This is a genomic window from Rheinheimera lutimaris, from assembly GCF_013283795.1.
Taxonomy (GTDB): Bacteria; Pseudomonadota; Gammaproteobacteria; order Enterobacterales; family Alteromonadaceae; genus Alishewanella; species Alishewanella lutimaris.
Window position 1 is genome coordinate 57,672 of the sequence record NZ_JABSOD010000009.1, and the last position, 57,671, is coordinate 115,342.

The window sequence follows — 57,671 nt, forward strand, 5'->3', positions numbered from 1 at the left end:
GATAAAACTGCCGGACAAAATGTACCACCTCCCAATGTGCAGCAGTTAAACTTATACTTTCCAACTGAGCAAATTCCTCTGCAACCTGCTCACTCCAATCCTGTACATTGGCCAGATAACCGTGTTTATCCAGCGCGAGGCCGTTGCCGTTTAACATCAGTTCTGCCATAGCAGCACCTGTTGCGCATCAATAGTCAGTTGTAGCCAACGCTCTGCACTTAGCGCTGTAATACCGGGTTGTGCGGTTAGTTGCCGCAGGCTGATATCGCTGTCCAGGGCATAAACTTGTGCTGTTGGCCAGGTAATATCGCTGCGCGCACACAGATAAACCGCATCTTGTCTGAGCAGGATGGCATCGTCAGGCAAACATATCACCGCTAAGTCGCTGATGTTTACTGCAGGATTAATAATATTAATGAGTTTCATCTTAACCGGTGATCACATGATGTTGTTTATGCAGCAGTTCGGCTATGGCATCTTTATCTAATAGCGTTGCGCCGATGCTGAGTGCGCTTGCATCTATGCCTCGCTCTGTCAGTGCCTGGTGGCAAACATAGACCTGGTCGACATCGTACAAGCCAAATAATTTAAAGCTGCGCGGGTAGGCTTTAAGTCTAAAGTCCGGTTGATCCAGTGTCGGCAACAGCTGATATACCGCATCGCCGCTAAACAGCACACTGACATTATGCTCTACCGCTGCCAGGGCCAGTATCAAATCCAGCGCTTCGCGGCCTTTACTGTTATTAAACGGACTGTGACGTTGCAAGACTAAAATATTACGCATTAAAACTGCACCAGTTTGTCAATGTCGGCCTGGCGCATGGCAAATTCAGCCAGCCCGGCGGCAGTGTAACCTTGGCGCGCAGACAGTGTATTGCTGACAACGCCGCGCTTTTCGGCTGCGGTAACACAAAACAATAACGGGATATTGTGCCGGCGGCAAAATGCGGCCAATTCAGCACTGAAGTCCGGTTCGTCGGCCGGTAAGTCAATATTGGCAGCGGCACAATTTACCGCGTCCTGATACAGAAAAATGTGATCGATACGGTGGCCATGATTAAGCGCTGTTTTGGCAAACAGCAGCATAGCCGGCACACTCTGGCTGGCAAAGCCGTCTGATGTAAGCAATAAGCCAAAACGTGTCATAACGTAATCCACAATAAAAAATGCCCCGACGAGCGGGGCATTTTAACCAATAACCTTAGCCACGCAAAGCGCTGTGGTTAGTCATCACCACCGAAAACACCCAGCAGCTGCAGTAAGTTAACAAAAATGTTAAATACATTCAGGTACAAGCTTACAGTAGCACGGATATAGTTGGTTTCGCCGCCGTTGATAATACGGCTGGTATCAAACAGGATCAGTGCTGACATAATCAGAATAATGGCGGCGCTGATGGTTAGGCTCAGGGCCGGAATAGCAAGGAAGATATTTGCCAGCGCGGCAACTAACACCACAATCAGACCAACCATTAAAAAACCGCCCATAAAAGAGAAATCTTTACGGGTGGTTAAAACATAAGCGGACAAACTGAAGAATATCAGTGCTGTACCACCTAAGGCTTGCATAATAAGTGCAGGGCCGTTAGCTAAACCGGCATAATAGTTCAGCATTGGGCCTAAAGAGGCACCCAGTGCGCCGGTAAAGGCGAACACCCAAAAAATGCCGCTGGCTGAGTCCGCTTTCTTATTTACCACAAACAGCATAATAAAGCCGGCAACAAAAAAGACCAGAGACATCATCGGTGACATGTTCATCGCCATAGCAATACCGGCTGTCACCGCACTGAACGTCAGCGTCATTGCTAACAGAAAATAAGTGTTACGCAGTACTTTATTAATCTCGATACTGCGTCCGGCAGTACCCAGAGTAGTGGTTTCTCTGTATGACATAGTTATGTTCTCCTGATACAAAGGTTTATCAACGCATTTGACGACATCATAGCCGGTTAGTTCCGCACAGACCAGTACCCGACGAGACAATTTCGGCTTGGCGTTAATATTTTGCATTTAATGCTTTCTTTTAATGTGTTAACTGATTAATATACGCGTCGCCGGAGGGATGGCAGAGCGGTTTAATGCACCGGTCTTGAAAACCGGCGTGGGTTAATAGCCCACCGAGAGTTCGAATCTCTCTCCCTCCGCCACTAAAACCACCTCAGGGTGGTTTTTTTGTTGGTCTATATCAATGTTAGCCGGGAAGCTGTTTTTTCAGCGATAAACTGTACGATAAATGGCTTTGTTGTTGTTTTACTAAGCAAACGGCTGAAAATAACAAAAAAGCCCTTTACAAAGTCCGGTGCAGTTTTTAATATGCGCCCTGTAACGCGGAGGGATGGCAGAGCGGTTTAATGCACCGGTCTTGAAAACCGGCGTGGGTTAATAGCCCACCGAGAGTTCGAATCTCTCTCCCTCCGCCACTTAAACCACCTCAGGGTGGTTTTTTTGTTGGTCTATATCAATGTTAGCCGGGAAGCTGTTTTTTCAGCGATAAACTGTACGATAAATGGCTTTGTTGTTGTTTTACTAAGCAAACGGCTGAAAATAACAAAAAAGCCCTTTACAAAGTCCGGTGCAGTTTTTAATATGCGCCCTGTAACGCGGAGGGATGGCAGAGCGGTTTAATGCACCGGTCTTGAAAACCGGCGTGGGTTAATAGCCCACCGAGAGTTCGAATCTCTCTCCCTCCGCCACTTAAACCACCTCAGGGTGGTTTTTTTGTTGGTCTATATCAATGTTAGCCGGGAAGCTGTTTTTTCAGCGATAAACTGTACGATAAATGGCTTTGTTGTTGTTTTACTAAGCAAACGGCTGAAAATAACAAAAAAGCCCTTTACAAAGTCCGGTGCAGTTTTTAATATGCGCCCTGTAACGCGGAGGGATGGCAGAGCGGTTTAATGCACCGGTCTTGAAAACCGGCGTGGGTTAATAGCCCACCGAGAGTTCGAATCTCTCTCCCTCCGCCACTTTCCCGCAATAAGCTTTTTTAACTCATCACTTAGAAAATTACCGTTAATACAATTCAATTGTTTCATAATATTAACCTTTCTGGCACACTTAATGCCAACTTGCCAAAACCGGCGATCCAAGTCTAATTTGTTTAGCAAAACGCGGCATGCCCGGCTATGCTAGACAACAATAATAATTCTAATAACCAGTGAAGCGGAGAAGCGAAATTGATTAACGTCTTGTTAGTTGATGACCACGAGCTTGTGCGCACTGGGATCAGTCGCATACTAATGGATGAGCGCGGTATCAAGGTGATAGGCGAGGCTGGCTCCGGTGAGGAAGCTCTGCAATTTTGTCGTCAACATGAGCCCGATGTGGTGCTGATGGATATGAATATGCCCGGTATGGGCGGCATGACTGCGACAAAGCGCATTTTGCATTATTGCCCCGACATTAAGGTGTTGGCATTGTCGGTGTCTTGTGAAGAGCCGGTGCCTACCAAGGTTATGCAGCTGGGTGCTGCCGGTTTTATCTCAAAAAACTCGCCACCGCGGGAAATGGTGGCCGCCATTCGTAAAGTGTATTCCGGAGCCAGGCATATTTCTGATGAAGTCGCGCAAAAAATGGCACTGAGCAAAGTAAATAATCATAGCCAGAACCCGTTTGACGATTTATCAGACCGCGAGCTGCAGATTATGATGATGATTACTCAGGGGCAAAAAGTAAACGACATAGCCGGACAACTAAATGTTAGTGCCAAAACGGTAAACTCTTATCGTTACCGCATGTTTGAGAAGTTGGCTATCAGCGGTGATGTTGAGTTAACCCATCTTGCGTTGCGTCATGGCATGATCGATATCGCTAAAGCCTGATGTTCGACGCCAAAACCTTTTTAAAGACAGTACCGCATCAGCCGGGTGTTTATCGTATGGTAAACGCGGCTGAGCAGGTTATTTATGTTGGCAAAGCCAAAGATTTGCGTGCCAGATTAAGCAGCTACTTCCGCACTAACGTCGACAGCGTTAAAACCCGCTCATTGGTGAGTCAGATAGTACAGGTAGAGTACACGCTGACGCACAGCGAAACTGAAGCGCTGATCCTTGAAAATAATCTGATTAAACAGTTTTTACCGCGTTACAACGTGCTGTTACGCGATGATAAGTCTTATCCTTATATCTTGCTGAGCGACCATAAACATCCGCGCATCAGTTCGCATCGTGGCCCGCGTAAAACCGCCGGACAGTATTTTGGCCCTTATCCGAATGCGGGCGCTGTATGGCAAAGCTTAAAAACGCTGCAAAAAATCTTTCCTATCCGCCAATGTGAAGACGGTTTTTACCGTGCCAGAACACGGCCGTGTTTGCAGTACCAGTTAAAGTTATGTTCGGCACCTTGTGTCGGTAAAATTTCTGATGCGGACTATCAACAACAGGTGCGCCTGGCCAGTTTATTTCTGCAAGGCAAAGATCAGCAGGTTATCGATGATCTGGTGCAGCAAATGGCAAAGGCCAGTGAGCAGCTGCAGTTTGAACAGGCGGCTCAGTATCGCGATAAAATTATTGCTCTGCGTAAAGTGCAGGAGCAACAAAGCGTGAGCGGCGAGCATGATGAAATGGATGTTATCGGTTTTGTGTACTCTCATGGTGTAGCCGCTGTGCACGTGCTGTTTGTACGTGAACAAAAAGTGCTGGGTAGCAAAGCTTACTTTCCTAAAGTGCCGGCTGACACGGCAGAAAGTGAGATTCTCAGTGCGTTTTTGTTGCAGTTTTATCTGGATGGTTACGGTAGCCACCAGATGCCACGCGAAATTGTCATTGCGCAGCCATTAGCGGAGATGGACGTTGTGGCTGCGGCTATCAGCGAAATTGCCGGACGAAAAGTGAAAATTACTCATGCACAGCGCGGTGAAAAAGCACAGTACTTAAGTCTGGCACAGAAGAATGCGCAGTTATCCTGTGATAACAAACAATCGTTGGCGCAGAAAATGGCATTACGATACCAACAATTACAGCAGTTGCTGCAGCTGCAGCAGCCAATAAACCGTATGGAGTGCTTTGACATCAGCCATACGATGGGGCAGGCCACTATTGCCTCTTGCGTAGTGTTTGATGGCCAGGGGCCCTACAAAGCTGAATACCGGCGTTATAACGTCACCGGTATTACCGGTGGTGACGACTATGCAGCGATGCAATTTGCTCTGAACAAACGTTACGGCAAGGTGCAGGACACGGAAAAAATTCCGGATATTATCTTTATTGACGGTGGGCAGGGCCAGTTGAATACCGCTATCGCGCAGTTTGCTGAGTGGCCGCACGCTAAAATGCCATTATTGGTTGGTGTGGCTAAAGGCACCAGCCGCAAACCCGGACTGGAAACACTGATTTTAGCGCAAAGTGGCCGCAGTATTAATTTACCGTCTGATGCGCCGGCACTGCATTTAATTCAGCAAATTCGCGACGAAGCGCACCGTTTTGCTATTACCGGACATCGAAATAAGCGTGGTAAGGCGTTGATTAAAAGCCCGTTAGAGCAAGTGAAAGGCATAGGTGAGAAGCGCCGCCAGGCGTTGTTGCAATATTTGGGCGGCTTACAGGGTGTGATGCGGGCATCAGTTACTGAGCTGAGTTCCGTGCCCGGCATATCGAAGGCGCAGGCAGAAAACATTTACCAAGCCTGTCATAACAAGTAGCATAGCGGCATAACTGCTGTAGAGAGTCTTAAGATGTGGAATATTCCCAATCTGTTAACCCTGTTTCGTCTGTTTTTAATTCCGGTTTTTATTCTGTGCTTTTATTCCGGCATTGAGAATGCCCGGTTTTGGGCCGCATTTGTGTTTTGGCTGGCAGCTATAACCGATGCGTTAGATGGTTATCTGGCGCGTAAGCTGGAGCAGTCGACGCCTTTCGGCGCTTTTTTGGATCCGGTAGCCGATAAAGTGATGGTTGCTGTGGCGTTAGTGTTAATTGCTGTAGACAGTGTTTCGCTGTGGGTGACCATTCCGGCCATTATTATGATTAGCCGTGAAATTGTCATTTCGGCATTGCGGGAATGGATGGCTGAACTGGGTAAACGTGCTAATGTGGCAGTGTCTAACCTGGGTAAGTACAAAACTATTGCGCAGATGTTGGCGTTAATCGGCTTAATTTGGCGGCCGGAGTTGTGGCTGGTAAGCTGGTTTACCCCGGCGGGGATGATTTTGTTATATGTCGCAACGGTACTTACGCTGTGGTCTATGTACAGTTATTTAAAAGCCGCTTGGCGTGACCTGGTGCATTAATAGCTGTTTTTGTTGTTAATTAGCGCAACTCAGTCAAATTTTAATCAGTCAGTCATAAAAGCAAAAATTTATTATTGACTGGCTGAATTAAAACAGTAGAATGCGTCACGTGTTAAGGCACATGGCCATAACAACGCGAGTATAGCTCAGCTGGTAGAGCGCGACCTTGCCAAGGTCGAGGTCACGAGTTCGAACCTCGTTACTCGCTCCAACTCTTTCAAAGAGTGTAAATTGTTTGATTGGCGGGTTGGCAGAGTGGCCATGCAGCGGATTGCAAATCCGTCCACCTCGGTTCGACTCCGGGACCCGCCTCCATAACATGTTATGCTGTTTTGAGTCGGAAAATGATACAGTAAAGTTGTCTGCCCGGGTGGTGAAATCGGTAGACACAAGGGATTTAAAATCCCTCGCTCGAAAGGGCGTGCCGGTTCAAGTCCGGCCCCGGGCACCATTACTCATTAAGAGTAAATACCAGATTTATGCGAGTATAGCTCAGCTGGTAGAGCGCGACCTTGCCAAGGTCGAGGTCACGAGTTCGAACCTCGTTACTCGCTCCAAATACGAAAAAACGCAGCCTGTTGGCTGCGTTTTTCGTTTCTGCTACAACTTAAAAGTCAAAGATATGTGGTGCTATGGTTATTACTGCCAGAGTAATAAATAAAATAGCCACGATATTAAGCACTAAACCGGCTTTTACCATATCGATAATTTTCAGCTTGCCGGAAGCGAATACAATCGCATTGGGCGGGGTGGCTACCGGCATCATAAAAGCACAACTTGCAGCAACGGCTGCCGGTATTACCAACATAGCCGCAGACGTATCTAATGATATCGCTACCGGCCCCAGCAGCGGCAAAAATGCTGCTGCAGTGGCTGTGTTGCTGGTGATCTCAGTGAGAAAAATAATCACCGTGGTTACCAGCATAATCAGTAACAGCAAATTAATACTGCCAAGTTGACCAATTTGGCCGGCAATATAGCCGGATAAGCCGGAGTTATCTATTTGTGTTGCCAGGGTTAAGCCACCGCCAAACAGCAATAACACGCCCCAGGGTAGCTTTTGACAATCTTCCCACTGTAAAATGCGTTGTCCGCTGCTAAGCGATACCGGTAGTACAAACAGCAAGGTTGCAGCAAATACAGCAATAAGGGTGTCATCCAGCTTAATGCCGCTAAGCTGGCTTAACGGGCCGCGAAAAATCCAGCAAAATGCTGCCAATATAAAAACGGCCAACACCAGTTTTTCAGCATTATGCATAGCACCAAGTGCGCTGAGCTTTTTACGGTACATGGTGCGGCTGTCTATTGTGGCTATGTTGTCCAGTCGGAAATGAACCTGTGTCAGCCAAAACCAGCACACCAACAGTAAGCTTATGGACAGAGGCACGCCAAACAGCATCCAATCGCTGAAGCTGAGCTGCAACTGATAACTGCGCTCCAGATAAGCGGCTAACAAGGCATTGGGTGGTGTGCCGATTAACGTAGCAATACCGCCGATACTGGCGGCATAAGCAATAGACAATAAAATGGCTTTGGCAAAGTTATCGTTACTGACACCTTGTTCTTGTTGCATAGCAATAATGGATAAACCAATCGGCAACATCATCACGGCAGTGGCGGTGTTAGACATCCACATCGACAAAAAAGCGGTTACCAGCATAATGCCGGCAATCTGCTGGCTGGGTTTACTGCCCACTAACAACATGGTCATTAGCGCAATACGCTTGTGCAGGTTCCAGCGCTCCATCGCAATTGACAGCACAAAGCCGCCCAGAAACAGGAAAATCAGCGGGTGAGCATAAGGCGCGGTAACATTGCCAATGCTATCCAGACTAAGCAAGGGCACTATTGCAATCGGCAGCAGAGCGGTAACCGGAATAGGCACCGGCTCAGTGATCCACCACAGCGCCATCCAGCCGGTAAGCCCGGTAATTAACCAGGCATTGGCTGACATGCCGGTAAACCAGGGCGGACTTAGCAGGGTGAGTAAAAATAACAACGGGCCGGCCAGCAGGGTAATGTAATACGGCAATTTAAACTGAAAAGACATAACCGGTCCTTATGGCGTTAATCATCAAAGCTATTATTATCTGCTGCGGTGTCTGCTGTTTTGCTTGAGGTCAATAATTGCGCTTCGAGCATGCGTATTTCCATATCGTCTAACAGCCGCCATTGGCCGGGCTTTAATCCGGCGACACGGATATGCATGATGCGGGTGCGTTTCAGTGTCTTTACATCATAGCCCAGGTGCTCGCACATGCGGCGTATTTGCCGGTTCAGGCCTTGGGTAAGGATAATGGAAAAACTCTGTTTGGAGCGCTGCTGTGCAGTACAGGGCAGGGTTACTGTGTCGAGTATTGGTACGCCACGGCTCATTTGCTGAATAAAGCGCTCAGTGATCGGCTTATTAACCGTCACCACATACTCTTTATCATGAGCATTGCCGGCACGCAGAATTTTATTCACGATGTCACCGTCGTTGGTTAAAAATATCAGCCCTTCAGAGGGCTTGTCCAGGCGGCCGATGGGAAAGATCCGCTCCGGGTAACGAATGGCGTCGATAATATTACCGTGAATATGGCGCTCGGTTGTGCAGGTAATGCCCACCGGTTTGTGATACGCCAAATAAACCCGCTTTGGCTTGGCTTTTAACGGCTTGCCGTCAATCAGCACCTGATCACTGTCACTGACTTTTAAACCTACCGGCGCCACAGCACCATTTACAGTAACCAGGCCATTTTCGATAAATTTGTCGGCCTCACGGCGTGAACAAAAGCCGGTATCACTGATAAATTTATTTAAGCGGTAAAGGGTGACATCAGACATAAAAGCACTAGATTCCGATAGGATTTTACAATGGCGATAGTGTAGGGGCTTAAACTGTTTTGCGCTACCGTCGAAACGCAAAAGGCCTGGCAATACCAGGCCTTTTTAGCGTGATACTACAGCTACTCTTTCGGCTCGGCTTTTTTGCTTTGTTGTGAGTTAAGTGAAATAACCTTCGTTTTGCTGATTTTGTGCCGGTAAATTTCCCGCAGGTATTTAATGGCTTTTTTGACACTGTCGCGACTTAAGCGAATATCGTTAATTGAGACAAATTTATCTTTATTATGAATAAGCTCACGGTATTTCTTCTCATACATCGGTTTGATGGCATACCAGTTGGTATCGAGAATTTTGGCCGGGTTTTCAAACTCGTGCAGCATATTGTCCAGTGCTGTCTCATCAAACTCATTTGAACGGATAAATTCTAACATTGCTTTATCTAACTGCTCGTCAAAGCGATAATTGTCTTTGGCAAAACAACGTTTAATAAAGGCGACGATTAAGGTGAGGAAATCGTCACTTAAACACGGGCTTTTTACGATAAGCGTGGTAAGCGAAATGTTGGCTGAAGCACCAATAACCAGTGCATAACGTTTTAATGTGGTGTTTGGAAACAGCGAATTTAAGTGCGATTTTAGCCGGTTTAAATCCATGTAGGACAATTTGTAGTCTTTAGGCAATGAAACGATAGACACCACAGACGAGCAGTTTTTAAAGAAATGCAGATCTTTAAGCTCGGCGGCGTTATAACCGTTTTTCACATAGCTGTTAAGTGTCTCGCGATAGCGGCCGGATTCAATCGGCAGCAAGCTGATACCTTCAATGGCCTGGGTTACTTTGTTAAAGTGCGGCAAATCTATCGAGCGGAAAAACAGATCATCAATATTCAGGCCGCCACCGGCTTTATCAAACAACTTCAGCTTTTCTGCATTACTGTCACCCGGGATCACGGATTCGGCATAAGCTACTGCCACCGGGCCTGCCAGGCTCATAAACAAGTCATTGGCGTCTAAGCGAATTGTTTCACCGATATCGATACCGGCACGACGGAAGTAGTTCTCGTCATAGTCAGTGGTTACCGCCTGGGCGGTTAAAATATTGAAAATCTGCTGAGAAATATACTGGTTAGCGTATTTTTCCATAGCATTTACATCGATATGCTGAATACCGCCGTCATCTGTTTCTTCGGCATAACGCATAATATCATTTGAAATCAGCATCATGGCATTCCACGGACGGATCCGGTGCATTACACTGGACTCGCTGCTGTCTTCGTTGTCAAAGTTGTAAGAGAAATCCCACTCTTCTGCCAGATACTTACACAGCAACCGGCCGGCATTAATGTGTAATGCTTCGGACATTTCTACGCCATGATCAGAAATGTTCGGCAAAATACAAATACCACTGGTAAAAATAGGCTCAAACACAAAAGAATGGCCACGGTTTTCTTCGTCTTCGCCCATAGTGCGGGTATCGAAGGTTTTACTCATATAAGCATATTGCTGTGCCAGGCCAAATTCCGATGCCATGCCGGAGCCGGTACCACCGCCTGCACTGAAAATATAAAAATACAGCCGCGATTGGTTGGCTTTAATGCCGCAGGAATCGATAAGATAGGAGTGAATATGTTTCCAGTCGGTATTAGCAAAACGCTGGGTGTCTTTATTCAGAATAATTTTTGCTAAATACTGACCCAAAATAGGCGCATTACCGGCGCCGCCGGCGTGTACTTCAGACAAGTCCATGATTTTCATCTTGGTGTAATCATGTAAAAAGCCGCTTTTTTCGCCTTTATGCGAAAAGCGGATACGGCCTTCGATATCTTTGTCCAGATCGCCGAGCATGACTAACGGCTCGATCAAAAATACCGGTTTTACCGCTTGCGAGTTGGATAAATGCAAGCTGCGTTTAATCCAGCGCATCGGCCGGTATTCCTGCTCACGGGTTTGTTTTTCTTCGTTATTAAATTCACTTAAATAAAAGTTTCGCGCGTTATAAACCAACGACGCCACGTCCAGGGCAATATTAGAGCCACAGCGGCCCAAACCAATTAAGCACACCGACGGAAAATGTTGCTGCTTACGGCTTTGGATTTCATTGTCCGGGTTTGACACCGGAAACACGCTGCTGCGCAAGGCATCCAGATTGGTCAGAATTTTGTTGATATCGCGTTCGGTAAAATACATATAACGGTCACTGGCAAAGGACGGTGCCAGAGGTGGCTGCGGCGTTTTCTTTGCCGCTGTTTTAACAATTACCACATCATCTTGTGCGCTTTGGTCTGTTTTTGTTTTGATATTCATCATGCTACTTCCTGTCTCTGGCGAGGCGTTACTGCTGATAATAAAATTACGGTCAGTATTAAAAGTAGTAGTTGTTTAAAATTAAGCCAACGAAACGGTTAAAAATGATGTGATTTGCGCTGAAAACATGCAAGGCGGAAGATTTGTTAAAACAATAGCTTAATAAAGCAGCGTACTATAAAAGCCTGATACTGATACAGTACGCTGTTGCCGGATTTACATATTGGGATAATTGGGGCCGCCGGCGCCTTCCGGCGTTACCCAGGTGATATTTTGTGCGGGGTCTTTAATATCACAGGTTTTACAATGAATACAGTTTTGAGCATTGATTTGAAATTTCGGCTGGTTGCTGTCGTCCTGAATAATTTCATATACGCCGGCGGGGCAGTAGCGCTGCGCCGGTTCATTGTATTTCACCAGGTTTACGGCCACAGGAATAGTGCTGTCGGTCAGCTTTAAGTGACAGGGTTGCTCTTCTTCATGGTTGGTATTGGATAAATACACTGACGATAAGCGGTCAAAGCTCAACACATTATCCGGTTTGGCGTACTGAATTACCTCAGCTTCGGCGGCCGGTTTAAGTTGGGCGTAATCATGTGTGTCATCTTTGAGGGTAAAGGGCAGTTTGCCGCCAAACCAGTTTTGCTCCAGCGTATTAAAAGCGCCGCCCCAGAAGGTGCCGAACTTATGCATGGCCGGACCAAAGTTACGTGAACAGTATAACTCTTCGTGCAACCAGCTGCCTTTGACTGCATCAGCAAAGGCTGTTAAGTCTTTACCGCCGTTATCATCTTGCGTAAGCGCGTTAAACAAGGTTTCGGCGGCCAGCATGCCGGATTTCATCGCGGTATGGTTACCTTTGATTTTGGCAAAGTTTAACGTGCCGGCATCGCAACCCACCAGTAAGCCGCCGTTAAAACTCATTTTGGGTAAGCTGTTCAGGCCGCCTTTAGCAATGGCACGGGCGCCGTAACTGACGCGCTTGCCGCCGCTCAGGTATTGGCTTATTACCGGGTGCTGCTTGTAGCGTTGAAACTCTTCAAACGGGTTTAAATGCGGGTTGCTATAATTCAGGTCGACAATTAATCCCACCACGATTTGTTGGCTTTCGGCGTGATATAAGTAACCACCGCCGGTAGTATCAGCACTTAACGGCCAACCAGCTGAGTGAACCACCAAACCGGCATGATGCTTTGCTGCCGACACATCCCAGATCTCTTTAAAACCCAGTGCATAATGTTGCGGTGATTTGCCGGCATCAAGTTTAAAGTGCTGAATAAGTTGTTTACCCAGATGGCCGCGGCAACCTTCGGCAAACACGGTGTATTTAGCGCGCAGTTCCATCCCTGGGACAAAGCTGTCTTTAGGCTGGCCGTGCTTATCCAGCCCCATATCGCCAATCAGAATGCCCGTGACGACATCCTCTTCTATTAATACTTCGCTGGCGGCAAAACCCGGAAAGATTTCCACGCCCAGTTGCTCGGCCTGCTGCGCTAACCAGCGACACAGGTTAGCAATGGACACCACATAGTTACCGCTGTTATGCATGGTTTTCGGCACCAAAAAGCCGGGCAACTTAGTGGCTTTTGCTGCGTCTTTAAACAGGTAAATATCGTCGTGAGTAACCGGGGTCGTCACCGGTGCGCCAAGCTGCTGCCAATCGGGCAGTAGTTCGTTTAATGCACGAGGCTCAAATACGGCGCCGGATAAAATATGTGCGCCCACTTCTGAGCCTTTTTCCACCACACATACAGTCAGTTCTTTTGCCGCCGTTTTGGCCTGTTGCATCAATCTGATGGCAGTAGACAACCCGGCCGGACCGGCACCTACTATTACGACATCGAATTCCATTGATTCTCTTTGCACAGTGCTGACCTCTTGGAGTTTATTATTTACAGCTTAAGCTGCTTTTATCATGCTGTTAAGGGTATTGCAGGTTGACGTTAACGTCAACAGTAAGTAGATTGTGGCAAACTAAACCATTGTAGCTTTACCTTAACGTAAACCTGTAACGAAATCTGCCGATTTGTTGCGGGCGAAAGAACGAGGAATTTATGAAAATACTGGTGCCGGTAAAACGGGTTATTGATTACAACGTAAAAGTGCGGGTAAAAGCTGATCTGTCGGGTGTTGACCTGGCAAACGTCAAAATGGCGCTGAATCCGTTTTGTGAGATAGCGATAGAAGAAGCGGTACGGTTAAAAGAAGCCGGCAGTGCGACAGAGGTGGTAGTGGTGTCTATCGGTACTGCAGCAGTACAAGAGCAATTGCGTACTGCTTTGGCTCTGGGAGCCGACCGTGCTTTGCATATCGAAACGGATTTAAATCCGGATTCACTGCAAGTGGCTAAACTGTTGGCAAAAGTAGTAGCTGATGAACAACCTGGTTTGGTCATCTTGGGTAAGCAAGCGATTGACTCTGATAACAACCAAACCGGCCAGATGCTGGCAGCGTTAACCGGCATGGGGCAGGGTACTTTTGCGTCTAAAGTGGTACTGGCAGATGGCAAAGTACAGGTAACGCGGGAAATTGACGGCGGTTTGCAAACCGTTGAGCTGACATTACCGGCGGTGGTGTCTACCGATCTACGCTTAAACGAGCCTCGTTATGCTTCACTGCCCAACATTATGAAAGCCAAGAAAAAGCCGTTAGATGTTAAAGCGGCAGACAGCTTCGGCGTAAACCTGCAATCAAATGTGAAACTGTTGAAAGTTGCCGCTCCGGCTACGCGCCAGGGCGGTATTAAAGTTGAATCAGTGGCACAACTGGTAGATAAGTTAAAGCATGAAGCGAAGGTGATCTAATGGCCATTTTAATTATCGCAGAACACAACAATCAGAGCTTAAAAGGTGAAACCCGTAAAGTCGTGCAGGCCGCTACCGCCATTGGTGGCGACATAACGGTACTGGTTGCCGGTTTTAACTGTGCAGGTGTCGCAGCAGAAGCTGCCGCCATTGCCGGGGTAAGCAAAGTATTATCCGCAGATAATGCAGCGTACGAGCACCAGCTGGCGGAAAATGTAGCGGCTTTGGTAACCGAATTAGGTAAAGATTACAGCCATATTTTGGCGGCGGCGACTACCACCGGCAAAAACTTTTTACCACGCGTAGCCGCTTTGCTGGATGTAGCGCAAATTTCAGATGTGATTGCTATTGAAAGCGCGGATACCTTTGTGCGGCCGATTTATGCCGGCAATGCCATCGCAACGGTGCAATCGACAGACAGTATTAAAGTACTGACAGTGCGTCCGGCGGCATTTCGGGCGGCAGAAACCGGCAACAACGCTGCGGTGGAAACCATCGCTGTAGTGCAGGATGCCGGTGTATCGCGGTTTATCAGTGCTGAGCTGACCAAATCTGAGCGGCCGGAATTAACGGCGGCGCGGGTAGTTATTTCCGGTGGCCGCGGTATGCAAAATGGTGAAAATTTCGCGCTGTTAAACGGTATTGCCGACAAGTTAGGCGCAGCTATCGGTGCATCACGCGCGGCGGTAGACGCCGGTTTTGTACCAAACGATATGCAGGTTGGTCAAACCGGTAAAATAGTGGCACCGGAGTTGTATATTGCTGTGGGTATTTCCGGCGCTATTCAGCATCTTGCCGGTATGAAAGACTCTAAAGTGATAGTGGCGATTAATAAAGATGCCGAAGCGCCGATCTTTCAGATCGCTGACTACGGCCTGGTTGCGGATTTATTTACCGTACTACCGGAGCTCGAACAGCAACTTTAAGCTGCCGCAATGACAAAAAAGCCGGCGTTGTGCCGGCTTTTTGCGTTTACGCTCTTGTTGAGCTGAGCGAAACCACATTAAGATAACCCTTCCATACCTTTAAGGACGCCATTATGCCTGCTGTGATCCGTCATGCTGAACCCGCTGACATTGATGCTATTAAAGCCATTTATGATCAACCTACTGTGTATGCTAATACGCTGCAGCTACCGTATCAGCCGGTGGCAAACTGGCAGCGGCTGTATAACGCCGGCGCCGGCTTTTACAATCTGGTGGCAGAGACTGAAGGCAAAGTAGTGGGGCAGCTTGGCTTGCAGGTGTGCCAAAACCCGCGCCGGCGCCATGTGGCAGAACTTGGCATGGGAGTATCGGAAGAGTTTCAGGGCCGCGGCATAGGCTCTGCTTTATTGCGCGCCGCGCTGGAAATGGCCGATAACTGGCTGAATATCCGTCGGATGGAGCTTACGGTATACAGTAGCAATGAAACGGCTATTGCCTTGTATGAACGTTTTGGTTTTGAAGTAGAGGCCGAGCTGAGTGACTTTGCCTTTCAATACGGCAACTACGTTAGTGCGCTGAGTATGGCGCGGATTAATACCGGTATTGCCGGAGGCTAGCTAACGTAAGCACAAACAAAAACGGCACCCACGGGTGCCGTTTTACGTTAATTACTGTTAATTCATTTCGCTGTTTTTCTTACACTGTACGGTGTCGGTACACTCACCATACAGATATAAACTGTGATGCGTTAACTTAATGCCGTTTTGCCCGGCAATTTCCAGTTGTTTGGCTTCTATCACGTCGTCTTCGAACTCGATCACCTTACCGCACTTTAAACACACCAGATGGTCATGGTGGCTACCACCGGTCAGTTCAAATACCGATTTGCCGCCTTCAAAGTGGTGGCGGGTTAAAATGCCGGCGTCATCGAACTGGTTTAATACGCGGTAAACCGTGGCTAAACCAATATCTTCGCCTATTTCCAGCAGCAGCTTGTATACGTCTTCTGCACTGATGTGCTGATTATTCGGATCTTGCAGGATCTCTAAAATTTTTACCCGCGGCAGGGTAACTTTCAGGCCGGCTTTACGTAACTCGCTGTTGTGATCTGACATAAAAACTCTAACTCTGGCTTATCTATACAAAAGATTATAAAGACATTATGCCAGGAATGAAATGGTAAAAACGGCTTCTTATTGCCAGGTTCACTCTTGTGCTGTGCAACGAGCAAAGTACAATAGCCGCCAATCAGGTCATACCAGAGTGAATTTATGAAATGGGCATTTAATCCGGCAGTAATGCGGCACTTACTTAATTTTTGGCCGCCGTTTCTGTTTCCGGGCATCAAGGTGGCAGAGTTAAGTATCGACTATCGCTATTGTCGTGTTGAACTGAAATCACGACCCTGGACACGGAATATTAATAATACCCAGTTTGGCGGCAGCATGTTTGCCATGACTGATCCGATATATCCGCTGATGTTAATGGGCGCCTTGGGGAAAGAGTATCTGGTGTGGGATAAGCAAGCCGATATCGATTTTATTAAGCCAGGCAAAGGCAAACTAATGGCCGAATTTTGGCTGTCAGATGATACGGTGGAGCAAATAAAAGCCGCTACTGACAGCGGCGATAAACATTTTCCGCAGTTTTTGATACATATTAAAGATAGCCAAAACCAGATAGTGGCAGAGGTAAACCGTACTGTGTATGTACGGAAAAAAGCTAAATACCGGCCGGACTAACCGGCCTGCTCAGGCCATAAAAAACCGGCGGTTAAGCCGGTTTTTTCGGTTTATAAAGCTTCGAATTCTTTTAAGCTCATTTCTTCGTAAATCTGTTTACACCACTGCTTTACCCGTGCTTCAGTCAGCTCCGGCTGGCGGTCTTCATCAATACCTAAACCGATAAAGTGCTTATCATCTGCCAGTGCTTTGGAGGCAACAAAGTTGTAGCCGCTGGTTGGCCAGTGCCCGACGATAATAGCGCCTTTGGGTTCGATGATATCGCGTAAGGTGCCCATAGCATCAAGGAAATACTCTGCATAATCTTCCTGATCGCCACAGCCGAAAATAGCCACCAACTTGTTGCTGAAATCGATATTATCCAGCTCAGGGAAGAAGTCATCCCAGTCGCACTGTGCTTCGCCGTAATACCAGGTTGGGATACCCAGTAACAGTAAATCAAAGGCTGCAATGTCTTCTTTGCTGCTTTTGGCGATGTCACGCACGTCGAACAAGTGTTTGCCCAGTTCTTTCTGGATCATCTTGGCGATATGTTCAGTGTTGCCGGTATCGCTACCGAAAAAAATGCCTACAGTTGCCATTAATCTAACCTTCTTACCTGGTTAACGCTTGTGTCAAAATATGTTCGATATACGCACTGCGTGTGATCCCGGCCTGGTCGGCCTGCTGACTCAGCGCAGCGTACAGCTGGTCAGACACTTTAAACTCAATGCGCTTTAAACCTTTACTGCGATCACGTTTGATTTGATTACGTTTGTTTAGTTTAAGCTGTTCTTCCCGCGGCAATGGGTTGGTTTTCGGCCGGCCCGGGCGCTTTTCCTGAGCAAATAAATCAATCGTGGTGCGATCAGTGGCTATCTTCGCCATTAATCCTAACCTTACTACTCGATAAAATAGGGCACTACGCTTTTGATAATAAATACTGCCGGCGACAGAAACAGCACCAGCCAGACAAAAAACTGTCCCAGCTTCGGCGCGTTACTCTTCTTCAGTACATCACGTATTGCCAACACAATAAACAGGTACAAAATACCTAAACCAAGCCATAAACCGATAGCCTCATACTGCTCTAAAGACATCTTGTTTTACCTGACCTGTAAAAAAGTGCGCGCACTATAGCATAACTTCGGCAAAAAATTAGTGCGTTAGCTCAATAAAAAGTCCTGCACCAGCTTGGTAAACGCTGCTGGTTTTTCTGCATGCAGCCAATGGCCGGTACCCTGAATAATTTTCGCCTGTGCCTGTGGAAATAATTGCATAATGCGTGCTTTATGTTCCGGCAATATGTAGTCGGAATCGCCACCTTTAATAAACAGTGTCGGGCCGTCGTAGCGGCCTTCTGTAAGGTGGGCGTCTATCAACGCAGCGTAATTCGCTTGCAATGCAGTCAGGTTAAAGCGCCAGTAAAAAGTGTCGTTATCTTTTGCCAGGCTTTTTAGCAAAAACTGCCGGACTCCGGGTTCACTGATATGTTGTGCCAGTTGTTTGTCAGCATCACTACGGCTGGTGATCCCCGCCAAATCCACAGCCGTTAAGCCGGCAAAAATGCTGTTATGCCTGGGCGGATAAGCGACCGGGGCAATATCCGCCAGAATAAGTTTGCTAACCCGCTGCGGGTATTGCAATGCAAAGGCCATCGCCAGCTTACCGCCCATCGAATGCCCCAACAACACCGCTGTTGTAATGCCAAGCTCATCCAGCGTTTGGGCTAAATCTTCCGCCATCAGCGCGTAGCTCATTTGCTCACTGTGGCCGGAGCGGCCATGATTGCGCACATCGACATTTACCACCTGATACTGTGCGCTTAAGCTGCGCTCAATAACTCCCAAATTTTCATAACTGCCAAACAGGCCGTGTATCAGCACCACCGGTACCGTGTTACTGTCTTGCTGACCACTTTTGTGGGTATGTAAAAGCATAAAAATGCATCCGGTTAACAGTGATTGCAGCCAGCTAAATTATGTCGCTGGCGTCAGTCGACAAGGCTTTATATAATGATGCCACTTTTAGTCTGCGGAATAAATATATGAAAACCATCGAAATAGATGACGAGCTGTATCAGTACATTGCCGGTCAGACCCAAAAAATCGGCGAAAGTGCGTCTGAAATATTACGTCGCCTGTTGCTGGGAGATGCAGATGCTGAGGTGGTTGTGCCGACAGAGCCGGTTGTCGCAGCAGCTGAGGTGACATTAAACAGTAATATTTTTGACTTAATAAACAAGCAAGATTTACAGGCGGAGTCGAGTGTTGTCGGTCGTTTTTTGTTTATTTTATCGACTCTGGCCAGAGCGCATAAAAAGCAATTTGATAAAGTGCTGGATATTAAAGGCCGTAACCGCTTGTATTTTGGCCGCACGGCAGAAGAGTTGTCTGAAGCGGGCAGCAGTACCAACCCTAAGCCGATACCCAATACCGGCTTTTGGGTGATAACCAATTCAAACACGACACGTAAGAAAATGATGCTAACCGAGACAGCAATTAAACTCGGCTATAGTGAACAGGACGCCGAGCGTATTCGCGATTTGTTATAAAAGGAAAAGTTATGTCTTTACACCCGCTGGCCGGGCAACAGGTGCCCACATCGTTAATTCCGAATATCAGCCGTTTGATGGCCGCTTATTATGTATTGGAACCCGATGTGCATACGCATGCTGAACATAAAGTCAGCTTTGGTACCTCTGGGCACAGGGGCAGTGCACTGACCTGCTCGTTTAATGAACCGCATGTGTTAGCCATTTGCCAGGCCGTTGCCGACTACCGTAAGAAGAACGGCATTACCGGGCCGCTGTTTTTGGGCAAAGACACGCATGCGTTATCAGAGGCCGCCTTTGCCAGCGCATTGGAAGTGCTGATTGCGAATAAAATACAGGTTTGTATACAAAAAGACCTGGGTTACACGCCGACGCCGGTGATTTCTCATGCGATTTTGACGCAAAATAAAGGTGCGACCGGCCAACTGGCTGATGGCATTGTTATTACGCCGTCGCATAATCCGCCGCAGGACGGTGGTATAAAGTATAACCCGCCACACGGCGGTCCGGCTGATACCGATGTGACGAACTGGATAGAGCAACGCGCCAATGCGTTATTAGCCAACGAGCTTGATGGCGTAAAAATGATGCCTTATGCGCTGGCGTTGCAATCGGGCTATTGCCAGCATATCGATTATATTCAGCACTATGTTGATGACCTGGAAAATGTTATCGACATGGCCGCTATTGCAAAAGCCGGTATTCGTATCGGTGTTGACCCGCTGGGCGGCTCCGGTATTGCATTCTGGCCGCGTATAGCAGAGCGTTACGGCCTTAACATTACCGTAGTTAACGATAAAGTAGACCCGGCCTTTGCCTTTATGCCGCTGGATAAAGACGGCCAGATCCGCATGGATTGCTCGTCTGCTTATGCCATGGCCAACCTTATTCAGTTAAAAGATCAATTTGATATTGCCATTGGCAATGACCCCGATTTTGACCGCCACGGTATAGTTACCCGCAGTGGCGGCCTGATGAACCCGAATCACTATCTGGCGGTTGTGATCAACTACTTGCTGGCTAACCGGCCGGATTGGTCGGAAAAATTAGCCATTGGTAAAACCCTGGTCTCCAGCGCTCTTATTGACCGTGTGGTAGCTGCACGTGGCCGTAATTTACTGGAAGTGCCGGTAGGCTTTAAGTGGTTTGTTGACGGCCTGCACAACGGTACTGTGGCTTTTGGCGGCGAAGAAAGCGCCGGCGCCAGTTTCCTGCGCTTTGACGGCAGTGCCTGGTCGACTGATAAAGACGGCTTTATCCTGGGTTTACTGGCAGCGGAAATGCTGGCAAAAACCGGGGTTGATCCTTACCAGCAGTATCAGGCGTTAACCAAAGAATTGGGCTCGCCACTGTATCGCCGGCTGGATGCACCGGCAAATGCTGAGCAAAAAGCGGCGTTGAAAAAGCTGGATATCAGTAGTGTGCATCAAACCAGCCTGGCCGGTGATGACATTACTGCCGTGATGACCAAAGCGCCCGGCAACAGTGCCGAAATTGGTGGGGTAAAAGTGGTAACCCGCAACGGTTGGTTTGCGGCCAGGCCCTCAGGTACAGAGAATACGTATAAAATTTATCTGGAAAGTTTTGTTGATCAGGCGCATCTGCTGCAGTTGGAGCATGATGCCAAAGCGTTCGTTGAATACGTATTCAGTCAGATTTAACACGCGCAAAGGCTATGATTAGTTGTGTAATTAAATTACATTCATGGCCTTAAATTTTGCCTGAAACGCTGTATTAAGGTATTTTTTTGTAACAATTGTACACTTAGCAGTATTATGTGACTATCACAGGCAGCAAACTATCAGGATTTGTAATGAAAACACATACCTCAACTGCCGGCAGCGGTATTACACAAATTAATACCGAACAGCTGAAAGAACAGATCATCCGCCACCTGCATTCAACCCTCGGTACGGACGTCAATAAAGCCAGCCCTCAGGCGTGGTGGAGCGCCACATGCGCAGCAGTAAACGAGCAGGTGTTTGATGGCTTGCGCAACACCCAGCGCACGCACTACGAGCAAAACACCCGCGCTTTGCATTACTTTAGCCTTGAATATCTGATGGGCCGTCTGTTTAGCAACAACCTGCATAATTTGGGCTTATACAGCCAGGCTAAACAAGCGCTGAGCGAACTGGGCATGAATATCGCTGACCTGGAAGACCAGGAGGAAGATATGGCGCTGGGCAACGGCGGTTTAGGCCGTTTAGCCGCTTGCTTTATCGACTCGTTAGCCACGTTGAATTATCCGGCAATTGGTTACGGTATTCATTATGAACATGGTTTGTTCCGTCAAAGTTTTCAGGATGGCCGGCAAATTGAGCGGCCGGACAGTTGGCGCGAATACGGTAACCCGTGGGAAATTTGCCGGCCGGAGTCGGTACAGGAAATCTCGGTGTATGGTTATGTCGAAACTGTATACGACCTGCAAGGCAAGATGAAAAAGGTTTGGCACCCGGGCCGTATTATTAAAGGCGTGCCGTGGGATATTCCGGTAGTAGGTTATAACGGCAGTTCAGTAAACGTGCTGCGGTTATGGGAAAGCCGCGCCAGTGATTTTTTCAACTGGGACGTATTTAACTCCGGTGGTTATATCGACTCGGCGCGTGAAAATATCGAAGCGGAAACCATTTCCAAAGTACTGTATCCGAACGATGAAACCGATGCCGGTAAAGAGCTGCGCTTAATTCAGCAGTACTTCTTTGTGTCCTGTTCACTAAAAGACATCATCCGCCGTTACAAACGCAGCCATGGTGATGACTGGAGCGAATTTGCCAAACAGGTGGTGATCCAACTGAACGACACGCACCCGGCGGTTGCTATTCCTGAGCTGATGCGTATTTTGGTTGACCGCGCTGAAATGCAATGGGATCAGGCGTGGAATTTATGCCAGCAGGTGTTTGCCTACACCAACCATACCTTATTGCCGGAAGCGTTAGAGAAATGGGCCGTGCGCTTATTTGAAAAGGTACTGCCGCGCCATTTGGAAATTATTTACGAAATTAACCGTCGCTTTTTGGTGGAGCAGGTGGATGTGCTGTGGCCGGGCGATAACGACAAAAAGCGTAAATTGTCGATTATTGAAGATGGCCATGACCCTATGGTGCGTATGGGCCACTTGTCCGTGGTGGGCTCGTTCCGCGTTAACGGCGTAGCAGAAATTCACTCACAATTGGTTAAATCAGACTTGTTCCCTGAAATGGTTGCGCTGTGGCCGGACAAATTTACCAATGTGACCAATGGTGTGACACCGCGGCGCTGGCTAAAAGCCTGTAACCCGAAATTGGCTAAGTTGCTGGATGAAAAAATCGGCACGGCATGGCCAACCGATTTAAAGCAGTTATCTAAGTTTGCCGCTTTTGCCGATGACGCCGCTGTGCAAGACGCCTTTATGGCGATTAAGCAGCAGAATAAAGCTGAGCTGGCCACCGTAGTGAAAAAGCTGACCAATATCGATATAGACCCGCATGCTATTTTTGATATTCAGATTAAACGCCTGCACGAATATAAGCGTCAGCACCTTAACCTGTTACATATTTTGGCGCTGTACCGTCGTATTTTGCAGGAGCCGGATTATGACATGACACCACGGGTGTTCCTGTTTGGCGCCAAGGCTGCGCCGGGTTATAAGTTGGCAAAGGAAATTATCTATGCTATCAATAAGATAGCGGATAAAATTAACCACGATAAACGGATAAAAAACCGCATTAAAGTGGTGTTTATGCCAAACTACCGCGTCACGTTAGCCGAGAAAATGATCCCGGCGGCGGACGTGTCAGAGCAAATTTCTACTGCCGGTAAGGAAGCGTCCGGTACCGGCAATATGAAGCTGGCATTAAACGGCGCCATTACAGTAGGTACTTTAGACGGTGCCAATATCGAAATTGCTGAAGAGGTAGGTGAAGACAATATCGCCATCTTCGGTTTAACGGTAGATGAAGTAAAAGCACTACATGCCAACGGCTATAACAGTATGGATTACTACTATGCTAACCCGGAAATTAAAGCCATTCTGGATTGGCTGGAAACTGACTACTTTACCCCGGGTAAACCCGGTGAGTTAGCAGCAATTAAGCGCAGCTTACTGGAAGGTGGCGATCCGTATCTGGTGCTGGCAGATTTTGAAACCTATGTTAAAGCACAGGAAAAAGTTGACCAGTGGTACCGTGATAAAGCCTGCTGGGCGAAAAAAGCCATGCTCAATACGGCTCTGGTTGGTAAGTTTACCTCAGACCGCTCTATTGAAGACTATGTCAGCCGTGTATGGCAACTGGAGAAATGTGCGGTAAAACGCAGCTAACACCCTAAAAAGCCTGTCAATGACAGGCTTTTTACTTTTACCGGAGATGCAACCAGCACTTGTCAGAGCAGTAGAAAACACCTTATAGTACAAAGAAAAATAACAAGGACGTATTTTGCAGTCAGGTAGTTTAGTTTGTGTCGGCACCGGCATGACATTAGGGGCTCATATCAGCCCGCTTTCCCGCAGCTATATCGAACAGGCCGACGTGGTATTTGTGCTGGTGGCCGATGGTATTACCGAGAAATGGATAGAGCAGATGAACGCCGATGTGCGCTCATTGCAGCCGTACTATCTGGAAGGTAAATCGCGGATGATTACCTACCGGGAAATGGTGGCAGCCATGCTGGCTGAAGTTAAAGCCGGTAAAAAAGTAGTAGGGGCCTTTTACGGCCACCCGGGTGTGTTTGCCTGGGTGCCGCACAATGCCATTAAACAAGCGCGCGAGCTGGGTTATAACGCCCATATGGAACCTGGTATTTCTGCTGAAGACTGTTTGTATGCCGATTTGGGCATAGACCCGGGTAGCTCGGGGTGTCAGCACTATGAAACCAGCCAGTTTATGTTTTACAAGCGTAATATCGATACCGCAGCCTATTTAGTGCTGTGGCAAGTTGGTATCGCTGGCGATCGGTCATTAGCTAAGTTTACTACTGACAGTGAATACCGCAAAGTGCTGATAAAGCTGCTGGCCGAATATTACCCTCTTGACCATGAAGTAATTTTATACGAAGTGGCAACGTTACCTATCCAGCCCAAGCGCATTGATTATTTACCTATTAACGCCTTGCCCGATGCCAGTATGGATTTAAAAACCACACTGATAATCCCTCCGAGCAGTAAAGCCGAGTTAAACCAGGCTCTGATTGCAGAGTTGGAGTTGCTGGTTAAAAGCCGCGAGGCAGAGCCAAGCTAATGCCGGTACAGAAGTTTGAAGTGATAAACGGCGGACGCTTGCGGCTTAGACCATTAACCGGTGCCGATTATCCGCTCTACGCAAGTTTGTATGGTGATGCCAGTATCTTGCGCTTTATAGGTCCGGCACTTGATAAGCTGTCGTTACAGAAGAGTTTTGAAATTGCGCTAAAGCTTAGCCATAGCGCAAAATGTAAACGTAGCTTTTTGGTGGCAGAGCTAATCAACGAGACAGATTGCGCAGGTATCTTGGGGATTACGGTAACCGAAGCGGAAAAAATCATTGAAGTCGGGGTAATATTTCGCGAAGCTTTTCAAAAGCAACATATGGCATTTGAATCTCTGCAGATCCTGATTACTTTTTTATGTAACAAATATGCAGAATATGACATTATCGCCAAGGTGGTTGAGGATAACCGGGCAGCCATTTGGTTAGCCAGGCGGCTCGGCTTTAATTTTAACAGCAGCACCAGCCGCTTCGAGCTGGACAAACAAAATAGACCTTAATGGGGATACATCATGGGAAATATCATAAATTTTATGGAAAAACTGGGTGCTTCTGCTGAGTTTCAGGAATTAAGTGAAGCAGAAGTTCTGGAAATGTTACAGCAACAACAGTTGGTGAAGGATAAACCGACTAAATTTTATTCTGCAGTCGAAATGTTATTAGACCCGAGGAGAAATTTGGTGTGTGGTGTTGCTCCTGCAGAAGAGCCAGCAGAAGAGCCCGAAGAAGACACACCAGATGACGAATTAACTGAATAATTAAAAAGCAGCCAGTGTTTTTTTTTAAAAACAGACTAAATTTTTTTAATACAGCATGCCTGCTTTTTGTTGGCATGCTGTCTTTCATTCCAGTGTCCGCAATAGAGAGCCAGAAACTTGATGAAATCTTTATTTTGGCAGAAGAGATAAAGTCGACAGATTTTAAAAAGTTCTCAGAATTAGTGACTTTTTTAAGTGGGCAGAGCGACAAATTGTCTCCTGCACAAGTTGAAGAGCTCGAATACTTACAAAGCTATAGTTTGGTCTATTCCGGAGAACGGGATGAATCGTTGGTTAGATTGCGTCATCTGGCGGAGAGTTCAATTTCTGAAAACTTAAAGTTTAAGTCGTACGGATTAATGATAAACAGTCTGGTACTGTCAAGAAAATACAGCGACGTATTTCAGTATTTTGATGATTTTCATAATTTACTCGGAAAAGTCTCAGATGAAAGCATAAGAAGTTATGGTTTTGTTATTATTTCACTGGTCTTTAATAGTATAAATCAGTTTGATTTGGGGCTGTACTATGCTGAAAAGTTGATAGAAACGACTAAGGTTGATAGATATCGCTGCATAGGAATGCAGTACAAAGTAGAAGCTCTTCACAGAGCTAAAAGATATCAAGAGTTTTACAATTTTTATGAAGATGCGATAAATAATTGCATCGTCGCTAAACAGCCAGTTTACGTAGGAATTATACGTAGTTTTAGGATAGAGCAGTTAGTTGAAGAAAGTCCGCAACAAGCACTGGAGACTTTGAATGCATATTTCAACGAGGTTGAAGCCACATCCTACAAAATATTAATCACTTTGTATCGAGCGTTGTATAGCTCAATCTATCTTAAACTAGGTCAGACTGACTTAGCTTTAAGTTACGCTTTAGCTGCCCGTGATAACCTTGAAGTGAGCGAAATCAATTATGCGGTATTGCGTCTTTACTCTGCTCTGCATGAAGCCGCAAAAATTTCTGGTGATTACCAGCAAGCGTTAAATTTTCACGAAATTTTAGTAGCAAAACAAAAAGCTTTTGAAGATGAAAAGACCTCTGGTTTGTTGGCGTACAATATTGCCAAGGCGAATATTGAAGTAAAAAATCAGCGTATTGCGTTGTTGGATAAAGACAACGAGTTGTTGTCTTTACAAAAAGATCTTTATGAAAAAGAAGTTAAACAAAACCGCTTGATTATGATGGTGCTGGCTTCAGTGTTGGTGTTGGCGTCGTTCCTTGCCTATCGCGGCATGTCCGGGCGCAAGCGCTTTAAGAAAATTGCGGAGTACGACCAGCTAACGGGGATCAGTAACCGTTATCACTTTAACAACCAGGCTAAAGTGGCGCTGGAGTATTGCGAGAAAAACGCCAAACCGGTGGCGGTGATACTGTTTGACCTGGATTACTTTAAAAACATTAACGACATGCATGGCCATGCGGCGGGCGATTGGGCCTTGCAGGTGGTGGTAAAAACCTGCCGTAACTTTATGCGTAATAACGACGTGTTTGGCCGTATCGGCGGGGAAGAGTTTGCTGTGGTGCTGCCGGGCTGTCAAACCGACAAAGCGGTGCTGCTGGCTGAAATTTGTCGTGACGCTATTGCCGGTATTGACAGCACCGACTGCGGGAAGCAGTTTCCGCTAAGCGCCAGCTTTGGTGTGTGCGGCTCTGATACCTCCGGCTACCAACTTAAGCAACTGTTGGCAGATGCTGACAATGCCATGTACCGCGCGAAAGAAGCCGGCCGTGATCAAGTGATGGCTTTTGCCCCTTAGCGCGGATTTAACCAGGCTGCCGGTTTTGCCGCAGGGCTGAACCGGGGTAGAATCAGCGCCAGTCCGACAACAGGGAGCTGGCGCATGGCGCAATCATTATTACAAGAGCAACTGCAACAACACGGTGATTTTCTTAATCTTACTCTGACAAACCCTGACGGGTTAGCGCCGGCACAGTTTAATCTGGCCGATGGCACCGTAGTAGACATATGGGACACCGGAGTAATTTGCTTTACCCCGGTCGGGCCAAGTCAAAAAGATATCGTGTTATCCTGTGGTGTACATGGCAATGAAACCGCGCCGATAGAAATTTGTGCTGAGCTGGTAACACAGCTGCTAACCGGTCAGCTTCCGGTGAAACATCGCTTATTAGTGTTGTTTGGTAACCCGGCCGCCATTAATGCCGGCAGCCGTGAGATTACAGAAAACTTAAACCGGTTATTTTCCGGCCATCACAGTATAGGCGCCGGCTTGATTAATGCCGAGCGTCAACGAGCTAAGGCGTTAGAGGACTATGTCAGCCGGTTCTACAATGAGGTACGCGTAACTGATTCGGTGCCGCGTAACCGTTATTTATATGATTTGCACACCGCTATTCGTGGCTCACGCTTTGAAAAATTTGCCGTGTATCCGTTCTTGCATGATAAGCCATGGCAAAAGGCTGAGTTTGAGTTTTTACAGGCCTGCGATGTCACTACTGTGCTATTGATGCAAACGCCGGCATCGACCTTTAGCTACTATGCCTCCAATAGCCACGGCGCCGATGCCTTTACCATTGAACTGGGTAAAGTACAGCCGTTTGGCCAAAATGATATGCGCCGTTTTAGCAAAGCCCGCGCGGCATTGCGTCAACTGATCAGCGAAGACAAGGTAAGCACGCAGCCGTTTGACGAGTCGCAGTTTCAGCTGTATCAGGTGTATCGGGCTATTAATAAACAAACGCAGGAATTTAAACTGCACTTTGCCGATGATGTGCAAAACTTTACTGCTTACCCGGTGGGTACGTTGTTAGCAACTGACGGCGATACCGAATATCGGGTAGAGCGGGATGGCGAAGCCATTATTTTCCCCAATGCTAAAGTTGCCATAGGCCAACGCGCCATGTTGATGGTGGTACCCACCACAGTGCAGCACAACCTGGTGTAACAACAGTTAGCCGATTAACCTGCTGTAAAGAGTAAATTTAAGCTGACAGTCTCCGGCAGCGCCTGCCTGGCTAAACCGCGGGGGCGGTTGCAATGCAGTTTACGTAAAGGTAAAGTTGCCGCCGATAATAATCAGAACAAACCGGTGTCCGTTTAAGCGGGCACAAAACGGGGAGAGCGGTAAATACCGCTATAATGAGTCAGTAGTGCCGGCCCGACACCAAGGCCGGGCCGGCACTGCTAACCGCATGTCCAACACGTATAACAAACAAGAGACACCCTATGACTAACCCAAATAACGCCACCATTACCACGGTGCACACTGCGGAGTTTACCGCCGGTGATGCGTTAAAAATTCCTACGCTGCGCATGTTACGCGACGATGGCAGCCTGTACGAAGGTGCAACAGCACCGGAGCTGGACAAGGCCACCGCGCTTAAAATGTACGACACCATGGTGTTTACCCGGGTGCTGGACGAGCGCATGCTGGCAGCACAACGTCAGGGCCGCATCAGCTTTTATATGCAGTGTCTGGGCGAAGAAGCCGCTACCGTTGGCAGTGCCGCCGCGCTGGACGATAAAGACATGATTATGGCGCAATACCGTGAACAGGGGGCATTGCGTTATCGTGGCTTTACGCTGGAGCAGTTTATGAACCAGCTGTTCTCCAACGAAAAAGATTTGGGTAAAGGCCGGCAGATGCCGGTGCATTACGGCAGTAAAGATATTTACTACATGACAATATCCTCACCGCTGGGTACGCAAATTCCGCAGGCCAGTGGTTATGCCTATGCGCAAAAGCTGCGCGGTTTGGCCAACACCACTATTTGTTATTTCGGTGAAGGCGCCGCCTCTGAAGGCGATTTTCACGCTGGCTTAAATATGGCTGCAGTGCATAAAGCACCGGTGATCTTCTTCTGTCGTAATAATGGTTATGCTATCTCTACGCCGGCTAACGAGCAGTTTGTCGGCGACGGTATTGCCTGTCGTGCAGTAGGTTATGGCATGAAAGCACTACGGGTAGACGGCGCGGATATTTTAGCTGTGTACCATGCTACCAAAATGGCGCGTGAGCATGCCCTTAAACATAACGAGCCGGTGTTGATCGAATCTATCGCTTATCGTTTAGGTGCGCACTCGTCCTCTGATGACCCAAGTGGCTATCGCTCAAAAGAAGAAGAAGAGAAGTGGCGCCAGAATGACCCGATCGCCCGTTACCGCTTATGGTTGATTGAAAAAGGCTGGCTAAAAGATGCTGATGATAAAGCGACCATCGAAGCGCTGCGCAGCGAAATTCTGGATGCGTTAAAAGTGGCAGAAAAAGTGGCTAAGCCCGGCATTGAACACCTTATTTCTGATGTGTATGCTCAGCCGATCCCGGCACTACAACAACAACTGGACGAATTAAAAGCGCATATCCGTAAATACCCGGATGCGTATCCGGTAACGGCGGGGAGATTAGACTAATGGCAAAGATGAATATGTTGCAGGCCATTAATAATGCGCTTGATTTAGCAATGGCCAAAGACGACAGCGTAGTGTGTTTTGGCGAAGACGTCGGCCATTTTGGTGGTGTATTTCGCGCTACCAGTAAATTGCAGGAAAAATACGGCAAAGCGCGCTGCTTTAATACGCCGTTAACCGAGCAGGGTATCGCCGGTTTTGCCAATGGTATGGCGGCGCAAGGCATGAAGCCGGTAGCGGAAATTCAGTTTGCCGACTATATCTTCCCGGCGTTTGACCAAATCGTAAACGAAACTGCCAAGTTCCGTTACCGCTCAGGTAACGAGTTTAATGTTGGCGGCATTGTATTTCGCAGCCCTTATGGCGGCGGTATTGCCGGTGGCCATTATCACAGCCAGTCACCGGAGGCCTATTTTGCCCATACGCCGGGCTTAAAAGTGGTGATCCCGCGTGATCCCTATCAGGCCAAGGGCTTGTTGCTGGCGTCTATCGCCAGCCCGGATCCGGTTATTTTCTTTGAGCCGAAAAAGCTGTACCGCGCCTCCACCGGCGAAGTGCCGGAAGACTATTACGAAATAGAGCTGGGTAAAGCCGAAGTGACCCAACAGGGTAAAGACATTACCGTGCTGGCTTGGGGCGCGCAAATGGAAATCGTGCAAAAAGCGGTTGAGATGGCCGAAAAAGACGGCATTTCCTGCGAAGTGATTGACCTGCGCAGCATCTTACCGTGGGACGCTGATACGGTAGCAGCCTCGGTGAAGAAAACCGGCCGCCTGCTGATAAACCATGAAGCGCCGTTAACCGGTGGTTTTGCCGGTGAAATTGCGGCCACCATCCAGCAAATGTGCTTTTTACATCTGGAAAGCCCGATTGAACGCGTATGCGGTATGGACACACCGTACCCGCTGGCGCTGGAAAAAGAGTATGTGGCGGATCACTTAAAAACCTATGAAGCGATCAAACGCTCAATCAACTTTTAACGGAGGCGGCAATGAAAACAGATTTTATTCTGCCGGATATCGGTGAAGGTATTGTTGAGTGTGAAATTGTTGACTGGCTGGTGGCCGAGGGCGACACCATCACTGAAGATCAACCGGTATGTGATGTGATGACCGACAAAGCGCTGGTACAAATTCCGGCGGTACATAACGGTGTGGTAAGCAAGTTGTATTATGCCAAGGGCGAGATTGCTAAAGTGCATGCACCGTTGTTTGAAATGCAGGTTGCAGGCACAGCAAACAGCAGCGATGCTCAACCAGCACCAGCACCAGCACCAGCACCAGCACCAGCACCAGCGGTAACGGCGGCGAACGGCAGCGAAGATTTTATTCTGCCGGATATCGGTGAAGGTATTGTTGAGTGTGAAATTGTCGATTGGCTGGTGGCAGAAGGTGATGATATCGTTGAAGATCAGCCGGTATGCGATGTGATGACCGATAAAGCGCTGGTGCAAATTCCGGCCAAGTACTCGGGTAAAATTACTAAGCTGTACTACGGCAAAGGTGAAGTTGCCAGGGTGCACTCGCCACTGTTTGCCATGACACATGCCGGTACGGCAGCTGCACAGACCGCGCAGCCAACAGCGGCATGCCCAACTGCTGCAGCAACACAGCAAGCCACTGCTGCCAGTGCGCCGGTAGCGGCTGTCACACCGGCGGTGCAGGGTAAAGCTCTGGCCAGCCCGGCAGTGCGCCGTTTAGCCCGTGAGCTGAATATCGATTTGGCCAAAGTAGCCGGCAGTGGTGATAAAGGCCGGGTATATAAAGAGGATGTGCGCGCTTTTGCTGATGGTAAGCAAGCCTCACCTGTGGCAGCTCCGCAGCAAGTCAAAGCGGTAACACCCGCGCCAGCTGCCGTATCCGGCGGTAGTCGCACTGAGCCCATCAAAGGCATTAAAGCGGCGATGGCGCGGCAAATGGTGGAATCGGTGTCGACTATTCCGCACTTTACTTACTGTGAAGAGATTGATTTAACCGATCTGATTGCCTTGCGCTTAAGTTTGAAAGATCAGTACGCTAAGCAGGGTGTAAAGCTGACCATGATGCCGTTTTTTATCAAGGCGCTGTCGTTGGCCATTAATCAGTTCCCGATTATGAACGCCAAAGTTAATGCTGATTGTACTGAGCTTACCTACTTTGATGATCACAATATCGGCATAGCAGTGGACTCAAAAATTGGCTTGCTGGTGCCGAATATCAAAGGTTGTCAGCATAAGTCTATTATTGATATCGCCAATGATTTAACCCGCTTAACCGAGCAGGCGCGGGAAGGGCGGGTAAGCCCGGCCGATTTAAAAGGCGGTACTATCAGTATCTCCAATATCGGAGCGTTGGGCGGTACTGTCGCCACGCCAATTATCAACAAGCCGGAGCTGGCGATAGTGGCGCTGGGTAAAGTGCAAACGCTGCCACGCTTTAACAGTAAAGGCGAGGTGGAAGCGCGCCAACTGATGCAGATCAGCTGGTCGGGCGATCACCGCGTTATTGACGGCGGCACCATAGCGCGCTTTACCAATCTGTGGAAACAGTATCTGGAGCAGCCATCAGCCATGTTAGTGGCTATGCGCTGACAGTAGATATTTGAGCTTGGCAGCTAAGCGGCTTTCTGCTAAAACCCACTCATTGTAGTGGGTTTTTTTATCAGTGTTTGGCTCAGGGATTGTTATGCACGAATTTGATGACTTACGGGTATTGGTGCAGGCGCACAGCCCGCTGATTGTAATTGAAAGCTATGAAGAGCCGCGCGCGCTATTACTGATCAAGCGCTTGGCAGTAAACTTAATGCGTCCGGTGTTTAAGTGGACCATTACTGACGGTTTACAGCGGCTGGATAGTGAGCAGGGTAGCCAGGCGTTTAATGCAGATCCAACAAATTTACTGGCACAAATCAAAGGCACGCGTAACAGCAGTATTTATGTGTTGTGTGACTTTCATCCGTTTTTGTCTGATCCCAAGCATGTGCGTTATATCAAAGAGATTGCCCAGGCACATGAGCAGCTTGGTCACACTATTATGCTGTTAAGCCACGCCATAGAAGTGCCGCCGGAACTTGCCCGCTTGTGCTACCGCTTTGAGCTGAGTTTGCCATCTGATCAGCAAATACGCCAGTTAGTGCATGATATGGCCGACAGCTATGCGGCTAAGCACGGCATGCTGGCTGACCTAAGTGCTGAGAATGTGGCCTTGCTGGTGCAGAATTTACGCGGTTTAACTTTTGATGAGGTAAAACGGTTGGCTTATAAAGCCATTGCAGATGACGGTGCCATTACAAAAGAGGATATCCCGCGTATTAACCGCGCCAAGTTCAGCTTGTTGCAAACCGATGGCGTGTTGTCCCAGGTATTCGACAGCGGCAGCTTTGCTAATGTAATAGGCTTACATAATCTTAAGCAGTGGATAGCGCAGCGCCAACAGGCTTTTGTCGATAACGGGAAAGACACGCCAAAAGGTTTATTGTTAACCGGTGTGCAGGGTACCGGCAAAAGTCTGGCGGCTAAAGCCATTGCCGGTAGCTGGGGCTTGCCGTTACTGCGGCTGGATATGGCGGCACTGTACAATAAGTACATTGGTGAAACTGAAAAAAATCTCGCCCAAGCATTGGCGCTGGCCGATGCCATGTCACCTTGCGTGTTATGGATAGATGAAATAGAAAAAGGCTTGTCCGGTGGTGACAGCGACAACGGTGTTACGCGACGTTTGCTCGGCAGTTTTCTGACCTGGTTGTCAGAGCGTAAATCACAGGTGTTTCTGGTCGCCACCGCTAACAATATCCACGAATTAGCACCGGAGCTGCTGCGTAAAGGCCGCTTTGATGAAATCTTCTTTGTCGACTTACCCGGCGACGACGAGTGTTTACAGCTGCTCAGATTGCATTTGGCCAGGCGGCAACTGAGCCTGCCGGATGAGGCACTGCAACAGGCCATGGCATTATGCCGTGGTTTTTCCGGTGCAGAGCTGGAGCAAGCGGTGGTCGGTGCCGGTTTTCGCGCCCGCGCCGCCGGCACTGAGTTCAGCCTACCGCATTTAATGGACGAGTTGTCAGCAACACAGCCGCTGTCGGTGGTGATGGCAGAGCAAATTAATGCGCTGCGCCAATGGGCGCTTGAGCGCTGTGTGAAAGCCTGAGGCCCTATGCAGTATAAAAACCAGTTGCGTAACTTTTATATTCCGGAAGAGCAGTCGATTTACCTGCTAAATGCCAATGATGCGAAAAAGCTGAAAGATTGGGTGGCATTGTGTATTTCTGAACTGGAAAAACTCGGTTACAGCCAGATTGAACTGATTGGCAAAGGCGCCTATGGTTTTGCTTTTGCCGGGCTGGATACCAGTGAGCAAGCCTGCGTATTTAAATTCTCACGCATCAATTTGCCGCAGCATATTCAGGACAGGCTGGCAGACGAAGCCTATATGTTATCGCAGGCGCAGCATCCGAACGTACCGCGCTATATCACGTACCAGGTGGTTAAAAAGCAAGGCATTCTGATGATGCAGCGCGGCGCCGGTATCGATTTAGAGCATTACAGCTTAAAGCATGGCCGCTTAAGTGCCCGACTGTTAGTCGACATTGCCTGTCAGCTGGCGGATGTACTGTTGGCCCTGCGCAGCAATATCAAGGACGGCGAGCTGCAACCTATTGTACATGGTGATGTTAAGCCGTCGAATCTGGTGTTTGACGAGCTAAACGGCCATGTCAGTCTGATTGACTGGGGCTCGTCGGTATTTGCTCAGTTGGATGCCAACGGCCAGTATTTGGCCAATAACGTCATGCAGTTGATGTCGGCAGATTTACAAAACTCCAATGCGCGGATGGGCGATGTGTATTTTATCGGCCCCGAGCAACGTGCCGGCGCTTTGTCCAGCCCGCGCTTTGACGAGCAGGGCGTTGCCGGCACCTTGTATGCGCTGGCATCCGGTCAGTCATGTCGTTTTGGCTGTAAAGCGATACCGGCGCGCAGCCTGGGGTTACCGGTAGAGTTTGCCACTATGCTCGACAGTATGCTGTCAGACGATGCCACGTTACGGGCGCAGGCCGGTGACTATTTTTTACAGCAGATGCCCGCACTAAAACGCTTAGTCTTGCCGCAGCTGGCTTTGTTTGATGATACACCGTTGTTGCCGGTGTGGGTAAGCCCACAGGTGCGTGAGCTGGATACGGTAGTGTATTCATCACGTAAGTCATTTTTACGTGAGCACAGCGAAGAAGAGGGCATTGCCTATGTCGATGATGTGCAACTGGAGCGTTACTACAAAAACTATTTACAAGGTATGGGCGAAACCGAAAAAGCCTTTGTCGCGGCAGTAAGCCGGCTGGCGCGTTTTCCTGTGGTCGGTGGCCTGGCTATTCATTGGCAGGCCGGCGGTGTTTATATTGATTCAAGCCTGAATTTATATGACGACAGCCTGGCGTCGTCTTTTGCCTTGTCAGTCAATAATGTGGTAACGCTGGCGCGCGCCATTGCCAAGGTGGGTATTTTTAAAGCCTGCTTATTTAATGCCCGCAATACGCTGCATATCAGCCGAAACAGCGTTAGCGAGCCGTTTGCTGCGCCGGTGGACGCAGTTATTCCGTATCAGTTAGCCCCGGTTCTGAGCAACGAAGACGCCAGTAAGCAGCATTCTTATTTTGAAGATGGTAAAGACCCGGATGAGCAATTGATTTTGCCCGATGCCATTATGGACGATATTGCTAAACTGAACTTAATCCGGCACACCGGCTGTATTATTTTCGAAGTAACCGCCTTATATATGAAGATCCACAGTTACTACCGCTTACTGGACCCGGCCGCAGAGCCACAGTTTAAGTATTTACTGCAAAGTATTTTGCACAAAGTGGCACTGATAAGCGGCGAGGGGGTTGGTGGCTTTATGAAGCTGCCCTACAAAGATACACGGTTTTTCAGCCACCAGGCGCAGCAGCCGGTACGCTATTATCCGGCCAATCCGCATAAAGCAGATATGCCTTAAGCCAAATGCTTGTATAAATATCAGCCAAATACCGCTTAAGCTGCATGAAAACAGCCGATGGCAGCAAATCTTTGCCCTGAAGTGGTTTAAATTGTCAGGTAAAACGGGTAATGTACAGGTTTTGAGCTTTAGTCAGAATCCCATATTTCATGTCCAATGAGAAAACCGCGTTATACCGGCTGCTGAATCAGCAGGCGCAGGCTTTAATCGAGCACGAACCCGATCTTATTGCCAATATGGCAAACTTAAGTGCGCTGTTATTTAATCAGCTGCCTGATTTAAACTGGGCAGGGTTTTACATTATGCGTAATGGTGAATTGGTACTTGGACCCTTTCAGGGCCAGGTAGCATGCGTGCGCATTGCTGTAGGTAAGGGCGTCTGTGGTACAGCTGTTGCCAGCGGCGAGGTGCAACTGGTTAAAGATGTGCACGAATTTCCGGGCCACATTGCTTGTGATGCCGCCAGTAATTCCGAAATAGTGTTACCACTGCGTCACAATGGTGAGATTATTGCCGTACTGGATATCGACAGCCCGCAATTAGCACGGTTTGATACCGACGACCAGGCAGGGCTTGAGCAGCTTATTCAGCTTTTTGAAAAGCACCTGGCTGTTACGCTATGAAAGATGCAATCTCAATTCACGACTACCTGTTTGATGTAGCCGATATCGGTGACTGGGAAGGTGATGAAGAGCTGGTAACAGATAAAGTAAACGCGGTTTATCATAGTGTCTGGCAGGCATTGCCGGATGATATTACTGCCGATCAGGTAGAGCATTTGCTGCCTGGCATATGGGATCAATTGCGTGGCGGTACTGTGCTGCTTGAAGCCGATGAAGATGAATTAATAGATTGGGCGTTGGCTTATGTTCGCCAACAGCTGGAAGAAGGTATACCGCAAACGGATACCGCAGATGAAGAAGAGTGAAGCGTTAATGACCACCCCAACCGAACAACATGTTAAAGCCACTTCAGTTAAAGATGTTTTGGCTTACCTTTCCAGCCAATTTCCGGCTTGCTTTAGTCTGACCGGTGAAGCGAAACCTCTGAAAATTGGTATTTTTCAGGATTTAGCTCAACGTCTGGAACAAGACACTACGGTAAGTAAAACCCAGTTGCGTCAGGCACTGCGTGTTTACACGTCCAGTTGGCGCTATCTTGAGGCCACTAAAGTGGGCGTTGCCCGCGTTGATCTGGATGGTGTTACCGGCGTAGTAATAGATGAGGCTCAGGCCGAACACGCACTGAAAACATTGGAAGAAAGTAAAGCCAGAGCGGCGGAAAAGCGCAAAGCTAAGATAGCTGAAGCAAAAGCGAAAAATCCACAGCCAACGGCTGTAGACAAACCTGGTTACAAAAAAACAGCGAACAAAAAGCCCGCTGGCTCATCTAAAGGTACTAAGGTTAATCAAAAACCGGTTAAGCCAGAGGCAGAGCAACAAGCCAAACCCGCAGTGCAGTTACAACCGGTAGCAGCAGAGCATGTGGTAGTAGGCGGCAAAGTATTGCTGAAGCTCGGCCAAAGCCCGATGTTAGCGACAGTACTGGAAGTCAGCAAAGACGATGTGACTGTCCAACTCGGGTCTGGTATGGTGATAAAAACACGTCAGGACAGTTTGTATTTGGCGTGAACAACTCAGAGTAGCTTATGAAAAAATTATCAGTACTTGCGACAGCCCTAATCGTTGCTTTAAGTATAAATGCGTCTGCGGATCCGAAACCCGATGAACTAATTTTACCTGCTATTACGCAAGGCGCGCAGCATGCGACGGCGAGTAAAAGAATCACCGCATTATTTACCCGCGGCCATTATTCTGAAGTGCAGCTTGATGATGAACTGTCGTCCAGAATGTTTGATACCTATCTGAAAAATCTGGATTATTACCGCAACGTACTGACTAAAGCCGATATTGATTTGTTTGAGCAATATCGCGACAAGTTCGACGATGGCATTAACAAAGGCAATTTAGGTTTTGCTTTTGATATGTTTAATCTGACGCTGGAGCGACGCTCACAGCGGTTTGATTACGCATTAAAGCTGTTAGAGAAAGACTTCGATTTTAGCGTTGATGATGCTTATGTTTATGACCGTGAAGATGTCGCCTGGCCTGCAGACCAGGCTGAGCTGAATGAAATATGGCGTCAGCGTGTCAAGTTTGATGTGCTTAATCTGAAGTTAGCCGGTAAAACCGATGAAGAAGCGAAAACCGTTTTAACCAAACGTTACCGTACTACGCAAAAGCGTTTGACACAAACTGAAAGTGAAGATGTGTTTCAGTTGGTAATGAACTCTTTCGCCCGCAGTATTGAAGCACATACCTCGTATTTATCACCACGTAATGCTGATCGGTTCCAGCAGGAGATGAATTTGTCTCTGGAAGGTATCGGTGCAGTGTTGCGTGCAGATGAAGACTACACCGTGATCCAAAGTCTTGTGCCGGGCGGTCCGGCAGATACTACGCAAAAACTTAAGCCAAAAGATAAAATTATTGGTGTTGCCCAGGATAAAGCCGAGTTTGTTGATGTTATCGGTTGGCGGTTGGATGATGTGGTCGATTTAATAAAGGGCCCGAAAGGCAGCACTGTGCGGCTGCAGGTGGTGGGTGCTAATGATATTGGCACCAGCCAGGCTAAAGTGATTAGCATAGTGCGTGACAAAATCCGGCTGGAAGATCGGGCAGCAAAAGCCGAAGTCTTTCAGCCGCAATTGTCCGAACTTGATCAGAAAATTGGCGTAATCAGTATTCCCGGGTTCTACAATAACCTGGCGGAAGATGTCAAAAAGCTGCTGGCTGAACTAAATGAAAGTAAAGTTGATGGCATTATCGTTGATTTGCGCGGCAACGGTGGTGGTTCACTGCAGGAAGCGACATTACTGACCGGCTTGTTTATCGACCGTGGTCCGGTAGTGCAAATTCGCGAAGGTGACGGCAAGGTGTCGGTATCACAGGACAACGACGGCGTAAGCTACTACGACGGCCCGTTGACAGTAATGGTTGATCGCTACAGTGCATCAGCGTCTGAGATCTTCGCCGCAGCGATGCAAGACTACGGTCGTGCATTAGTAGTCGGCGAACAAACTTTTGGTAAGGGTACTGTACAGCAGCACCGCGGTTTAGGCCGCATTTATGATATGTTTGACAGTCCGTTAGGTAGCGTGCAATACACCATTGCCAAGTTTTACCGTATTAATGGCGGCAGTACGCAACATAAAGGGGTTATTCCTGATATTCCGTTTCCAAGTGCGGTAGACCCTGCTGAGTGGGGCGAAAGCAAAGAAGAGTATGCATTGCCATGGGATTCCATTAACGCAGCTAAATACGACGCACTGAATGACCTGGCGTTGTTAGTACCGGCACTGCAGGAGAAGCATCAGGCCCGTATCAACACTGAGGTAGAGTTTCAGTACTTGCTGCAGGATATTGCGGAGTATCAACAACGCTTAGACGAAAAAACTGTATCATTGAAACAAACTGAGCGGGTTGCCGAGCGTGACAAAACCAAAGCAGAGCAACTGGTAAGGGTGAATGAGCGACTGAAACGCTTTGGTTTGCCGGCAGTCACCTCACTTGATGACGTGCCGGAAAAACTGGAAGAAATAGACCCGTTTTTAGAAGAAGCAGCCAATATTACTGCTGATTTAAAAATGATCAGCCGTCTGGCAAAAAAATAACAGCTGCACATGTCCCACATGTCTACAAGGCGGTATTTAATACCGCCTTTTGCTAATTAGTACAAAAGTATAATAATTATAAAGGTTTAGTTATGTCATCACGCCAATCCATGCATGGCCAATGGTCCAGTCGTCTCGCCTTTATCCTCGCTGCAACCGGCGCCGCCGTTGGTTTGGGTAATATTTGGAAATTCCCTTACATTATGGGGCAAAACGGCGGCGGTGCTTTTGTACTGGTGTATCTGTTATGTATTTTGCTTATCGGTATTCCGATAATGATGGCAGAAGTGATGATAGGGCGGCGCGGACGGCAAAGCCCCGGCCACTCGGTAAAAACCCTGGCACTGGAAGCGCATGCGCATACCCGCTGGCAAATCGCTGGTTGGAGCGGGTTGATTGCAAGCTACCTTATTTTATCGTTTTATGCTGTTATTGCCGGCTGGGCGTTATCTTATGTGTTCAAAACCGCCAGTGGTAGTTTAACTGGAGTTACCGCAGCGGCTGCAGGGGAAACATTTAACCAGTTTATCAGTGACCCGGTTACATTAATGACGTGGTCCGGCGTTATATTGTTGGCCACCGTGCTGGTGGTAGGTAAGGGAGTGCACCGTGGGTTAGAGAAAACGGTTAACTACCTGATGCCGTCTTTATTGGTGCTGTTAGTTATTATGGCGGTGTACTCCGGTATCAACGGTGCTTTTTCTCAGGCGGTTGATTTTATTTTTAAACCGGATTTTTCCAAGCTCACCGTAAACGGCGTATTGCTGGCACTGGGGCACGCGTTTTTCAGTCTCAGTCTGGCGTCAGGTGCCATGATGATTTACGGTGCTTACCTACCGGCTAACGTATCTATTGTTAAAACTTCAATTTGGATTGCGCTGGCTGATACTTCTGTTGCTTTACTGGCTGGTATGGCCATTTATCCGTTGGTATTTCAATACGGTTTATCACCTGACGGTGGTCCCGGATTAATTTTTGTCACCTTACCGATAGCTTTTGGCAGCATGCCAATGGGCACATTATTTGGTACGGTATTTTTTGTTATGTTGGTGTTTGCCGCCTTTACCTCTGCTATTGCCATGATTGAGTCTACTGTTGCCTGGTTGGTTGAGTCTAAAGGTTTAAGCCGTTGGCAGGCGACTATCGGCACCGGGTTGTCACTATGGGTTATCGGACTGCTAACCGTGTTCTCATTCTCCGGCGCTTCGTGGGCCAGCTTTGAGCTGAATATTATGGGCAAGCCCATCAACAACTTCTTTGAGGCCGTTGATTATCTGACGTCCGCTATTATGCTGCCGCTGGGCGGTTTGATTGTTGCCGTTTTCGCCGGCTGGATTATGAAGCAGCACGTCAGTAAAGAGGAACTTAATACTCATATAATCGCATATAGCATGTGGCGTTTTGCGATCCGTTGGTTTACGCCGCTGGCAATCTTTATCGTCTTTTTAAACTTAATTGGTGTGCTATAAGCGCTGTGATGTGACTAAAACAGAGAACAAAACATGAAAAACACAGTTAAAGATCCAAATTTTACCGATGCAGCAATACCGCTGATTGTATTGGTTATTTTATTATCAGCGTCGGTGTATTTATTTGGCGACAATTCCTCTTATGGCCCCAATCAAATAGCGTTGTTTATGGCGACGGCCGTAGCTGTGGTTATTGGTCTGAAAAATGGCTATCGCTGGTCAGTAATTGAAAAAGCTATGGTGAAGGGCATTTCACTGTCATTGGGTGCGGTACTTATTTTGTTGTCAGTAGGTGCATTGATAGGTACATGGATGCTGTCGGGTACGGTGCCGACGTTAATTTATTATGGTTTGCAGTTACTTAGCCCAAGTTGGTTTTATGCTGCCAGTTGCTTGCTGTGTGGCATAGTGGCGATGAGCATCGGCAGCTCGTGGACTACAGCAGCGACAATCGGTGTTGCTTTGATTGGCGTGGCAACAGGGCTTGGTTTATCACCTGCTATTACTGCCGGTGCTATCGTATCAGGCGCATATTTCGGTGATAAAATTTCGCCGCTGAGCGAAACCACTAACCTGGCACCGGCCGTTGCCGGTGCTGATTTGTTTGACCATATCCGGCATATGCTGTGGACTACGGTGCCCAGCTTTGCTTTGGCGTTGTTGCTGTTTACTGTCATTGGTTTCAGCTCAGATGTCAGCGCTGATTTTGCCCGCATTGAACAAATCAGCGTGGTATTGCAGCAGAATTTCTCTATCAGTTTTTTATCATTAATCCCGTTGTTTGTGCTGTTGGCAATGGCCGTTAAGAAAGTGCCGGCGTTTCCTACGGTATTTATCGGCGCACTTCTCGGTGCCATATGGGCGCTGTTTTTTCAACAGGACCTGATAGCAAAAATGGTCGGAACCGAGCAAAGTTATGCGATAGGTGCAGTTAAACTAATTTGGCATACTTTTCATGCCGGCTTTAGTATTGAAACCGGTAATGCCAGCTTAAATGACTTACTCAGCGGTGGCGGCATGGCCAGTATGTTAAATACGGTGTGGCTGGTATTCTGCGCCATGATGTTTGGTGCCACCATTGAAAAAATCGGTCTGTTACGCAAATTTGTACAATCTATCCTGCATTTTGCCAAAAGTACCGGTTCACTCATCACCAGCACTATTGCTACCTGTTTTGCCACTAACGTGCTGACAGCTGATCAATATATGTCGATTGTAATGCCCGGAAGGATGTTTAAAGAAGAGTATGAACGCCGCGGCCTGGCACCGGTGAATTTGTCGCGCACGCTGGAAGACGGCGGTACCATTACCAGCCCGTTGATCCCGTGGAATACCTGTGGTGCCTATATGCACAGTGTGTTGCAGGTTAGCCCGCTGGACTATGCGATGTATGCCTTTTTTAATCTTATTAACCCGGTGCTGGCGATTATCTATGCCTATTGCGGTATTAAGATCCTTAAGCTGACGCCACCTGATTCTGTGGTGCAGCAAGCTGCTAAAGCCTGAAGCCAAAAAGCCTGATCTGATCAGGCTTTTTCGTCATTATACTCAACGTAAGCTAACTCCAATTTATTAAGGCGTTTGTATGACCGCTAATACCAACACCCGAAACGTAAAATCCCGTCATGATTATCAGCCTCCGGCTTTTATTATCAGCACGGTAAAGCTGTGTTTTGAACTGGACAATACCGCTACCAAAGTTACGTCGGTAATGCAGTTACAGCGCCGGCAAGCCGGCGCGCCGCTAAAACTTGATGGCCAACATTTACAGTTACTCAGTGTAGCGGTAAATGGTAAGCAATTATCTGAACACGAATACCGGCTGGATGATGAAAGCCTGACCTTGGATACACTGCCGGACAGCTTTGAATTAACCGTAGTAACGCAATTGTCACCGCAAACCAATACTGCGTTAGAAGGCTTATACCTTGCCGGTCAGACGTTTTGCACTCAATGTGAAGCTGAAGGTTTTCGCCGTATCAGTTATTTTTTAGATCGGCCTGACGTATTAGCGGAGTATTTTGTCACCATTATAGCTCCGGCTGAGCAGTATCCGTTTTTATTGTCGAACGGCAATAAGCTGTCTGAACATATTGATAGCGCCGGCAACCGGGTAGTGCAGTGGCACGATCCTTTTGCCAAACCCTGCTATTTGTTCGCCCTGGTAGCAGGTGACTTTGACCGCTTAACCGAGCGCTTTGTTACGCAAAGTGGCCGTGACGTCAGTTTAGAGTTATATGTCGACAAAGGTGCGGCGGCCAAAGGCGAGTTTGCGCTGCAGGCATTAAAGCGTGCTATGCGCTGGGATGAACAGCGCTTTAATTTGGAATATGACCTGGACATATACATGGTGGTGGCAGTCGATTTCTTTAATATGGGGGCCATGGAGAATAAAGGTTTAAACATATTTAACAGCAAATATGTATTAGCGGATGCTGGTACTGCGACGGACAAAGATTACTTTAATATTGAATCTATTATCGGTCATGAATATTTCCATAACTGGACCGGCAATCGTGTTACCTGCCGTGACTGGTTTCAGTTGAGTTTAAAAGAAGGCTTAACGGTATTTCGTGATCAAGAGTTCAGTGCCGATATGGGCTCACCAACTTTGTGTCGCATAGATGCGGTAAAATTGATCCGCACCGCCCAGTTTGCCGAAGATGCCGGGCCAATGGCACATCCGATCCGGCCGGAGCAAGTGCTGGAGATGAACAACTTTTATACCGTGACGGTATACGACAAAGGCGCGGAAGTGATCCGCATGCTGCAAACGTTGCTTGGCCGTAACGGCTTTGCTGCCGGGCTGGCACTTTACTTACAGCGTCATGATGGACAAGCGGTAACCTGCGATGATTTTTTGCAGGCGATGCAAGATGCAACCGCTAAGGACTTAAGTCGCTTTGCACTGTGGTATAGCCAATCAGGCACGCCAGAGCTTGCGGTAAGCCAGCATTATGATGCGCCATCGGCGCAGTTAACGTTGAACCTGAGCCAGCATACACCGGCTACAACCGATCAGCCTATAAAACAGGCGCTGATGCTGCCGGTACAAATTGAGCTGTTATTCGCTGACGGCACGAAACAGCAACATTTGTTGGTGATGCAAGAAGCGTCACAGCAATTTTTACTGCCGGAAATTCACACTGAACCTGTGGTGGTATGGTTGGAGCATTTTTCTGCCCCGGTGAAGCTCAAAGCAGATATAGACGACCGGCATTTGCTGTTTATTGCCGGCAACGCCAGTGATGGTGTTGCCCGTTGGGATGCCATGCAGCAATTTTGGAGCCGTAAGGTTGCGCAGGCTATTGCCGGTAACGCAGTTGAGGATGTGTTGCCGGAGGCACTAGTGAGCATGATGGCATCCTGGTTGCAGCAGCCGGAGCCCGATCTGGCGTTAACGGCAGAATTACTGTCGTTGCCGGATTTTGACACTCTGGCAGAGCAATACCAGCAAGTTCCGGTGGACGGCATTTTAGCCGCACTTGCCGGCTTTAAACAGCTGTTGGCAATGCGCTTGCGCGAGCCTTTGCTGCAATGTTATCAGCGTTTGCCGCTGTCAGCATATCATTATGATCAAGCCGCTGCTGCACAGCGACGGCTGCGCAGCTTATGCTTACACTATTTGGCGCTATCTGCTGTTGATGCAACCGAATTGCTTCAACAACATTATCAAAGCGCCGATAATATGACCGATACTATGGCTGCATTGGCTGCCAGTCAGCAGGCACAACCGGCGACATTTAACCTGCTAATCGACGATTTCGCACAGCGTTGGCAACATGATGCCCTGGTGATGGATAAATGTTTTGCCCTGGTGGCATCCGACCCGGCAGAGCAGGTGTTCGATGGCATAGAAACCATGCTGCGTCATCCGTTGTTCAGTTGGCATAACCCTAATCGCGTAAGAGCACTGTACTCCGCCTTTAGTATGCGCAACCCACAGCAATTTCACCGGCTTGACGGCAAGGGCTACGCAGCATTAGAGCAGGTAGTCGGTAAACTCGATGGCATTAATGCCCAGGTTGCTGCACGTTTAATTACGCCTTTATTAAGTTGGCGCCGGTTTGACCCTGTACGGCAGCAATTAATGCAGGCCGCATTACAACGCTTGGCCAACATACCCGGACTGAGCAATGATGTGTATGAAAAGGTCAACAGAAGCCTGACATGATGCGGCACTACTTTTTTAACGCTATGCTCAGTGCAGAGCAGTGCTACAGCTACTATCGTGGTGATGTAAAGTATGTTGTGGTAACAGCGGATAGTGGCGAGCGGATCCAGCTACAATTCCGGCATTTTCAACCTTTTGTCGGGGTTAGTGGTATACGGGGGCGTTTCAGGCTGACATTGGATAATAATGCGGCTTTTATCAGCCTGGAAAAAATTAATTAGAGTATATACTTTAAACAGTGAATTAAAACAATAGCTTGCAGTTAGAGCTGGTTTGACCTTTAATTTCATTAGCTTATCGCAACTTATTTTGCCACGTTGTTGTATGGTTAAACCTGTATAGCGTAAAAAAGGTTAAAACTTAGACGCTTTTAAAAAAAACTGAATAAAAATCAACAGATTTACGTGACAGCAAGCCTTGCTTGCAACTTGAAATGATGTAATTATTTTAATGAAGTAAGCTGAGCTCGGATCAGTTAGCTTGGTCATATAATTAAAAAGACACTACTAAAAAACCTGCGGGACAGGGGGGGAGATAACAAGATGAATAAAAGGTCAATAACCTTTGCTAAGAAACCCTTAGCCATAGGTGTTGCTTCAGCGCTGTTTGCCTTGTCAATGGCACCGGCACAAGCAGCATCGTGGAACCTGGGTGATGTTGACATCACTTTTGATTCTACATTTTCATACGGCGGTAGCTGGAGGATGGAAGATCGTAATTTTGATACGATCAGTAAAGTTAACCACCCGCGGTTTGATTGGGAAGGTTATAACGCCGGTACCAACGAAGTGCTGTATTCAAACTCGCAAATTTGGATGGAGCCGGGGGCCTACTCAAGCAATGGTGATGCCGGTAATTTGAATTACGATAGAGGTGATATGTTCAGCAGCCTGTTTAAAGGCTTGCATGAATTATCTATCAAAAAAGATAATATCGGTTTATTTACCCGTTTTATGTACTTCTACGATTTTGCCTTAATGGACAATGACGGTGCCTATACCAACCCTGTATCAGGACAGCGCGTTGATCCTTGTGCCGACAGCGATGCACGAGATTTGACGTGCCGAGATATTCGTTTGCTGGACGCTTATGTCTACGGTAATTTCAGCTTTAACGACGGTATGAATCCGGTGACGGTTAAACTAGGCCAGCAGGTGTTAAGCTGGGGTGAGAGCACCCTTATACAGCACGGTATTAATATTACACCTATCGATGTTGGTGTAGCCCGTGCGCCCGGAGCTGAGCTCAAAGAAGCTTATATTCCTGTTGGTATGGCCACGTTAAATATTGGTTTAACAGAGAATCTGTCAACAGAGCTGTTTTATCAGTACGAGTGGGTAAACAGTTACCTGCCTGTACCCGGTACTTATTTTTCTACCAATGACTTTGCAGGCGAAGGCGGTTATGCCCAGAATGTACAGTTAGGCTTTGCCGGTAATCCTGATATCGATCTTTTCCATCTGTTACAACGGCTGAATGAAATTGGTGCCGATTTACGTAGTGGTGATCTTACCCAAGAGCAGGCCATAGCCCGGTATCTGCAATATCCAACTAAAGTTACCTTACGACCTTATGGCAGTGAAGGTGATATTAAGCCAAAAGATGGTGGTCAGTACGGCATTAAATTTGAGTATTTTGCCCCTGATTTAAATGATACCGAGTTTGCTGTTTATTATATGAATTATCACAGCCGTACACCCGTGATATCAGGCGTAGCAGCTGATTTCGGGCTTGCTTCTGTCGGCCGCGATCTTGCTTATCTGGCCGGTAATAATATTACTAAAGAGAATATTGCTCAATTAAGCACATTCTCCAAAGCCAAAATCGAGTATCCGGAAGATATTAAGTTATACGGTTTTAGCTTTAACACTACATTAGGTGAAACCTCGGTTGCCGGTGAAATTGCGTATCGTCAGGATGAGCCTCTGCAAATTGATGACGTGGAAATCCTATATGCCGGTATGCCTGAACAATTAGGTAATGCCTGTGCAGCACCTGCTGCACAAAGAGTTATTTGCCGCGAAGATTTAATTGGTATATCACAAATTGGTCGTGATATTGGCGCGAAAGTACAACCGGGTGCTGCTGCTCAGGGTTATATTTTGAGCGACACCATTCAGGCGCAAATGACCTTCACGCATTTGGTAGGGCCTGCGCTGGGTTCAGATAACATCAGCCTGTTAGCAGAAGTTGGTGGTATCCGTATTCAGGATATGCCGGATCAAAGCGTGCTGCGTTTAAATGGCCCTAATACTGACCGTAGTGGTGCACCGTTGTTAAATGGCAATGGCGATCCTATACCCGGCTTACATACCGGTTTATCTAACGGCGCAGAAACTAACCCGTTTCCTACAGCATCTGCCTGGGGCTACCGGTTGCTGGCTAAAGCAGATTACAATAACGTCTTCGCCGGTGTTAACCTGTCACAGCGCATGGTGTTTTCGCATGACGTGAATGGTATTACTCCGGACCCGTTGTTTATGTTTGTGGAAGATCGTAAATCATTGGCTTACGCAGTGAGCTTTGATTATCTGAGCAAATGGTCAGGCGAGTTGTCATACAACGTATTTTGGGGCGGTCAGGGCACAACAAACAACGTAGAAGACCGTGACTTTATCTCTTTTAACATCAAGTACTCTATTTAAGGGACGAGCACTAATTATGAAAAAACTCACCCTAATTTCATCGGCTGTTGCCCTGATATTAAGCTGCTCTGTAGCGGCTAAAATAACGCCGGAGCAGGCAGCGAGACTGGGCAACGATTTAACTCCGCTGGGCGCGGAAAAAGCCGGCAATGCTGACGGTTCTATTCCTGCCTGGACCGGCGGTATTACTGCAGCACCAGCTGGTTACACTGCGGGTATGCATCACCCTGATCCGTTTGCAGCGGATAAAGTGTTAATGACCATCGACAGCAGCAATGTTAATGAATACAAAAGCTTGTTAAGTCCCGGGCAAATTAAGTTATTTGAAATTTACCCCGACACTTACAAGATGAATATTTATCAATCGCGTCGTACCGCTTCTTATCCGCAGTATGTCTATGATGCAACTAAAAGTATTGCAACAAAGGCCGAGCTGATTGAAGGTGGCAACGGTATCGTTAATGCTGCTATCGGTATTCCGTTCCCAATTCCGCAGAACGGTTTGGAAGCAGTGTGGAACCATTTGCTGCGTTTTCGTGGTGTAGCAGCCAGTCGTAATGGTGGCCAGGCCGCACCTACTGCTGCTGGTGCTTACACTATCATAGGTTTTGACGAGCAGATTATGTTCAAGTATTCAGAGCCTAATGCCACAGCAGAAGCGTTAACCGCTGAAAATATTCTGTTCCGTTTTAAGCAAGGTGTAACGTCTCCGGCGCGTTTAGCCGGTACCGCCTTGCTGGTGCATGAAACGATGGACCAGGTTAAAACACCACGTCAGGCATGGACTTACAATACCGGCCAACGCCGTGTGCGTCGTGCACCAAACGTAGCTTATGATGCACCTGGTACAGCATCTGACGGCTTGCGCACCACAGACGATTTTGACATGTTTAACGGCTCACCGGATCGCTACAACTGGAATCTGGTAGGTAAGCAGGAACTCTATATTCCTTACAACAGCTATAAATTACACGGTAACGACGTGAAATATGCTGACTTACTGATGGCCGGTCATATTAACCCTGAGCATGTACGCTGGGAAAAGCACCGCGTTTGGGTGGTTGAAGCCACGTTGAAAGATGGCACCCGCCATGTATACGGCAAACGGGTATTCTATATTGACGAAGATAGCTGGCAAATCCATGTTGCCGACTTGTATGACAACAGAAATGAGTTATATCGGGTCGCTGTAGCGCATGGCTTGAACTATTATGAAGTACCAACGCACTGGAGTACTCTGGAGGTATATCATGATCTTAATTCACGCCGCTACATCGCTATCGGCTTGGATAACGAAGATAAGATGTATGACTTCGGTGTTAGTCTGACCGATGCTGATTTCACGCCGGCAGCACTGCGTCGTGAAGGTACGCGGTAACTTCATTGTGATGTAACGACGGTTGGCCTGGTGCCAACCGTTTTTATTTTTAACTTTTCATAGAGTAAAAACTCAGCATATGTATAAAAAAATTATTTGGTTAGCGGCGCTGTACACGGCTGTATCCGCAACCTCATTTCTAGCCAGAGCCGCTGATAGTGTACAGCCTGACGCCGCTTACCAGATGCCGCTGGCTACTGAAGCATTGTTAACTGATATTGTTAGTGTACAGCAGCAACGTTTAGTTGTAGTGGGCGAGCGCGGTCATATCTTGTTTAGTGATGATGCAACAAGTTGGACCCAGGCGCAGGTTCCGGTGCAATCTAATTTGACCAGTGTATTTTTTATCGATAAAAATCGCGGTTGGGCAGTGGGGCACGATGCCACCATTTTGATGACAGAAGATGCCGGTGCAACCTGGCATATTCAGTATTTTGCACCTGAAAAAGATAAACCGCTGTTTGATATTTACTTTAGTGACGCGCAACATGGTGTTGCGGTCGGCGCCTATGGCATGTTTTTGCGCACTAATGATGGCGGCAAAAACTGGCAACCACATTTTCATGCCGAATTATTGTCAGATGAAGATCGCGAGTATTTAGATGAATTGAAAGATACTGATCCGGACAGTTATCAGTCAGAGTCTGAGGCGCTGTTGCCACATTTTAACCGGTTATTTGCTGACGGTAATGTGTTGTATATAGTAGGTGAGGCCGGTTTTGTTGCTAAAAGCAGCGATAAAGGTGCCAGTTGGCAACGATTGGACGCATTTTATAATGGCTCGTTATTTGATTTGATCCGTACACCACAAATGTCTCTGCTGGCCGCAGGTTTACGTGGCCATGCTTTTCTCAGTAACGATCAAGGCGACAGTTGGCAGCAAATTGCGCTGAGTGAAACTGCGACATTAAACAGTGCTTTTGCTGACCCAAGCGGCGCTGTTTATCTGGTCGGTAACGCCGGCAGTTTATTGATCAGCCGTGACGGTGCTGCAGATTTTACTGATTATTCCCGCGCTGACGGCAAAGCGATAGTTAATGGCCTGGTGTGGCGTGAACAACTGATTCTGGTGACTGAAGCGGGCATTAAAAGCATCAACCTGAGTGAATTAAAATAACATGAGTATTAATCGACTGGTTAACAAGTTTGAGTACGCGCTGTTCCGGCACAGGGCGCTGGTTATCACGGGCTTTATTCTGGCCACGCTGTTTTTACTGTTTAAAGCTACCACTATTAAACTGGATGCGGCCTTTACCAAAAACATTCCGCTAAAGCATGAATATATGCAGACCTATCTGCGCCATGCGCAGGATTTCGGCGGTGCCAACAATATTCTGGTGTCGTTATGTGACAGCAATGGCGATATTTTTAACGCCGGTTTTTTTGACAGCTTGCGCCGCGCCCATGATGAGCTGCTTTATACCTCAGGCGTAGACAGGGTGCAGGTCAAATCATTATTTAGCCCAAGCACGCGTTTTGTTGAGGTAGTAGAAGATGGTTTTGCCGGTGGTCCGGTGATCCCTGCTGATTTTGTGGCTGATGCGACAGGGCTGGCTAAAGTTAAAGAGAACACCGAAAAAGCCGGCATTGTTGGTCGTATGGTCGCCGATGACTACAGTTGCGCCATGATTTCAGCTCAGTTGCTGGAAGTTGACCCGGATACCGGCGAGAAGCTGGATACCATAGCTTTTGCGGCAACATTAGAGCAAAACATCCGCGCTAAATATCAAAGTGACACGGTCAGCGTGCATATCATTGGTTTTGCCAAGATGGTGGGCGACGTTGCTGACGGTGCCAAAGGCGTACTGATGTTTTTTGCTATTGCTATTGCAGTAACCTCGGTGATGGTGTTCTTTTTCTGTCGCTCGCTGATGTTGACCATCCTGCCGATAGCCTGTTCTTTAATTGCCGTAGTCTGGCAGATGGGCTTATTGTCTGCGCTGGGTTTTGGCATTGATCCTATGTCTATTTTGGTACCGTTTCTGGTATTCGCGATTGGTGTAAGCCATGGTGTGCAGATGATTAACTCTACCGGTAAACGGGTTGCTGCCGGGATGGATGCGAAAACTGCGGCTCAAGCCAGCTTTCGCAAGCTATTGGTACCGGGTGGCGTGGCGCTGCTGTCTGACACTGTAGGTTTTTTAACCTTGTTAATTATTGAAATTGGTGTCATTCGTGAGCTCGCCATTACCGCCAGCTTGGGTGTTGCGGTCATTATCCTGACAAATCTTATTTTGTTGCCGGTACTGATGTCATTTGTGCGCTTTAGCAAAAGCTACAAAGCCCGTGCTGCAGCACCTTCACCCAAGACCGACAAGGTATGGTTTGCTTTGTCTGCTTTTGCTACCCGTAAATATGCTGCAGTGATTTTACTACTTACTGCCGTCTTATTTACACTGGGCTATATGCAAAGCCAACAACTGAAAATAGGCGATTTACATGCCGGTGCGCCGGCATTGCATGAAGACTCCCGTTATAACCAGGACACTTTCCTGATCACAGACCGTTATGCAATCTCAGTTGATTACCTCAACGTGATGGTTGAAACCATTCCAAGTGCCTGTACTGAACACAGCATTATGGCCAAAGTCGACCGCTTCCAATGGTTAATGGAGAACGTGGAAGGCGTGCAATCGGCCGTGTCGCTGGCATCCGTTTCCAAGACGATTAATGCGGCTTTTAACGAGGGTAATGTAAAATGGCGGGTATTGCCGCGTAATACGCAAAGTCTGGTTCAGGCATCATCCAGGGTAGAAACCAGTACCGGCTTATTAAATGCCGACTGCTCGGTCATGCCGGTGATCTTGTTCCTGCAAGACCACAAAGCCGAGACCATGGAGCGGGTAGTGGCTGCGGCAAAACGTTACGGCGCCGAGCTGGGCGATGAGCAAACCCGCTTTATGTTAGCGTCCGGCCCCGCCGGTGTTATGGCTGCCACTAACGAAGCTGTAGCAGAAGCACAGCAACCGATGATGTGGTATGTGTATGGTGCGGTAATTATTCTGTGCTTGCTGAGCTTCCGCTCATTGCGGGCCACCATCTCCGTTATTCTGCCTTTGTATGTCGTATCTGTACTGGCTACTGCACTGATGACCCATCTGCAAATTGGCCTGACGGTATCAACGTTGCCGGTAATCGCGCTGGGTGTAGGTATCGGGGTAGATTACGGTATTTATATTTTGTCGAATATGACACAGATGCTGCGTGATGGTGCGCCACTGCGCCAGGCGTATTTTGAAGCGTTAAAAGAGCGTGGCAGCGCGGTATTGTTTACCGGTATTACGCTGGCGATAGGCGTAAGTACCTGGGTATTCTCGGCACTGAAGTTCCAGGTAGATATGGGCATACTGTTAACCTTTATGTTTATTGTCAATATGCTTGGCGCCATAGTGGTGTTGCCGGCATTGGCCGCGTTTTTATGGCGAAAGCAATAAATTATTTTCTGCATGAATAAACACGAAAATGGCCGAAAGGCCATTTTCTATTTACATGGGATGAATAAGTTGTCAGAAGCCTTAAAAATCACTGGTTTAACCAGCATAAAAGCGGAAAATAGTACTCGAAAAGCGCTACAATTGGCACTACACTGCGCAGCTGACACGATCTGGTTTGTTCGGTAGCGCCTGCTGTTAAAAGCAGTGACTGCAAAAAGGATACAAAAATGGCACTGATAGACGGTCAACCCTCTGTACTACTACAAAACGTAAGCAAACTCATTAAACAAAAAGTTAAGGACCAGGTGACCCTGGTGGAAAAGTTCGCCTTCACTTTATATGGCAACATGTCTAACGAAGACCTTGTTGGTCGCAATGACAGCGACCTATACGGCGCAGCACTCAGTTTGTGGCAGACTTTTAATGCTCACGCTGAAAAAGACGCAAAAATCCGCGTTTATAATCCGGAAATAGCCCGTCACGGCTGGGAGTCCAAACACACTATCGTAGAAATAGTGGTTCAGGATATGCCGTTTCTGGTGGATTCAGTACGCATGGCATTAAGCCGGCAGAGTATTGCTGCGCATCTGTTATTACATTACCCGTTGCAAACCGAGCGTGATGCTAAAGGTCAAATCAGCGATTTCTTTAAGCTGGGCAGTAAGGCCAAAGCCAGCACTGAGCAAACTGTCTTTCATATTGAGATCGATCGCTTGACCGATACCGCGGCCATTGATGCTCTAAAGCAGGAGCTGCATTCGGTAATGGAAGATGTCTCTTTGGCTGTACAAGACTGGCAGCCGGCACGGGAAAAACTGCAACAGGTAATTAAAGCGTTACCCAAGCAAAGCGGTAAAGCCAGTAGCGAAGAAATACAGCAAGCCGGTGAGTTTTTAAATTGGTTGGCTAAAGATAACTTTACCTTGTTGGGTTACCGTGAATATACCATCGGCCCGGTAAAAGGCGATTATAAAATCAGCGGTATCGACGACAGCTCATTGGGCCTGATGCGCCGCTCTGCTGCGCGCGACCTGATGCTTTCTGAATTACCGGAAAGCGGCCGCAAGCAAGCGATTAATAATGCTTTGCTGATCCTGACCAAAACCAATAATAAGTCACGCGTACACCGGCCGGCTTACATCGATTATATCGGTGTGAAAAAGTTTGATAAAGACGGCAAAGTTATCGGTGAAGATCGCTTTATCGGTTTGTATTCGTCATCGCTGTATAACAACAGTGCCGCCGACATTCCGCTGTTAAAAAGCAAGCTGGCCACCGTGATGCAAAAATCTGAATTTGCTGTCGGTACCCATGCTTACAAAGCTTTGCTGAATATTTTGGAAACCTACCCGCGTGATGAACTGATCCAGGCAACGGCAGACGAGTTGCTGCATGTTGCGATGGGCGTACTGCAAATGCAGGAACGCGATATGACGCGTTTATTTATGCGTAAAGACAGTTTTGGTCGCTTTGTCACTGCTATGGTGTATGTACCGCGCGAGCGTTACAACACCCAGTTGCGTAAAGAAACCCAGGCAATCTTGCAAAGTGCGCTGGGCTCGGACGAGCCGGTGGAGTTTACCACTTATTTTTCTGAATCTGTGTTGGCGCGTACCCATTATCTGGTGCGGATCAACGATAGCCATGTCGAGTATAAAGTGAAAGATATTGAACGCAATTTAGTTGAAGCGGCCCGCACCTGGGAAGACAAATTAGAAAGTGCCATCATCGGAGTTTATGGTGAGGCTAAAGGTCGCGAACTGATCCGTAAGTACGTTAATGCGTTTCCGCGCAGCTACAAAGAAGAGATGCTGCCAAGTGATGCATTAGTGGATATTGGCAAGCTTGAAGCGCTGAATGACGACCACAAGCTGGAGATGTTGTTTTACCGGCCACAGGAAGAAAAACCGGACAGCAAGGCGGTGCGGTTAAACCTGTTCCATAAAGACCATCCTATTCATTTGTCTGATGTGTTGCCGATGCTGGAAAACTTCGGCATGCGCGTTATCGGTGAAACCCCTTATGCGGTTAAATGTGCCGATGGCTCTGTTAGCTGGGTATTAAACTTTGCCATGGAACTGAACTGTGCGGTACCGGCTGATTTCGCCGCTGCGCAGCAATCTTTCCAGGAGTCTTTTGCCAAAGTATGGAATGGCCAACTGGAAGATGACGGTTTTAACCGCTTAATTCTGGGTGCCGGTTTAACCGGCCGTGAAGCGTCTTTGCTGAGGGCTTTTGCGAAATACAAACGGCAGATCGGTGGTACTTTCAGCCAGTCTTATGTCGAGAGCACTTTTGCCCGTTATGCCGGCTTGGCCGGATTACTGGTGCAATTGTTTAACAGCAAATTTGATCCTAAAGCTAAAACTAACGCCAAAGCGATTGAAAAGCTGGAAGAGCAAATTACATCTCAACTGGAAAACGTTGCCAATCTGGATGATGACCGCATTATCCGCCGCTTTGTCGACATGATTAACGCAACCTTGCGTACCAACTATTTCCAGAAAAGCGCGCAGGGCGATGATAAGCCTTATATCTCGTTCAAAATTAATTCTGCCGCTATTCCGGATATGCCACTGCCGACACCAATGTTTGAGATTTTTGTTTACTCACCCAGAGTGGAAGGTGTGCATTTACGCTTTGGCAAAGTAGCACGGGGTGGTTTGCGCTGGTCAGATCGGCGTGAAGATTTCCGCACTGAAGTACTTGGTCTGGTAAAAGCACAACAGGTGAAAAACACCGTTATCGTGCCTACCGGTTCTAAAGGCGGTTTTGTTTGTAAAAAGTTACCTGAAACCGGCGGCCGTGAAGCCTTCCTTAATGAAGGTAAAGACTGTTACCGCACCTTTATCCGTGGCTTGTTGGATATCACCGATAATATCGTGCAGGGCGCCGTAGTGCCGCCCAAAGATGTGGTTCGCCTTGATGAAGATGACCCTTATCTGGTGGTTGCAGCCGACAAAGGCACCGCAACCTTCTCGGATATTTCTAACGGCATTTCTGAAGAATATAACTTCTGGCTGGGCGATGCCTTTGCTTCCGGTGGTTCAAACGGTTACGACCACAAAAAAATGGGTATTACTGCCCGTGGTGGTTGGGAGTCGGTAAAACGTCACTTCCGTGAAATTGGCATAGATTGCCAAACTACCGATTTTACCTGTGTCGGTATCGGTGATATGGCCGGTGACGTTTTTGGTAACGGCATGTTGCTGTCAAAACATATTCGCCTGCAGGTAGCGTTTAACCATATGCATATTTTTGTTGACCCGAATCCGGATGCAGCAAAGAGCTGGGAAGAGCGTAACCGCATGTTTAACCTGCCAACCTCAACCTGGGATGACTACGATAAGTCGTTAATCTCCGAAGGTGGCGGTATTTTCCTGCGCAGTGCTAAGGCCATTAAATTATCACCGCAGATGAAAGAGATGCTGGGCACCACTAAAGCCAGTATGACGCCAAACGAATTGATCCGCGAAGCCATGATGATGCCGGTGGACTTAATTTGGAACGGTGGTATAGGTACTTATGTTAAAGGCAGCGGCGAGAGCCATGCCGAAGTAGGCGATCGCGGCTCTGAAGCATTACGTGTAAACGGCAAAGAGTTAAAAGCAAAGATCTTTGGTGAAGGTGGTAACCTGGGCGCAACCCAGCGCGGCCGTATCGAATTTGCTATGCACGGTGGTTTAATTAATACCGACTTCGTTGATAACGTGGGTGGTGTTACCTGCTCTGATAACGAAGTGAATATCAAAATTTTGCTCAACACTCTGGTCGCCGGTGGTGATTTAACGCTGAAACAGCGCAATAAGTTACTGCTGGATATGACCGAAGATGTAGCCGCTATTGTCATTAAAGACTGTTACCGGCAAACCCAGAGCATCAGTATTTCATCGCTGTTAGGGGGTGAACAGTTAAAAGAGTACACCCGCTTTATCCATACGTTGGAAAAAGAAGGTAAGTTAAACCGCGAGCTGGAGTTCCTGCCATCAGATGATGAATTGGCAGAGCGTATGGCCAAAGGCCAGGGTTTGACCCGACCAGAGCTATCTATTCTGACTGCCTACGGCAAAATGGTGTTAAAAGAGCGGCTGGTACTGCCGGAAATTTACGAAAATGCCTACTTTAAGCGGCAATTATTCGCTAACTTCCCGCAGATGCTGCAGGATAAATACGCTGCAGAGATGGAAAACCATCCGCTGAAGGCGGAAATTATCGCCACCAAACTGGCCAATATGCTGGTCAATGAAATGGGGCCGAATTTTGCCCAGCGTATGCTGGAAGAAACCGGCGCGGGCGTTGGTGAAGTAACCTTGTGTTACTCCATTGCACGTGATTTATTCGATATGTCTGCGGTATGGCGCAAGCTGGAGCAGTTAGATAACGTGATCCCGGCGGCACTGCAAAGCAAACTGCTGCATCAGCTGCGCCGCACTATGCGCCGCGCTACCCGCTGGTTTGTGCGTCATCGCAATAAAGCGCTGGATATCGAACAAACGCTGGCATTCTTTAAACCGGCATACCAGCAGTTAAGCAAAGAGCTGAGCACTTATCTGGCGGCAAGCGAAGTAGAGCAGTTGCAGGAAAAGCAAAGTGGCTTAACGGAGCAGGGCGTACCGCAGGAAGTTGCACAGTATCTGGCGCAATTGAGCACAGTGTTCTCGGCGATGGACATAGCTCAGGTGGCTGATGCTGAGAAAGTACCGCTGGCGATGGTAGCTGAGATTTACTTTAAGCTGGGCGACAAGATGGACTTGCACTGGTTCCTGGAGCAAATTACCAATCAACCGGTGGCAAACCATTGGCAGGCGCTTGCCCGTGCCTCTTACCGCGAAGAGCTGGATTGGCAACAACGTGCCTTATCGGCTGTCGTTGTGCGCAGTTGCGGTAAAGTGTGTGCAGCAGATGAGGTGATCAATAGCTGGTTAACTGAGCATGAGGCGCTGTTAGAGCGTTGGCGCTTGATGCTGGCTGAGTTTAAAACCACTAAGAGCCACGAATTTGCCAAGTTCTCGGTGGCATTGCGTGAATTAATGCTGTTGAGTCACCATTGTGACCCTGTAAAATAAGCAGCGTAGTAGCTACAATACCCCGGCTGGTCCGGGGTATTTTTTTGTTTTGTAATAAGGCGGCCTATGTTCTATCCGATTGCACAAAAATTAATGTTTGCTTGTGACGCTGAATGGTCACATAACTTCGCGCTTGGCAGCTTAAAACGGCTGGC

The 57,671-nt window shown here is 47.8% G+C and carries 48 protein-coding genes and 8 tRNA genes (2 of these 56 cut by a window edge); 42 read left to right on the top strand and 14 right to left on the bottom strand.

Annotation, left to right across the window (positions count from 1 at the left end):
* The 5 genes from HRH59_RS10785 to HRH59_RS10805 form a co-directional block, all read right to left on the bottom strand.
* Positions 1-169, bottom strand: partial view of a TusE/DsrC/DsvC family sulfur relay protein gene (locus HRH59_RS10785; protein ID WP_173501281.1) — the 5' portion only. It extends 167 nt beyond the left edge of the window; only the first 169 of its 336 coding nucleotides appear in the window; it begins with the start codon at positions 167-169; its stop codon lies beyond the left edge, outside the window.
* Positions 157-426 (bottom strand): DsrH/TusB family sulfur metabolism protein, encoded by a 270-nt coding sequence (locus HRH59_RS10790; protein ID WP_173501282.1) that lies wholly within the window; start codon positions 424-426, stop codon positions 157-159. Before HRH59_RS10790 ends, HRH59_RS10785 begins: the two co-directional genes overlap by 13 nt.
* Position 427: 1 nt before the next feature.
* Positions 428-784, bottom strand: coding sequence for a sulfurtransferase complex subunit TusC (gene tusC / locus HRH59_RS10795; protein ID WP_173501283.1), 357 nt, complete (start codon positions 782-784; stop codon positions 428-430).
* Positions 784-1,146: a DsrE family protein gene (locus tag HRH59_RS10800; RefSeq protein ID WP_173501284.1), complete on the bottom strand. Its 363-nt coding sequence runs from the start codon at positions 1,144-1,146 to the stop codon at positions 784-786. Before HRH59_RS10800 ends, tusC begins: the two co-directional genes overlap by 1 nt.
* Positions 1,147-1,223: 77 nt before the next feature.
* The gene (locus HRH59_RS10805; protein WP_173501285.1) at positions 1,224-1,892 is read right to left on the bottom strand and encodes a Bax inhibitor-1/YccA family protein; all 669 of its coding nucleotides are present in this window, start codon (positions 1,890-1,892) and stop codon (positions 1,224-1,226) included.
* 163 nt (positions 1,893-2,055) lie between these two features.
* Here HRH59_RS10805 and HRH59_RS10810 point away from each other — a divergent pair.
* The 11 genes from HRH59_RS10810 (at position 2,056) to HRH59_RS10860 (ending at position 6,782) form a co-directional block, all read left to right on the top strand.
* Positions 2,056-2,146: transfer RNA gene (locus tag HRH59_RS10810), tRNA-Ser, on the top strand.
* Positions 2,147-2,328: 182 nt separating this feature from the next.
* Positions 2,329-2,419: transfer RNA gene (locus HRH59_RS10815), tRNA-Ser, on the top strand.
* Between the two features lie 182 nt (positions 2,420-2,601).
* Positions 2,602-2,692 (top strand) — tRNA-Ser (locus tag HRH59_RS10820).
* Between the two features lie 182 nt (positions 2,693-2,874).
* A tRNA-Ser gene (locus HRH59_RS10825) sits at positions 2,875-2,965 on the top strand.
* Between the two features lie 210 nt (positions 2,966-3,175).
* Positions 3,176-3,820 (top strand): UvrY/SirA/GacA family response regulator transcription factor, encoded by a 645-nt coding sequence (gene uvrY, locus HRH59_RS10830; RefSeq protein ID WP_173501286.1) that lies wholly within the window; start codon positions 3,176-3,178, stop codon positions 3,818-3,820.
* The gene (gene uvrC, locus HRH59_RS10835; protein WP_173501287.1) at positions 3,820-5,637 is read left to right on the top strand and encodes an excinuclease ABC subunit UvrC; all 1,818 of its coding nucleotides are present in this window, start codon (positions 3,820-3,822) and stop codon (positions 5,635-5,637) included. Before uvrY ends, uvrC begins: the two co-directional genes overlap by 1 nt.
* A gap of 33 nt (positions 5,638-5,670) precedes the next feature.
* The gene (pgsA, locus tag HRH59_RS10840; protein ID WP_173501288.1) at positions 5,671-6,225 is read left to right on the top strand and encodes a CDP-diacylglycerol--glycerol-3-phosphate 3-phosphatidyltransferase; all 555 of its coding nucleotides are present in this window, start codon (positions 5,671-5,673) and stop codon (positions 6,223-6,225) included.
* A 135-nt stretch (positions 6,226-6,360) separates the two neighbouring features.
* Positions 6,361-6,436 (top strand) — tRNA-Gly (locus HRH59_RS10845).
* A gap of 30 nt (positions 6,437-6,466) precedes the next feature.
* Positions 6,467-6,540, top strand: a tRNA-Cys gene (locus HRH59_RS10850).
* Positions 6,541-6,589: 49 nt separating this feature from the next.
* Positions 6,590-6,676 (top strand) — tRNA-Leu (locus HRH59_RS10855).
* Positions 6,677-6,706: 30 nt separating this feature from the next.
* Positions 6,707-6,782: transfer RNA gene (locus tag HRH59_RS10860), tRNA-Gly, on the top strand.
* Positions 6,783-6,832: 50 nt separating this feature from the next.
* On the opposite strand, the gene HRH59_RS10865 is transcribed toward HRH59_RS10860, so the two are convergent.
* From HRH59_RS10865 to HRH59_RS10880, 4 genes are all read right to left on the bottom strand, one after another.
* On the bottom strand, positions 6,833-8,275 hold the full coding sequence (locus HRH59_RS10865; RefSeq protein WP_173501289.1) for an SLC13 family permease: 1,443 nt from the start codon (positions 8,273-8,275) through the stop codon (positions 6,833-6,835).
* A 17-nt stretch (positions 8,276-8,292) separates the two neighbouring features.
* Positions 8,293-9,051, bottom strand: coding sequence for a pseudouridine synthase (locus HRH59_RS10870; RefSeq protein WP_173501290.1), 759 nt, complete (start codon positions 9,049-9,051; stop codon positions 8,293-8,295).
* A 122-nt stretch (positions 9,052-9,173) separates the two neighbouring features.
* On the bottom strand, positions 9,174-11,237 hold the full coding sequence (locus tag HRH59_RS10875) for a hypothetical protein (RefSeq protein WP_231702474.1): 2,064 nt from the start codon (positions 11,235-11,237) through the stop codon (positions 9,174-9,176).
* 333 nt (positions 11,238-11,570) lie between these two features.
* Positions 11,571-13,205, bottom strand: coding sequence for an electron transfer flavoprotein-ubiquinone oxidoreductase (locus tag HRH59_RS10880; protein WP_178089545.1), 1,635 nt, complete (start codon positions 13,203-13,205; stop codon positions 11,571-11,573).
* 203 nt (positions 13,206-13,408) lie between these two features.
* On the opposite strand from HRH59_RS10880, the gene HRH59_RS10885 reads away from it, so the two are divergent.
* From HRH59_RS10885 to HRH59_RS10895, 3 genes are all read left to right on the top strand, one after another.
* Positions 13,409-14,158: an electron transfer flavoprotein subunit beta/FixA family protein gene (locus tag HRH59_RS10885; protein ID WP_173501292.1), complete on the top strand. Its 750-nt coding sequence runs from the start codon at positions 13,409-13,411 to the stop codon at positions 14,156-14,158.
* Positions 14,158-15,084 (top strand): electron transfer flavoprotein subunit alpha/FixB family protein, encoded by a 927-nt coding sequence (locus tag HRH59_RS10890; RefSeq protein WP_173501293.1) that lies wholly within the window; start codon positions 14,158-14,160, stop codon positions 15,082-15,084. Before HRH59_RS10885 ends, HRH59_RS10890 begins: the two co-directional genes overlap by 1 nt.
* A 113-nt stretch (positions 15,085-15,197) precedes the next feature.
* On the top strand, positions 15,198-15,701 hold the full coding sequence (locus HRH59_RS10895) for a GNAT family N-acetyltransferase (RefSeq protein WP_173501294.1): 504 nt from the start codon (positions 15,198-15,200) through the stop codon (positions 15,699-15,701).
* Between the two features lie 57 nt (positions 15,702-15,758).
* Here HRH59_RS10895 and fur read toward each other — a convergent pair whose 3' ends face one another.
* Positions 15,759-16,199, bottom strand: a complete 441-nt coding sequence (gene fur, locus HRH59_RS10900) for a ferric iron uptake transcriptional regulator (protein WP_173501295.1) — start codon at positions 16,197-16,199, stop codon at positions 15,759-15,761.
* Positions 16,200-16,355: 156 nt separating this feature from the next.
* On the opposite strand from fur, the gene HRH59_RS10905 reads away from it, so the two are divergent.
* Positions 16,356-16,826, top strand: coding sequence for a DUF4442 domain-containing protein (locus HRH59_RS10905; RefSeq protein WP_173501296.1), 471 nt, complete (start codon positions 16,356-16,358; stop codon positions 16,824-16,826).
* 50 nt (positions 16,827-16,876) lie between these two features.
* Here the strand turns inward: HRH59_RS10905 and fldA are convergent, their stop codons facing one another.
* The 4 genes from fldA to HRH59_RS10925 form a co-directional block, all read right to left on the bottom strand.
* Positions 16,877-17,407 carry a flavodoxin FldA gene (gene fldA / locus HRH59_RS10910; protein WP_173501297.1) on the bottom strand — a complete coding sequence of 177 codons (531 nt, stop codon included), beginning with the start codon at positions 17,405-17,407 and terminating at the stop codon, positions 16,877-16,879.
* A gap of 13 nt (positions 17,408-17,420) precedes the next feature.
* Positions 17,421-17,693 carry a LexA regulated protein gene (ybfE, locus tag HRH59_RS10915; RefSeq protein WP_173501298.1) on the bottom strand — a complete coding sequence of 91 codons (273 nt, stop codon included), beginning with the start codon at positions 17,691-17,693 and terminating at the stop codon, positions 17,421-17,423.
* 14 nt (positions 17,694-17,707) lie between these two features.
* Entirely contained in the window at positions 17,708-17,905 is a 198-nt protein-coding gene (locus tag HRH59_RS10920) for a DUF2788 domain-containing protein (protein ID WP_092792784.1), read from the bottom strand.
* Between the two features lie 66 nt (positions 17,906-17,971).
* Positions 17,972-18,745 carry an alpha/beta fold hydrolase gene (locus HRH59_RS10925; protein WP_173501299.1) on the bottom strand — a complete coding sequence of 258 codons (774 nt, stop codon included), beginning with the start codon at positions 18,743-18,745 and terminating at the stop codon, positions 17,972-17,974.
* A gap of 107 nt (positions 18,746-18,852) precedes the next feature.
* Here HRH59_RS10925 and seqA point away from each other — a divergent pair, with 107 nt between their 5' ends.
* From seqA to pyrD, 27 genes are all read left to right on the top strand, one after another.
* Positions 18,853-19,359 carry a replication initiation negative regulator SeqA gene (gene seqA / locus HRH59_RS10930; protein ID WP_173501300.1) on the top strand — a complete coding sequence of 169 codons (507 nt, stop codon included), beginning with the start codon at positions 18,853-18,855 and terminating at the stop codon, positions 19,357-19,359.
* A gap of 11 nt (positions 19,360-19,370) precedes the next feature.
* Entirely contained in the window at positions 19,371-21,020 is a 1,650-nt protein-coding gene (gene pgm / locus HRH59_RS10935) for a phosphoglucomutase (alpha-D-glucose-1,6-bisphosphate-dependent) (RefSeq protein ID WP_173501301.1), read from the top strand.
* A gap of 152 nt (positions 21,021-21,172) precedes the next feature.
* On the top strand, positions 21,173-23,659 hold the full coding sequence (locus HRH59_RS10940) for a glycogen/starch/alpha-glucan phosphorylase (RefSeq protein WP_173501302.1): 2,487 nt from the start codon (positions 21,173-21,175) through the stop codon (positions 23,657-23,659).
* Between the two features lie 115 nt (positions 23,660-23,774).
* The gene (locus tag HRH59_RS10945; RefSeq protein ID WP_173501303.1) at positions 23,775-24,575 is read left to right on the top strand and encodes an SAM-dependent methyltransferase; all 801 of its coding nucleotides are present in this window, start codon (positions 23,775-23,777) and stop codon (positions 24,573-24,575) included.
* Positions 24,575-25,081 (top strand): GNAT family N-acetyltransferase, encoded by a 507-nt coding sequence (locus tag HRH59_RS10950; protein ID WP_173501304.1) that lies wholly within the window; start codon positions 24,575-24,577, stop codon positions 25,079-25,081. The genes HRH59_RS10945 and HRH59_RS10950 overlap by 1 nt, the downstream gene beginning before the upstream one ends.
* Positions 25,082-25,093: 12 nt before the next feature.
* Positions 25,094-25,339: a hypothetical protein gene (locus tag HRH59_RS10955; RefSeq protein ID WP_173501305.1), complete on the top strand. Its 246-nt coding sequence runs from the start codon at positions 25,094-25,096 to the stop codon at positions 25,337-25,339.
* 14 nt (positions 25,340-25,353) lie between these two features.
* Positions 25,354-27,105, top strand: a complete 1,752-nt coding sequence (locus HRH59_RS19560; RefSeq protein WP_173501306.1) for a GGDEF domain-containing protein — start codon at positions 25,354-25,356, stop codon at positions 27,103-27,105.
* 84 nt (positions 27,106-27,189) lie between these two features.
* The gene (gene astE / locus HRH59_RS10965) at positions 27,190-28,251 is read left to right on the top strand and encodes a succinylglutamate desuccinylase (RefSeq protein WP_173501307.1); all 1,062 of its coding nucleotides are present in this window, start codon (positions 27,190-27,192) and stop codon (positions 28,249-28,251) included.
* Positions 28,252-28,532: 281 nt separating this feature from the next.
* Positions 28,533-29,717, top strand: coding sequence for a thiamine pyrophosphate-dependent dehydrogenase E1 component subunit alpha (locus HRH59_RS10970; protein WP_173501308.1), 1,185 nt, complete (start codon positions 28,533-28,535; stop codon positions 29,715-29,717).
* Positions 29,717-30,694, top strand: a complete 978-nt coding sequence (locus HRH59_RS10975; RefSeq protein ID WP_173501309.1) for an alpha-ketoacid dehydrogenase subunit beta — start codon at positions 29,717-29,719, stop codon at positions 30,692-30,694. The genes HRH59_RS10970 and HRH59_RS10975 overlap by 1 nt, the downstream gene beginning before the upstream one ends.
* Before the next feature lie 11 nt (positions 30,695-30,705).
* Positions 30,706-32,283 carry a dihydrolipoyllysine-residue acetyltransferase gene (locus HRH59_RS10980; protein WP_173501310.1) on the top strand — a complete coding sequence of 526 codons (1,578 nt, stop codon included), beginning with the start codon at positions 30,706-30,708 and terminating at the stop codon, positions 32,281-32,283.
* A gap of 94 nt (positions 32,284-32,377) precedes the next feature.
* Positions 32,378-33,838 (top strand): AAA family ATPase, encoded by a 1,461-nt coding sequence (locus HRH59_RS10985; protein ID WP_173501311.1) that lies wholly within the window; start codon positions 32,378-32,380, stop codon positions 33,836-33,838.
* 6 nt (positions 33,839-33,844) lie between these two features.
* Positions 33,845-35,677: a protein kinase domain-containing protein gene (locus HRH59_RS10990; RefSeq protein WP_173501312.1), complete on the top strand. Its 1,833-nt coding sequence runs from the start codon at positions 33,845-33,847 to the stop codon at positions 35,675-35,677.
* 149 nt (positions 35,678-35,826) lie between these two features.
* Positions 35,827-36,300, top strand: coding sequence for a GAF domain-containing protein (locus tag HRH59_RS10995; RefSeq protein WP_173501313.1), 474 nt, complete (start codon positions 35,827-35,829; stop codon positions 36,298-36,300).
* A complete protein-coding gene (locus HRH59_RS11000; RefSeq protein ID WP_173501314.1) occupies positions 36,297-36,605 on the top strand; it encodes a hypothetical protein in 309 nt (102 codons plus the stop codon). Before HRH59_RS10995 ends, HRH59_RS11000 begins: the two co-directional genes overlap by 4 nt.
* Positions 36,592-37,308, top strand: a complete 717-nt coding sequence (proQ, locus tag HRH59_RS11005) for an RNA chaperone ProQ (RefSeq protein WP_231702470.1) — start codon at positions 36,592-36,594, stop codon at positions 37,306-37,308. The genes HRH59_RS11000 and proQ overlap by 14 nt, the downstream gene beginning before the upstream one ends.
* A gap of 17 nt (positions 37,309-37,325) precedes the next feature.
* Complete coding sequence (gene prc / locus HRH59_RS11010) at positions 37,326-39,350, top strand: carboxy terminal-processing peptidase (protein ID WP_173501315.1); 2,025 nt, start codon at positions 37,326-37,328, stop codon at positions 39,348-39,350.
* Positions 39,351-39,442: 92 nt separating this feature from the next.
* A complete protein-coding gene (locus HRH59_RS11015; RefSeq protein ID WP_218573501.1) occupies positions 39,443-40,819 on the top strand; it encodes a sodium-dependent transporter in 1,377 nt (458 codons plus the stop codon).
* Positions 40,820-40,852: 33 nt separating this feature from the next.
* Positions 40,853-42,325, top strand: a complete 1,473-nt coding sequence (gene nhaC / locus HRH59_RS11020) for a Na+/H+ antiporter NhaC (protein WP_173501316.1) — start codon at positions 40,853-40,855, stop codon at positions 42,323-42,325.
* 79 nt (positions 42,326-42,404) lie between these two features.
* Positions 42,405-44,993 carry an aminopeptidase N gene (pepN, locus tag HRH59_RS11025; RefSeq protein ID WP_173501317.1) on the top strand — a complete coding sequence of 863 codons (2,589 nt, stop codon included), beginning with the start codon at positions 42,405-42,407 and terminating at the stop codon, positions 44,991-44,993.
* Positions 44,990-45,214, top strand: coding sequence for a DUF2835 family protein (locus HRH59_RS11030; protein WP_173501318.1), 225 nt, complete (start codon positions 44,990-44,992; stop codon positions 45,212-45,214). Before pepN ends, HRH59_RS11030 begins: the two co-directional genes overlap by 4 nt.
* Before the next feature lie 321 nt (positions 45,215-45,535).
* Positions 45,536-47,638, top strand: coding sequence for a DUF1302 domain-containing protein (locus HRH59_RS11035; RefSeq protein ID WP_173501319.1), 2,103 nt, complete (start codon positions 45,536-45,538; stop codon positions 47,636-47,638).
* Positions 47,639-47,654: 16 nt separating this feature from the next.
* A complete protein-coding gene (locus tag HRH59_RS11040) occupies positions 47,655-49,016 on the top strand; it encodes a DUF1329 domain-containing protein (protein ID WP_173501320.1) in 1,362 nt (453 codons plus the stop codon).
* 79 nt (positions 49,017-49,095) lie between these two features.
* Positions 49,096-50,133 carry a WD40/YVTN/BNR-like repeat-containing protein gene (locus tag HRH59_RS11045; RefSeq protein WP_173501321.1) on the top strand — a complete coding sequence of 346 codons (1,038 nt, stop codon included), beginning with the start codon at positions 49,096-49,098 and terminating at the stop codon, positions 50,131-50,133.
* Between the two features lies 1 nt (position 50,134).
* Positions 50,135-52,450: an efflux RND transporter permease subunit gene (locus HRH59_RS11050; RefSeq protein WP_173501322.1), complete on the top strand. Its 2,316-nt coding sequence runs from the start codon at positions 50,135-50,137 to the stop codon at positions 52,448-52,450.
* Between the two features lie 227 nt (positions 52,451-52,677).
* Positions 52,678-57,516: an NAD-glutamate dehydrogenase gene (locus HRH59_RS11055; RefSeq protein ID WP_173501323.1), complete on the top strand. Its 4,839-nt coding sequence runs from the start codon at positions 52,678-52,680 to the stop codon at positions 57,514-57,516.
* Positions 57,517-57,582: 66 nt separating this feature from the next.
* A protein-coding gene (pyrD, locus tag HRH59_RS11060; RefSeq protein WP_173501324.1) for a quinone-dependent dihydroorotate dehydrogenase crosses the window boundary here: on the top strand, positions 57,583-57,671 show its 5' end (the start). Its footprint extends 922 nt past the window's final position; only the first 89 of its 1,011 coding nucleotides appear in the window; it begins with the start codon at positions 57,583-57,585; the stop codon falls past the right edge of the window.

Bases quoted from the DNA above. Each gene is read 5' to 3' on its own strand.
- HRH59_RS10790 (WP_173501282.1), bottom strand. From the start codon at position 426: ATGAAACTCATTAATATTATTAATCCTGCAGTAAACATCAGCGACTTA.
- tusC (WP_173501283.1), bottom strand. From the start codon at position 784: ATGCGTAATATTTTAGTCTTGCAACGTCACAGTCCGTTTAATAACAGT.
- HRH59_RS10800 (WP_173501284.1), bottom strand. From the start codon at position 1,146: ATGACACGTTTTGGCTTATTGCTTACATCAGACGGCTTTGCCAGCCAG.
- HRH59_RS10805 (WP_173501285.1), bottom strand. From the start codon at position 1,892: ATGTCATACAGAGAAACCACTACTCTGGGTACTGCCGGACGCAGTATC.
- uvrC (WP_173501287.1), top strand. From the start codon at position 3,820: ATGTTCGACGCCAAAACCTTTTTAAAGACAGTACCGCATCAGCCGGGT.
- pgsA (WP_173501288.1), top strand. From the start codon at position 5,671: ATGTGGAATATTCCCAATCTGTTAACCCTGTTTCGTCTGTTTTTAATT.
- HRH59_RS10865 (WP_173501289.1), bottom strand. From the start codon at position 8,275: ATGTCTTTTCAGTTTAAATTGCCGTATTACATTACCCTGCTGGCCGGC.
- HRH59_RS10870 (WP_173501290.1), bottom strand. From the start codon at position 9,051: ATGTCTGATGTCACCCTTTACCGCTTAAATAAATTTATCAGTGATACC.
- HRH59_RS10875 (WP_231702474.1), bottom strand. From the start codon at position 11,237: ATGTATTTTACCGAACGCGATATCAACAAAATTCTGACCAATCTGGAT.
- HRH59_RS10880 (WP_178089545.1), bottom strand. From the start codon at position 13,205: ATGGAATTCGATGTCGTAATAGTAGGTGCCGGTCCGGCCGGGTTGTCT.
- HRH59_RS10885 (WP_173501292.1), top strand. From the start codon at position 13,409: ATGAAAATACTGGTGCCGGTAAAACGGGTTATTGATTACAACGTAAAA.
- HRH59_RS10890 (WP_173501293.1), top strand. From the start codon at position 14,158: ATGGCCATTTTAATTATCGCAGAACACAACAATCAGAGCTTAAAAGGT.
- HRH59_RS10895 (WP_173501294.1), top strand. From the start codon at position 15,198: ATGCCTGCTGTGATCCGTCATGCTGAACCCGCTGACATTGATGCTATT.
- fur (WP_173501295.1), bottom strand. From the start codon at position 16,199: ATGTCAGATCACAACAGCGAGTTACGTAAAGCCGGCCTGAAAGTTACC.
- HRH59_RS10905 (WP_173501296.1), top strand. From the start codon at position 16,356: ATGAAATGGGCATTTAATCCGGCAGTAATGCGGCACTTACTTAATTTT.
- fldA (WP_173501297.1), bottom strand. From the start codon at position 17,407: ATGGCAACTGTAGGCATTTTTTTCGGTAGCGATACCGGCAACACTGAA.
- ybfE (WP_173501298.1), bottom strand. From the start codon at position 17,693: ATGGCGAAGATAGCCACTGATCGCACCACGATTGATTTATTTGCTCAG.
- HRH59_RS10920 (WP_092792784.1), bottom strand. From the start codon at position 17,905: ATGTCTTTAGAGCAGTATGAGGCTATCGGTTTATGGCTTGGTTTAGGT.
- HRH59_RS10925 (WP_173501299.1), bottom strand. From the start codon at position 18,745: ATGCTTTTACATACCCACAAAAGTGGTCAGCAAGACAGTAACACGGTA.
- seqA (WP_173501300.1), top strand. From the start codon at position 18,853: ATGAAAACCATCGAAATAGATGACGAGCTGTATCAGTACATTGCCGGT.
- pgm (WP_173501301.1), top strand. From the start codon at position 19,371: ATGTCTTTACACCCGCTGGCCGGGCAACAGGTGCCCACATCGTTAATT.
- HRH59_RS10940 (WP_173501302.1), top strand. From the start codon at position 21,173: ATGAAAACACATACCTCAACTGCCGGCAGCGGTATTACACAAATTAAT.
- HRH59_RS10950 (WP_173501304.1), top strand. From the start codon at position 24,575: ATGCCGGTACAGAAGTTTGAAGTGATAAACGGCGGACGCTTGCGGCTT.
- HRH59_RS10955 (WP_173501305.1), top strand. From the start codon at position 25,094: ATGGGAAATATCATAAATTTTATGGAAAAACTGGGTGCTTCTGCTGAG.
- astE (WP_173501307.1), top strand. From the start codon at position 27,190: ATGGCGCAATCATTATTACAAGAGCAACTGCAACAACACGGTGATTTT.
- HRH59_RS10970 (WP_173501308.1), top strand. From the start codon at position 28,533: ATGACTAACCCAAATAACGCCACCATTACCACGGTGCACACTGCGGAG.
- HRH59_RS10975 (WP_173501309.1), top strand. From the start codon at position 29,717: ATGGCAAAGATGAATATGTTGCAGGCCATTAATAATGCGCTTGATTTA.
- HRH59_RS10980 (WP_173501310.1), top strand. From the start codon at position 30,706: ATGAAAACAGATTTTATTCTGCCGGATATCGGTGAAGGTATTGTTGAG.
- HRH59_RS10985 (WP_173501311.1), top strand. From the start codon at position 32,378: ATGCACGAATTTGATGACTTACGGGTATTGGTGCAGGCGCACAGCCCG.
- HRH59_RS10990 (WP_173501312.1), top strand. From the start codon at position 33,845: ATGCAGTATAAAAACCAGTTGCGTAACTTTTATATTCCGGAAGAGCAG.
- HRH59_RS10995 (WP_173501313.1), top strand. From the start codon at position 35,827: ATGTCCAATGAGAAAACCGCGTTATACCGGCTGCTGAATCAGCAGGCG.
- HRH59_RS11000 (WP_173501314.1), top strand. From the start codon at position 36,297: ATGAAAGATGCAATCTCAATTCACGACTACCTGTTTGATGTAGCCGAT.
- proQ (WP_231702470.1), top strand. From the start codon at position 36,592: ATGAAGAAGAGTGAAGCGTTAATGACCACCCCAACCGAACAACATGTT.
- prc (WP_173501315.1), top strand. From the start codon at position 37,326: ATGAAAAAATTATCAGTACTTGCGACAGCCCTAATCGTTGCTTTAAGT.
- HRH59_RS11015 (WP_218573501.1), top strand. From the start codon at position 39,443: ATGTCATCACGCCAATCCATGCATGGCCAATGGTCCAGTCGTCTCGCC.
- nhaC (WP_173501316.1), top strand. From the start codon at position 40,853: ATGAAAAACACAGTTAAAGATCCAAATTTTACCGATGCAGCAATACCG.
- pepN (WP_173501317.1), top strand. From the start codon at position 42,405: ATGACCGCTAATACCAACACCCGAAACGTAAAATCCCGTCATGATTAT.
- HRH59_RS11030 (WP_173501318.1), top strand. From the start codon at position 44,990: ATGATGCGGCACTACTTTTTTAACGCTATGCTCAGTGCAGAGCAGTGC.
- HRH59_RS11035 (WP_173501319.1), top strand. From the start codon at position 45,536: ATGAATAAAAGGTCAATAACCTTTGCTAAGAAACCCTTAGCCATAGGT.
- HRH59_RS11040 (WP_173501320.1), top strand. From the start codon at position 47,655: ATGAAAAAACTCACCCTAATTTCATCGGCTGTTGCCCTGATATTAAGC.
- HRH59_RS11045 (WP_173501321.1), top strand. From the start codon at position 49,096: ATGTATAAAAAAATTATTTGGTTAGCGGCGCTGTACACGGCTGTATCC.
- HRH59_RS11050 (WP_173501322.1), top strand. From the start codon at position 50,135: ATGAGTATTAATCGACTGGTTAACAAGTTTGAGTACGCGCTGTTCCGG.
- HRH59_RS11055 (WP_173501323.1), top strand. From the start codon at position 52,678: ATGGCACTGATAGACGGTCAACCCTCTGTACTACTACAAAACGTAAGC.